Genomic DNA, 54,945 nt, shown 5'->3' with positions numbered 1-54,945 from the left:
GCACCTCACCCTGGTCGACCTGGCGTGTTCCAGCCCTCATCTGCGCACCGCGGCCGCGCAGATGGACGGCGACCCGCGGGCAACGGCCGCCGGACGTGCGGCCCTCGCGTACGTTCCCGCCGAACTCGCCACTGACGCCGACGACCGGGCCCTCTCCCTGCCGCCCACCACTCAGGACACCATCCGCTCCACCCGGATCGCGATGCACCGCTGCCCCGGCATCTGCACCATGGCCACGCCCGTCCTGCGCGGGCAGCACCTGGTCGCCGTCCTCAGCCTCACCGGGGCCGACTCCCTGTTCCACGATCCGCTGTGCGCACAGGAGTTCGCGGTTCTGCTGCGCCGGGCCGCAAGCCGGTCCTCGATGTTCTCCGCCAGCCGCGAGCCTCGTCCCGCGCCTGCCCGCCGAGCCGCCTGACCCCGTGCCTTCGACCTCCAAGGACACCATCACCATGGCCGTACACCGGCTGCTGGCGAACGGCGCCAGCACCGATCACCCCATCCCCGGTTTGCCGTTCGCCGACGACACTCACCTGGGCGCCCCTGCGCTCGAGACGGCTCTTGCAGCCCGACCGGCCTGGACCAGGGACCCATCCCGCGCCGGCTTCGTGTGGATCGTCCACAGCGACCGGCACCTTGGCCGGATCGTCCTGCTGTACGAGGCCGGCCCCGATGGCAGCGGACCGTGGGAGTGGCAAACAGAGCGGCCGCTGGTGGCCCGGGCCGGCGGCTACTGGTGGGACGGCACCCGCTGGTTCCGCCCGCCCCAGCTCTGCGACGAGACCACGGGCCGCTTCGAGCAACAGCCCGTGCCCGCCGCCTCCACCATCACCGCCGCCCGTCTCCTCGACGATCCGCTGGCCGACGCCGCCCGTGGACGCCTGCACCAGGTGACCGACCTCCGCGAGGACACCGCCCCAGACACAGCACAGTGGCTGCACGATCTGGCGCTCTGGGCCACACAACGCACCCCCACGGACGGGCGACTGCCACTGGAACGCTGCGTGGTCGGCCTCACCGCCCCAGAACTGGCCGGCGACCGGCTGCTCGGCACCCCCGCGCTGGCCAAGATTGCTTCTATCAGCCCTTCGGCGCTGCGCGCCTACATCAGCCGCGGCCAGGGCTCCGTCCCCGAGCCCCAGGCGATCGTCGGCGGTCGGCCCATGTGGTCCGGTGCCGTAGCCGAGAACTGGGCCGCTCACCGGCGCCGCCCTGCCGCCACCCGCTGGCCGGCTCATCACGCCCGTCAGGCCCTGCCGCAGGGCGCCGAGCAGATCCGCCGACGCCTCACCCCGGCCCTCTTCGCGGCGCTGTGGCATGACCCCGAACGGCGTGCCCGGTGGGTGCTGCGCCACCGCACCCGCGACGCCGTCAACGACGTCGCCGCGGACCTCGCCTACCTCGCAGCCGAGCAGCTGCACGACGACGTCCCCGCCCCCGCACTCGCCGAGCTCGTCACCCAGGCCGTCCTCGCCAACCTCGCCACCGGGCAGGCCTGTTCGGGAGCCGCCGAGGAGGTCCTTGGGTGGCTCAGCCTGCATCACCCCGACGTGGCCGAGCGGAGCGTCACCGCCATCGCCGAGCAGGCCGAACTCCGCTTCCACTACCCCCGCCAGGACACCGCCCAGCTGCTCCGCGCCGGCCTATCCGGCGCCGCGATCACGCCCGCGGGCACCGTCCCGGCCCTGGAGTGACGAAGGCTGAGTAGCCGATCTTGCGGGGTGCCGGCGAAGCGGTGCACCCCGGACATGCTCTGCCTTTCAACCATGTCCGGGGTGGACCGCAACGGCCTCTGCGCTTTTGGACTGGTCATACGTTCGCCCTATCCCCGGACCTCGGGGGTCGGCACCACCAGAGAGGAGACACCCATGCGCCCCTACCGCAAGAGCTCCGTCCGTTGCGTCCGCTCAGTGCGCTAAGGCACACCAGCACCACTCCGAAGGCGGCCGGCCCCTGGTTCGGCCGCCTTCGGGCTGTCCGCTCCTGTTCATGACGACCGCAGGCCGGGCCTGCAGGGAGACGCTGCATGGCCACGCACACACCCGCGACCACTGCCGTACCGTCCGTAGAAACAGCACGATCCGCCGTCTGGATCCTGGTCATCAGCTCCCTCGCCGTGAAGGCCGGGGGCTTCAGCTGGGACTTCCTCGGCTACTACGTGGCAGACGGAACCCACCACGGCACCACCGCGGCCGGCGCCGCACTGACAGCGTTCGGCATCGGCTGGTGCCTGGGCCAGGTCTCGGCCGGCGCACTGACCGACCGGCTCGGCCAACGGACCGCCCTCATCGCCCTGATGATCCTTTCCGCCGTCGCGTGCCTCGCGCTCACAGTCGCCACGTCCCTGCCCGCCCTGCTGATGGTCGCCCTCTGCCTGGGGCTGACCATGGAGGCCCACCGGCCGGCCGTATCAGCCACCATCAACGAGACGATCCCCACCGAGGCCGGCCGGACCCGCGCCCAGGCATGGCTGTATTTCGCAGCCAATATCGGCATCTCCATCTGCGGTGGTGCCGGCGGCTACCTGGCCCAGCATCACGGCTACCGGGCCCTGTTCGTCGTCAACGCCGTCGTATGCCTGGCCTTCGCGCTCATCGCCCGCCGGACCCTGGCACCCAAGCCCGCAGCCACCGACCAACCAGTGGTCAGCTACCGGCAGGTCCTGAGCGATCCCACCCTGCGCTGGATCACCGTGGTCGCCGTCTGCTCAATGATCTGCGCCTGGGGGCTCGTCTCGGTCCTCCCGCTGCTGATGACCAACGATTCTTTGCCCGCGACGGCTTACGGCTGGACCATGGTCGCCAACACACTCGCCGTCCTGGTCCTGACGCCGCCGCTCATGCGCCTGCTCGTCGGCAGCGGCGACACTGTCAGATTTCCGTTCGTGCCCGTGCTCGCCACCGGCTCCGCCATCCTCGGACTCGGCATCACCGTTGGCGCCTTCCAGCACACCGTTCTCGGCTACGCGATCGCCGCGATCGTCTTGACCCCCGGGGAGATCTGCTTCAGCGTCGCCGTCGGCGCCTACATCTCCACCGCCGCGCCGCCCGGCGCCACCGGCCGCTATCAGGCTGTCGTGAGCGGAGCCACCGCGCTCGCCTCTCTGCCGCCCCTCGGCATCGCTGTCGCCCTCGATGCCGGCGGCCGCCCCCTGGTTGCGGTCCTCCTCGCGGCCAGCGCCGCGTTCGCCGTCGCCGCCTGCTATCCCCTCGCCCGTAGTCTGCGCACCCCCGCCGCCCCGCGCGCGACACCAACGCCGACGGCCGACACCTCCGAACAGGAACCCGCGCAGCCCGTGCCGAAGGAAAGGGAGACGACGGCGCTTGCCCCGTCCTCCGGCTAAGCACGATGAGCAGCCCACGACACGACTACGGCGGCCCCGACCACATCAGTGACCGGGGCCGCCGTCATGAACCGCTCCCGGGCCCGCCACAGAGCCGACAGCAGCCCACCATCCGCAACGGCGAAAGGCCCCTGATGCCCGACCACCTCGTGATCCACTGCCCCGCCTGTCCGAGCAACGAAGTCGAGACCCAACACCCCATCCCGAACGACCCGTCGACGACCCCGGCACTCGCCTGTCTGCTGTGCGGCCACCATTGGCGCCCCAGTGCGCTGCCGCAGGTCCTGGCGCCCGACTACGACCAGGCGTACGGCACAGCGCCCGCCCTCGCAGAGGAGGAACTGACCCTCGCGATGTGGGCCGAGGGCATCAACCTGCGCGCCCACGCCGCTCGCAACGGCCAGGGGCCGGCCGTCCACCCCGGCGGCTACCGACTCTTCTACCTGCGCCAGGCCGCCTACCTCGACCGGGCCGCCCACGCGATGGCCGTCGCCGCCCGCGGCCGGCTCATCACCTCCCAGCAGGCCGCGGACGCTGCGGACGCCGCCGTGATGGCCGCCGACCTGCTCCTGCACCTCGACCTCGACCTCGACCAGGTCCACGTCGAAGGGGCGCTGGGCGCCGACTTGCCCCAATGGCAGTCACCCGAGGGCCTGCGCGGCTACGTACGTCAGGAGTACACCGCCTGGCAGGAGTGGGAGTGCGCCGCCCGCGGCCGACAGGCCTGATGCCGCCCACCTTCCAGACTGGTCACCCGGGACCACGGAACCCACACGGCACCGGCACGGTCACCGGGGAAGGTTGCACCGGCACGGAGCACCGACGGGCTGATGGTGAACACCTCGTGCCTCGCGGCGTCGTCAATCGACCGGGCCTCGATCCGCCCGGCCCAGCGCCCCCCCGATGTATCCCGCCGGCCTCCATCCACAGGCGCTCTCCTCCACGCTGCGGCGAACCCCGCGAAGAGGAGAGCAATCCCAATGCCCATTCCCCAGAACCCCCACGTCCGCATCCTCGAGAACGATGCGGCCGCCACATGGATCAGCCGGTGGTGGCCCACCCTTTACGAAGCCGACCCGTGTGCGAGCGCCTACCAGTCGCCGCAGTGGGTGACCGCCTGGCTGCGCCAACTGCCCTCCTCCAGCAGCCCCGTCGTCATGACCGTCACCGACGAAGGAGGCATCTGCGCCGCCCTCCCGCTCGCCCGGCACCGCACCGGAGCCACCGACGTGATCTCCGCCCTCACGCCGTACGCCGAGTACAACGACCTTGTCGGCCCCGGCGCCCGACACCCGCACATCGCGCAGGCCCTCGCTGACGGTCTCGACCAGCTCCTCCAGCACAGGAAGCACGCCGAACTGGCCGACGTCCCCGCCCACTCGGTGCTCGGCCGCGCTCTCGACGGCCGACGCACCTGGCAAGCAACCCGCACGCGCACAGCTCTCGTGCCGCTTCCACTGGACTGGGAGGCCCTGCCCGCCAACCTGCGGCGCCAGCACGCCAAGCGGGAACGACGGGCCCGCACCGGCCACTCGATCAGCTACGCCCGCACCCGTACCACCGACGAACTCCTTCAACTGCAACCGGAACTGGAGCGGCTGCACGCCGCCCGCTGGACACCGGATCCTCGGCCCAGGTCGTCACCGCCCGACTGGGGAGCCGTGCTGAGCGACCTCACCGACACCACCGCCTTCATCGCCACCCTCACCATCGACGGTGCGCTCGTCGCCGCCCAGCTCTGCCTCTTCCGCGGCACGATGTGCTGGTCCCTCAGACCCGCCATGGACCCCGGCGCCGCCCGTCTGGCTCCCGGACACCTCCTGCTGCGCCGGCTCATCGACGACCTGACCCGCCAGGGATTCACTGGTCTGGACCTCGGCCGCACGGCGGAGACCAACGGGCAGACCGGCTACAAGGAGCAGTACCAGCCGCAGTGGAGCGCCGCGCTGAGTTTCACGCCAGTCCGGCCGGGCCGTTCAGCTGCCGGGCAGGCGTTACTCGCCTCGTCCCCGGCCTGAACGCAGCGCCCCGCCCGGCCCGCCGCGCGCGGCGGGCAGCGGCTGGCTCCGCCCAGCGCAGTGCCCCGCCGCCCCGGGCTGGCTCTGTTCACAGGCCGCCAGCCACACCATCCCCTCGAAGCCGACCAACTCCCGGATGGACGACGGCATGTCCCATCGGTCCATGCGTCGGCGCCGTGATGGCCGCCGACCTGCTCGTACACCTCGACCTCGAGCTCGGCCAGGTCCATCCCGAAGGACTGCGCGGCTCCGTGCGCCAGGACTGCACCGCGGCAGGAGCGGGAGCGCACTGCACGCGGTCACCACGCGATAACACCGGCAGGCACCGCCCGGCGAATGGGCGTGGAACAGCTCGTGCTTGGCCGTCCAGTCCACCGGCAGCTCCCCGTCGGCCTGTCGGCTTCCGCACCGGCAGTAACTGCGTTTCACACAAGGGTTGTAGGTGACGTACGGGTGGTCCCGGGCCGTACACCACGCCACCGTCTGCGCGGCCACGCCCATGATGGTGTCCTCCATTGCTGTTCTCAGGCGGAGGCCAGGGCGGGCACGTGTGCCACGCCCGAGGGCCGGATGACCGGCACGACGCGCGAGCCGCGCCTGACCGGATGGTTCACGAGCGGCCGCACGGGCTCCCACCGAGTCCCGATCAGGCCCGTGATCTCCGTCCATTTGCGGTCGAAGGAGTTCCGGTTCTTGTTGTCGGCGCCGGTCGGTGCAGCCACCAGGTACGCCTCCGCCGTGGGGTAGCCCTCGCCGCGGTTCAGGTAATGCCGGCGCTTGATCATCGAGCGCTCGCCGTGACGCAGTTGGACGCCGGTCTCACGTCCCCAGCGCATCAAGGTGAACTCCGCCTCCAGGCGCGGGCCTTCCCACACCGTGCGCACCGACCGCCACGCCGCACCCTTGACCGGGTTGCCGCGGCAGCCGCTATCGAGGTCGGCACACCGAGGGGGCAGCTCGGTGCTGGTGCAGAGGGGGGGCGACGGTCGCAAACGCCGCGTGTTCACGGCGACAGGAGGCAGTCCGCTCGGTGCGGCACCACCAGAACGGGCGAGTGCACCGGTCCCCGTGGTGGTGGCGGCAGTCCTTCGTCCGGCCGGGCAGGTACAGGCGACGAACCTCGTAAAGGGAGAACGGCGCCTCATCCAGCCGTGCCTCGAACGCGGTGAGCACCGCGTCGTTGCGCTCGTCCTCGGCGAGCTGCTGGTACAGCGACCGCGTCCCGTACAACGACATGGGCTCGTTCAGCGCCATCGACGCGTACTCCATCATCAGTGCCTCGGCGGCGAGGTCCGGGTGCTGGCGCAGCAGCGCACGGGGTGATCAAGGTACTTGAGCAGAATCGCTGTCGAGTCGGCGCCGAGCCCGTACGACAGCACCGTCATCGGCTTGTCCGGCCGGGATGCGGAGCCACGGGGCGCAGGCAGGGGGAACAGGGTGGGAGGAGCGGAGGACACGATGTTCCTTTACGGGGTGGGGGAGGGCGGTGCCGCGGGACGGGGCGCCGACTGCAGGCCCAGCAAGCGCAGGGAGTCGAGCAGCTCAGCGGCGTCGGCGAGACGGGGAGGGCCGGCCGGGGCGGGGCGTCCGGTCAGCGCTGGCGGGGCAGTTGGCGCTCGATGCCGGCAGCCCAGGTGGTGAAGGCGCGGGGCGCGCAGAAGCCGGCGGCCGCCATCACAGCGTCCAGCCCGGCGGTGGTCACCAGGACCTGCGGGACGTCGGAGCCTGACGTCAGCGGCGGCCGGAACCCGAGGGCTCCGGCGACGTCGCGGACGAACCACAGGACGTGGTCATTGTTCAGGCGCACCCGTAGGTGCGCGGAGTCGTAGACGACCGTGGTGGTGCGGCCGCGCCCAACGCGCCGCCGCCCGGGGGGCGACGGGCGCGGGCCGGGCACCGCGACCGTGCGGCTGTTCACGAGGTGGTGACGTCGCCGGTGAGCAGGTCGACGCGCAGGCGTTCGCCGCCGCACAGGCGCTCGGTGCCGGACAGGTCGGCCAGGAGCCCGCTCACCTCGTCGAAGTCCAGGTCGACGATGCTGCGCGTGCCGTCGAGGTGACGGACCTGACCGCTGGTCTCCCAGAACCAGCCGTTGTCCCACTCACACGTGCCGAAGACGACGCCGACCACCGGCCAGCGTGAGCCGGTCTCCCGGGCCGCGACCACCTCACGGGTGCGGTGGCGCAGCGCGGTGACCAGCTGGCGGCCGTAGTGCGCGCTCTGCCGCTGCACGCAGGCGATCTCGATGTCGTACAGCTGCGCGGCGGTCAGGCTGTCCAGGAGCCGGCCGAGCTCGGCGTCCAAGTCCATGGTGGCGACGAGCGGGGCAGGACCGGTGGGAGAGGGGGACACGAGCAAGGGGCTGGCCTTTCGAAAGGGGGGTAGGGGCGGTGCGTCAGCGGTGTGCGGCGCGGGCGCGCATACGGGCCTTGATCTGCGCCTGGGTGGGCAGGGTCCACTTGTGCCATCCGGCGTCCGTGGTCCACCGCTGCATGTGCTCAAGGCGGGGGATGCCGCAATGCCGGCAGGCACTCGGCTCGTGATCGTCACGGGGCTCGACCTTTCAGTGGTGGGGGTCTGGGTCAGGCTGCGAGGACCAGGCGCTGCAGGTAGGCGGTCGCTGCTTCTTCGCCGAGGTGGTGGCGGATCGCGTCGCCCCGGCGCCAGGTGATCGGGCCCTCGGCGGCCTCCAGGCGGGAAGCCTCGGCGACGACGTCGGCGAGGCTGAACTTGTTCTTGAAGCGGTGTCCGAGCCGGTCCTCGAGGTCGACGTACGTCTTCGGGGTCTCCAGGCCCAGCACCCAGCACAGCCGGACGGCGCGCGCCAGGACGTCGAACGGCGCGAGGATGCAGAAGATGCAGCTCAGGCGGGGGATGAGGGTGTCGTACACCGGGTGGTAGTCGAGCGCGTTGTCCACGATCTCCTGCCAGATCTCCCGCTCGGAGAGGCGGAACACCGGATGCCATGTCAGGACGAGGCGGCGGCCGTTGCTGGCCCGGTGGTCGATGGCCAGCTCGGACTTGCGGCGCCGCGAGGGGGACTCGTCGGCCCGGATGCCCAGGCAGTTGACGAGCAGCGCCTGCTCCTCGAGCCCGAGCTCCTCGACGATCTGCGTGAAGAACTTGGCGGCCTCGTCCCGCTTCAGGGTGGAGGTGCACAGCCGGTTCTGCGCGTCCGGCCACATGCCGCGCTTCTCGACCATGCCGAGGAAGCCGACGGGCGCCTTGACCACGACGAACCGCAGCCCGTACCGCTCGGCCTGCTGCCGGGCAAGATCACGGACCCCGGGCCATTCCTCGTCCTGACCGATATCGGCATGGACGACCACGAGCTTGTGGAGGCAGCCGGCGGCCTTCGCCCACCGCACTACGCGGTCCAGCGCCACGACGCTGTCCTTGCCAGCGGAACTCTGCACCAGAAGCGCCGAGGCTGCACGGATCAACTCCTCGGGCATGGCCGCGAGTTCCGCCAGCAGGGAGATCTCGGCCGCGAGCCGGGCGCCCTTGCGGCCGGCGCCTCCCGCGCTGGTCAGCATCCGGGTGCGGGCGAGTTCCTCACCCAGCCGCGCATTGGCCCGCTCGCTCGCCGCAAAGGCGCGGCGCCACCGGACACCGGCCGTCTCGACCTGCGCGGCGCGTGCCGCATACGCGTTCTCGGCGTCGGCAAGGGCCTTCACCGCGTCGTCGAGGTCACAGCTGGAGGCGGTGCGCACCACATAGCGGTGCCGGCGGCGTGCGGCGGCCGCTTCCTTGCGGCGCAACTGGGCGCGGTGCGCGGCGCGTTCGGCGGAGCGGCGGGTGCCATCGGCGCTGGCCGAGAGGCGGATCAGGTTGAGCAGATGCAGACGGGCGGTCAGGTTCATGGCGGCAGGTCCCCCCCCGGGGTGAAGTGGGTGGTGGGCGTCAGGCGGCGAAGGCCGCGTCGTCCCGGTCGGCGAGCCAGTCGGCGAGGGCGGCCGCCATGCGGGCGCTCTCCTCCTTGATGCCGAGGCCGTTGGGCAGGTGCTTCTCGACGGCCCCGTCGCCGGAGTAGGTGATCAGGGCGGTCCACGGCATGTCGTGCATCCAGGACGGGTGCCGGGCGCTGTAGGTGTCGTGGCCGGGGTTCCAGACTTTCCGGAAGAAGCGCGCCTCCATGTCCCCGAGCCGGTAGACGACGCGGGTGTCGCCGCAGCTGTCGCTCTCCACCGCGACGGTGATGCCCTTCGCGGCGAACGCGGCGACCAGGTAGTCGCTGGCCGGGGTGTCGTCGACTTCGGGAAGGCCGACCAGGCGGCGGCCCAGGTTGGTGATGTAGGTGAACTGCACCTGGCCCTCGCCCTGTTCGCCGCGCCGAGACAGGCGGCGCACCAGGCCCTCACGTAGCAGTGAGGTGAGGATCTGCCGCTGCACGGGCCTTTCGATGCGGCCGGGCTCGGCGGAGGTCAGGACGCTGAGCAAGGCGTCGGCCTTGCCGACACTGAGCAACGCGAAGCGGCCGGCTGCGGTGAGCACGTGGCGGGCCTGCAGGGGGTCGTCATCGGTGGCCGGGGCGAACTGGAGCCAGCCGCGCTCGCGCATCAGGTCCAGCGACCGGTGGGGCACGCCCAGCGGCATCAGGCCGTCATCGGCGCGCAGAGCCGCGAAGAGCCAGGTGCGCTGACGGGCGGTCGGTCCCGGGGTGTTGGGGTCAGTGGCCAGGGAAACAGGCATCTCGGATCTCCGGTGGTCAGCGGTACAGGGCGACGCGCAGGTCTTCGCCGGGCTCGGCGCGGTCGAGCGCGTCGAGGGCTTCCTCCACGGCGCCGTCGAAGTCGTGGAGTTCGGTGCGCGGGCCGTAGTGGAGGGTCGCGCCGTAGCTGACCCAGTCGTTGTCGAAGTCCTTCTCGAACGTCACCGCGTCCGGCATCGGCGTGCCCTGGCCGGTGAAGTACGCCTGCAGCAGGGGGCGCAGGGCGGCGAAGTCGTCCGGGTGCGAGGAGGGGGGAACACGGTCGGCGATGCGCCGGCCGTTGCGCTGGCGGCCGCACCCCTCGCACAGTTCCTGTGCGGCGGTGTTGTCGAAGAGGCAGTCGCGGCCCTTGCACTGCCAGAGCAGGCCGGCCGCGCGGAAGACCTCGCGGACGACCTCCTCCTGCTGCTCGTTCGCTGCCCGGAGTGCCTTCTCGATCACGGTGTCGGAAATGGGTGTCCTCCCTGGGGTCGCGTACGAGCAGCAGCCGGAGCCACCACCTTCTGACCCTTCTAATTTTACTTCGAGATTGCTTATTGGGCAAGCTAAAAGGGTCATTGATGGTGTGGTGATCTCCAGGGGGATGGAGCCGCTGGGGGCGTCGCGGTCTGGGAGTTGCCCGCAAGGGAGGGCGCCCTTGCGAGGAGGGCCGGTCAGCCGGCGTCGAGGGTCTCGCCGGGCCGCAGGAAGAGCCCGGTGTCGATGAAGTGCTGGCGGGAGACGGATGATTCGGTGTCGTAGTCGCCGAACTCCCCGAAGGAGGTGTCGCACCCGCAGGTGCACGGGGGCATGGTCTCGCCCAGTCCGCTGCGGGTGAGGTGGCAGCCGCCGCACTGCTCCTCGGTGCCGGGGTTCTCGAACGCGCAAGCGCAGAACCAAGGGGCGCACGCGGCGCACAGGCCGCCGTCCTCGACCTGGTCATCGGTGAGTGCGACATTGCAGCCGGTGCACCATCCGGCGGGCCAGGTGAAGCCGAGGTTCTCCAGGCCCGAGGTGATCTCCATGTGCACGTCGGCGCCGGACTTGTTCTGGTCGGCGATGTGGACGAGCACGAGGCGGGTCGCGGCCACCGGGTTGGGGACGCGGGAGCGGCGGGCCGCGTGGTCGGCCAGGAAGATCAGAGCGCGCGCGGTGTGATCGTGGAGCGCGGCGGCGGCGCGGGAGACGAGTGGGGTGCGCGTGGAAAGGGGCAAGGGTGCTCCAGAGGTCGGGGTCGCGTCGGTATGCGGCCTAGCCAGGTGGTGCGCACGGGACCTCCAGCGGTGAAGTGGATGGAGAGCAGCGATGGTTGGCGCCGACGCCGTGGCGGCCGCAGGTGCGGCCGCCACGCCGGCGTCATGAGACGTGGGCGTCCTGCACAGCGGTGGCCTGCAGAGAACGGCCGCGCCGGGTGATGTAGTCGTCCAGGCGGACGAGGGTCACGCCGTCGTCGTCGGTGATCAGGACGTCTTCCAGGAACCGGGCGCGAACGGTGTCCCGCAGCTGGCCGAGTGCGGCATGGGTCACCTCGGGATGGCATGCCTGCGCGATCAGTTCCGTGACCGGCACCGGCGGGGTGGGCGGCTCGCCGTCCTCCAGCCAGTCCCGTACGCGGGCGGCGAACTCGGCCCCGGGCTTGGAGACGACCGCGCCGGACAGGTCCGCGGAGAGCGCCTTGAGTACGACGAGCGTGTTGTCGTCCATCGCGCCGACGAAGTTGAACTCGTACTCGGCGCCGTCGCGTTGCTCGGGCTTGCCGCCGAACCGGCGCATCGTGTGGTGACCCTGCTCGTCGGCCTCCAGGTGGTACTCGGTCTTCGAGCGCAGCGTCGCGATGACGTGGCCGGGGTAGGCGAACAGGGCGTCCCACATGCGGCGTTGACGCGGGCGGACCTCGTTCCAGCCGGACTTGTTACCGCTGGAGCCGCGCTTGGCGGCGTCATCGACCTGTTCGAGGACGCCGCCGTGGCCGGACCAGAACAGCGTGTACGGGTCGACGATCACCGTTGCGTAGCCCTGGGCCGCGCATTCGGCCAGGGCCGCGATGAGCGCCTCCGGCGAGCAGTACGTCAGGGGCGGGCAGACGTCGAAATTGAACCGGTCGGCGTACTTGGAGGCGTGCCCGTGGACCGCCTCGATGACCGCGGTGGTGGAGCCGAGTGCGGAGGCCATCTCCAGCGCGGTGTACGTCTTGCCCGATCCGCTGGGCCCCATCAGCGCGATGCGTCCCGGGAGCCGGGTCTTGACTGCGGGGCCGAACGGGAACTGCGGGTGGGGCGGGCGTGCGGTGGGACTGGGGGTTTCCTGTGGGTGCGTCGTGGTGTCCGTCAAGAGCCCTCCGGGAGCACCTCGGTGGATTCAGGGGCCGGCTCGTCGGGGTCCAGGACGGGGCGCGAAGGCGCACCGTGGGCCGGAGCCGACTCCCTCTGACGCTATTAATTTTACCACAGGTACATTAGAAAATGGCAGGTCAGGGGCTCTTTTACTCCTCTCTGGAGGGCTGTTCCTCGCTGCCTTGTCCGGCTTCCTTGGCAGCCTGCCGGGCGTAGTAGTTGGTCCCGGGCAGGACTCGATAGGGCTCGCCGGCGGGTGTGTAGCCATCCGGCGGGATGGTGCGGCTGGCGTATCGCTCAGCTTTCCGGTCCGCAGCTCCGTCCTTCCACGCTTCCAGGGTCTCCGCGAACCAGTAGGGGCGCTCGAGCTCGTCGATCCCGTCGGGTTCGGGTGCGCGGCCGTGGGTCTTGGAGCTGGTGAAGCTGTTCTCGGAGCCGAAGCCCGCCACCTGCCAGGCATGCGGCACGTAGTACCGGTAGCGGCCTCCGGTCTGCGGATCCACCTTGAGTGGCTTCTCGTCGGAGTCCGGGGCCGGCTGCTTCACGCGGCGGGGGTCGATGGTCGGGCTGGCCGGCGTCCACTTGCCCTTCCCCGGTCGCCGGTACATGAGGCTCTCGTCCGCGTTCATGTAGCCGACGGCCTTGAGGAAGGCGACGACCACCTTGCGGGGGTAGCGCGGCGCAGCGTCGTCCGCCTCCGGCACACTGACCTCCATGGCCTGGGCGACCATGCGCAGTGGCGGCTCCCCGCCAGTCTTGCGGGACGTGTGCCACTTCTGTGCGGCTGTCCGGCCCACGCCGGCCAGCCGCGCAATCTCGCTCAGGTTGAGCAGGTCGTCTTTGCGGGCCATCTCGGCTCCTTGTCGCTAAAAAGTAAATTTACGGCCGATGGTACGGCAAGTTTTCAGGGTCGGCTGCTGGACGGTGCGGCGATGCAACGCTGCGGGAGCGCCGAAAGCCCCGGGACCGGAATCCCAGGGCCAAAGAGCGGATGAGCTGAAGCGTTCGGGGGGCGGGGAGCGAGGTCTTAGGTCCGGTCGCGAGGTCAGCGGAAGGTGAGGTCGTCGCAGCCGCAGCCGGTGTGCCGGCAGGGCAGTCGCCCGCCCTTGGTCAGGCGGGGGGCGTGGGTGGCGGCCGAGTGCGTGCACGCGCACGGGGTGCCCAGCGCGGCCCCGGTGGCCTCGCGCCGCAGGCATCGCTCGGCGAGCGCCGCGGTGATGTCGCGTTCCGCCTGCGCCTCGGCGAGCGCGGCCTGCAGAGCGGCGGCGTCCAGGACGCCCTTCATCTCTGTGGTGTCGATCCGAGCCAGCGCCCGCGCCAGGTCCGGGTCCGCACCGGTCCGGGCGACCAGCACCTGCAGGGCTGCGGCTAGTGCGCCGGCAGCCCGGGAGGCGCTGCTGTAGGACGCGTGGAGTGTCGAGTTGCTCATCGGTGTGTCCAGTTCATCGATCGGGCGCGGACGACGGCCGCGCGCTTCGCTGAGAAGGAGGGTCCGGCGGGCCGGCCGCGCGACGGCGGCCGGCGTTCCCGGCGAGGATCAGTGCCGGACCGGCTGGCGGGCGATGAGCCAGGGGACGAACTCGTGGGTGATGCCGTCGTAGAGCTCCTCGTCGGTGATGTGCTCGGGCTCGTCGGCCTGGAACCGCGAGACGCGGTCGTCCTTGAGCCCGAGGTCGTCGAGGGTATGCAGGAAGTCGACCTTCTTGCCGAAGGCGACGAAGGCGATGAACGCCTCGATCCCCTCACCCTCGCCCTCTCCGACGATCTCGCGCAGGAGGGCGATCACATCGGCCCGGTCGTCCGGATTGCCGTCGGTCTGGAAGACGATCAGCGCGGGCAGGGTCTCCCCGGACTGGCGGTGCTGCTCCAGGACGGCCCGGATGGCCGTCGCGTAATTGGTGCGGCCCATGTGCCCGAGGCGCTGGTGGGCGTCCTCGATCCGGCCGGCGTAGTCGTCCACGCTGACCGTGAACTCGCAGTCAACGTCGGTGGAGAAGAACGTCACCGGCACTGAGCCGTCGGAATCCAGGTTCCGCGCCAGGCCCAGAATCCGCTCGGCGAGGTACTGGACGGTGCCGTCGCTGTAGTACGGGCGCATGGACCCCGAGCGGTCCAGGACGAGATAGACCGCCGCCCGCTGCCCGGCCAGCCCGAACTTCCGCAAGCTGTGCGCGGCCTTGTTGGTCAGCCCCTCCATCGTCGAACGGGCCGGCGCAGCGGCCGGGGAGGCGGCGGTGGAGGAGGAACCGGGGAAGAGCTTCTTGAACATGAGCATTCCTGTCGTCGGGCCGTGGGGCCGTGGAGTTGATCAGGACACGTTGCGCGGAGCGGCCTGTGGACAGAGCCCGGCCGCCCGGCGGCACCTACGGGCGTTGGAGGACGGTGCGGCGGGAGGGCCGGTACAGGTCGGCGAAGAAAGCCAGGTGCTGGCCGATCCCCAGGCCACGGAGCGGGTGTTCCAGCGTGGGCCAGATCGCGGCGGCGAGGTCCGCGTAAGACCTGCCGGCGAAGACCGTCACCCGCGCGGCGCTCACACCGAGGAAGTGGGCCTGGCGGGCCAGCACGTGAGGGGACACCGTGCCGTTCTGGCCCGCGCGCAGGTCGTAGTGCAGGATCGGGTCTTCGTCGCGCAGCAGCCCGAACTTCGCGGACAACGTCAGGACCTGCGCTGAGCCGTCCGCAGCCTCGGCCGCCGCAGCCGCGGCCTTGCGGGCCGCGACGTGGTAGGGACCCACGTACATCTCGCCTGCCGGGGCGGCAGGCACCTCGGCCTTGCCCATCGAGCAGGGCACGAGCAGGACTTGGGGCCGAGGCGCGCGCTGGGCCCGGCTGCGGCCGGCTCGGGTGATCCTGTAGGACGGCGCGCGTGTCAGCGGACCGAACCGGGTGTCCAGGCCCGTGCTGAGCGCCTGGACGAGGCCCAGCTCGGCGAGCTGACGGGCCTCGTTGGCGGGCAGGCACGCTGGAATGTGTCCCTCGCCGTGCACGGCGGCGGCATGAAGACCCGCGCGCTGGGACGCGCTGAGTTGGCTGGCTCGGGCCGCCGCGGGCCGCGAACGGGAGGTTGAGGAGGGGTGGTTCACTGGCGGCGCCCTTCGTCGATCAGGGCGAGCGGCATGGGTAGGCCGTAGTGGTGGGCCAGCGACTCGATCGCGTGCTGGTGGCTGTCGCAGCCGCGCCCCACCTCGGCGCCCGCCGCGTCGGTGACGATCAGCGTCGACGTCGGAGAGGCGCCGTGCGAGGCGAGGACCAGCGCGCCGGACGCGGTCTGGGCCGCGTACCCGTCGAAGGTCACCTCGCTGCGGAAGGCTCCGAGCGGGCCGACGCGGCTCAGCCGCGCGGTGCACTGCGGCTCGTCAGGAACCACCGCAGCCGCAGACACGCAGTATCGGTTGCGAGCCAGAGCGGTGAACTCCCCGGAGCCAAGGGCGACTTCGATGGCGTCGAGGGCCGCGTCCCACCTGCGGCGCGCGGCCGTGCCGGCCCTCGGCAGGGTGAGGCTGCCGTTCTGTATCCAGATGATCTGGACGCGCCAGAAGTCGGCGCTGACGCCGTAGCCGGTCGATGAGGACTCGCCGGTGTCCAGGTCGGGCAGGTCGGTGCGCTCGGCCAAGAGCGTACGGGCGAGACGGATGTCCCATCGCTGGGCGCGGGCGATCGGCGTGTACGGATGGGCGGCGGGCCGGGCGTGGGCAGACGGGGGCAGGGTCTCCTCCAGAGATAGCAGGGCCGGGGCGGCCGGACTAGCAACCAGCTCGGAAAGGTCGAGTGGCCCCGGAACTAGCAGGCTAGAAAGTGCAGTTGGCGTCGCTCGGCGGCTGTGCGGCCGTCCCTCGGCGGGCGGATCACGCCATCGGCGACCCATTTAAAGTAAGGAATACATTGGCAATATGTCAAATTTTAAGGGTCACTCAGGGTGTGGGGCAGCGCGTCTTCCGTCGTCAGCCGGTCGATGTCGACCACCACGACCTCCCACAGAGTGGCGCTCGCGTTCTTGGCCCCGGCGCCTTCGGGTGGCCGCGTTGAGGCTGCCGCCTCGCGCAGCCAGTACAGGTGGCAGCGGACGTCGTCGGCGCTCAGCTCCCCGGCGCCCTCCAGGCCCTCGATCTCATAGAAATGCGCGACCAGGCGCCCGCCCGGCCGGTCCGGCACCCGCCGGGGCGGCAGACTGCGGACCGGCAGGCCCTCCTCGCCGATCGCGCGCCGGGACACCTCACGGACATGCTCGGTCAGCGCGACCCGCGACACCCAGGGACGCTCCCGCGCGAGCCGCGCATGCTCCCGAGCCAGACCGGGGGAGTCGAGGCGGTGGCTGGTGTACTCGTGGACCTCGGTGTCGCCCGACCGGCGATAGACCGACACCGTCCACATCACCCGCCGCTCCGTACGCGAGGAGTCCTCCGGCGCGGCCGGGATCCGGATCCAGTCCATAGGTGAGCACCTCCTCGTGCGGTGCGCAACGGCGGAACTCGCCGGGGCGGCGGCCATCAGGCCGTCACCTTGCGGACCGGCGTGACGGGAACCCGAGTTCCGCCGAGGCCGGATTCCCTGGCGGGCGGAGCCTGCTCGGGGGCGACGCACCAGGAGCACCGCACCTGCCGCTCGGAGGTGCAGGGCTGCTCGAAGACCGGGGAGCGGGTCAGCCGGGTGCAGTTCCCGCAGGTGAACCAGCCCAGCTTGTTCAGGCCCTGCTCGGTGATCGCGTAGCGGCCGGTCGCGCTCGACCGGGTCGCATACTCCCGCTCCACGAGCGTGTTCAGCACGCGGGCCGTGTACGCGACGGAGTGCAGCCGCCAGGCGCAGTCGGGGCTCCAGGTGCCGCTGTTGAGGCGGGCGAGTGCGCTGAGAGCGGTGAGCTGATGATGGCCGAGCGGGCGGGTCAATGGGCCTCCAGGCTGTCGAACTTCCGGTGATGCGTGGGCTGTTGCGGTGCGGCCCACTCATCGCAATGACCCTATTAGATTGACACATAAATCCATTGTTGGTAAAGTTAATAGCGTCAACGGGTTGATGGTTCGACACCGAAAGCACCGCTCGGCGGTACCCAACTACGACAAGGGGCAACGGTGGCCACGCACGCCGCGAACACCAAGGACGCGCACAGCACCAACGACCACGTCTTCACAGCCGACGTCGTGGGCCTGCACACTACGGACCACTCGCCATGCCCCCTCAGTGGAGAGGCGGAGCACCGCCACCACCAGGGACGGCCGCTCAACCCGGACTGTGCCGCCCTCGGCGGCCGCAATGGGTTCGGCTTCCAGTGCACTTGCGGAGCCCTCCGCCCCTCCGGCAGCAAACTCGCCGCCATCGAGGACAAGGCCCGCCACCTCGCCCTCCACCGCGGTGACCTTCTGGTCCACCGCATCGTCCGCGGCAGCGACGGCCCCTCGGTGATCCAGGAGATTCACACTCTCCATCACTGAACACCCGCGCACCGACCGGCCAGTCACCTGACGAGCGGGTCGCCCTCCGCCCGCTGGCCTTGAACGGAGTCACCGCGCCGAGCACAACGTGGGCTACGCCTACGGGCTGCCGCTTCTCGGCGAGCCGATCCAGGGCGACAGCTCGCTCGGCATCGTCTTCCACTTCCTGACCTGAGCGCATCCGCCGGGCTGCGGGACAGCGCCGCAGCCCTGGCTCCCGAAACCCGATACCCAGCAAGAGGGAGTCCCGTGACCACCCCATACACCGTCGACGACAGCAGCCTGACCGTTGCCCTCGACGAGGCCCACGAACGCATCAAGCGCGCCGAGGAGCGCCTGGCCCGCATCGCGTGTGCGCACATCGCTGCAGCCGTCCGCGACATCCTCACCGACCACCACCCCGACCCGGACGCACCATTCGATGCCGCCCACCTGCGCCTGATCCTCCTCCCTCTCGGTACGGTCGAAGCCGACGGCACGTACTGGACCACCACCGGCGAGGCACGCCGCCTCTCGATTCCCGCCGCAGGCTACGGCGCGGGCGATGTGAACGGCTGGGCTCACCAATTGAACGACTACAACCGCGACATCTGGATGCCCCTGTGCCAGAGCGACACCGCCCCTGACGGAACGATCGCCTACCGGCTCGACCTGGCCCAGGCCGTCGCCCTTCCCCCCGAAATCCAGAACATGCCGCGGATGGCCGAGATCCGCGACCGTCTCACCGCCGCCGCCCGCAACCCCTGGTACATCGACCCGTACGCATGGGACCGCCATGGCGCACTCGTCGCGGACGACGACCCCGCCGCCACGCACACCGACTTCCACATCATGGACGCCGAAGGCCTGCGGGTAGCCGAAGTCTCGGTTAACCACGAACCCGGCGACAGCGAAGACCCCACCGCAGATCTGGCCGTCTCCCGGGCCTCCGCCGAATTCATCGCCCAGGCCCCCCAGGACCTGGCCTATGTGATGGCCTACCTGGAACACCTGGGCGGAGGCGAGGACGCCGAGCTCCCGCACCTGCACAGCGCATGCGGACACTGTGGCACCCAGCTCTATACCTCCGCCGTGTCCGAGACCCCGACCGCGCTGGACGGCAGTACCCGGTGCGGGAACAGGCTTACCTGGCTCGGCCTCCCCCGTCAGCACCTCCCGCACCCCTGACTCCCTGCTCAAGGCAGTGGAAGGTATCGCCGCGGCACACATCGGGCACATGGGGAACCACTCGAGCCCGCCCCTGCGCTGCCGTTCCACTGACACCAGCAACTGAACGCCGGCCCCGACTGCGTACGCCGAGACGTTCATGGACGGCACCAGCGACCTACGCCCTCGGCTGGGGCGCTGTCCACAGGCCACCTGGCGGACAGTCGTCTCGCCGCCCGCGCCCACCAACTCCTCTCCCCGCAGCAGAAAGTGAGCCCCGACCCGATGTTCCCCGCCACTCGCCCGGTCGCGATCACCGCCACCGCTGTCTCCGCCGTAATCCTGCTGACGGCCTGCACCTCCAGCACGCCCAAGCCCCCGCCGCTGGAGCACGGCACCGTGAAGAAGAAGGACCACAACGAGGCGCGGCCCTCCACACCGGTCTACGAAGACCGCTACCGCGAGACGAACTGCCGCGACGTCACCACCAACGCGCTGGCCCTCACTGGCATAAGCCGGCCCTCAACCGGCGGACGCTCGACCACCAGCGGGGGCGGAGGGGGCGGCTCGAAGGTGAAGCCCGGCACTCCGAACAAGCTGGACAAGGGCAACTCGAGCGGATCCAACGGCAGCACGAGCGGGGGCAAGTCCAGCTCCCGCCGGGTCTGCGACCGCCAGTACCTCGGGCGCGTGCAGACCGGGGTGAACACGCACCCGGAGGTCTGGAAGGTTCAGATCGTCAAGGGCAAGCGCTCCAACTGGAAGGAAGTCACCGAGACGACGTGGCGCAAAATCAAGATCGGCGACCGCATCTGATCCAGCCCGCGACGCCACGGCCATGCGGCGGCCGCGGTCCACAGGGGAGGGCGTCGGCCCCGGGCTCTGTCCACAGGCGCCCTTGCACACCGTGATCGTGTCCTGCTCTTTACCAGGACGCCGTGGGCCCGCATCACGCGCTCGCCCTGCGGCAGGCATCCCGTGAAAGGCCCGGCCCATGGCAGCCACGTCCACGACCGCAACCTGGATACTCACCCTCGTCGGCAACATCGCGTGCCTACTCCTAGGTGTCCAGATGCTCCGGTTCTGGATAGCCAAGGACTGGCCCCGTATGTGCACGGCCCTGATCGGGGCCATGACACTGCTGACCCTGGTGTTCAACCCGAGCCTCCCCATGGAGCTGGCGGCCAGGCTGCGGGCAACCGTCGCCAAGAACTTCGACGCCGACCCCGCCCCTGTGGACCACGGCACGACCACGCCGGACGAAACGGGGCACACTGACAGCACGTCGTGGGGGACGATCGCGATCGTCGCCGGCACCATCGCGGCACTCATCGCGCTCCTGCTCATCGCCAGCGCTCTCGCCGCAGTGCTGCGCCGCCGACGCGAGCGTACGCAAGCGCAGTCGCGGCATGACGGCGAACTCTCCCAGAGGCGAGCCGAGTTGGAGACCCGGCACGACGCGGTGCGGGAGGCATACGGCGACTTCGAAATGAACCTCCTGGACAACCTCCACCGACTGGCCCTTGCCGACGTGAACGTCACCCAGACCGCCCGCCTCATCGACGCCCTCGACGCCGCGCGCGATGCCCGCATCTCCACCGCCCCCGAAACCCTCGACACCTACCGCAAGACCGTCACCGCCCTCGAAGCTGCCTTCAAGAGCGCCGACCACCACGCCCGAACGACCGGCGCCCGATACCTCCCGCCCGCCGAACGCCGCAACATCGAACAGGCCCAAGCCGCCCTGGCTGTCGCCCTCGACGAGCGCGGCTACGCCCCCCAGCGCCAGATCGCCCTGCGCCGCGCACTGACCCTGATCGAGAGCGTCATCCCCGTCCCCAAGGAAGCCATGGCCGCCCTGGAGATGAACACCCGCCCCGCGCTGACCAAGAACTGAACCGCACCACGCTGCTGTCGGACCGGCTGATACAAGAAACTGCGAGGCCAGCGGCCCATGCAGCGCCGCGGACACCGCCCGACCCGCCGCCACATCACCGCGAGGGGAACCGAAACGCTTGCGCGGGCAGCTTTGCGAGGGAATCGAGATCATTACGCCCCTGCCGTATCGCCTCGTCGGCGGCGGCTGCGGCGCGCTCGTCGCGAAGGCTGATCCCGAGGCCGATCGGGAGATTGCCCACGAGATCATCAAGGCTCGTGCCGGCGCCTACCCGCTACCGGGGGCCGTGCGGGGCAACCTCCCGCTGGCGCCCTGAGCGGGGCGAGGCCGCCACCCGATTGACCACCAGTGCCGTCGGCGAAGAAGACGGCGAGCCCTGACGTCTGAGACCCAACCCGGCAACGCACCCGGCGCCCAATTCCGCGTAGCGGGCGGACGAGGGTCCCAGACCGCAAAACGAACTGACCCCAGAGCGACACATCTTGCGTGAAGTGGCGCTCTGGGGTCAGTTCGTGAACGCGCGCCAGACACTCCAGAGGACGAGCAGGCCGACGACTGCCGCGGCGACGGCGTCGCCCATGGACGGCCGCCAGGCAGCAGCGCGGGCGAACGGGCTGATCCAGGCGATGCGCTGGATGCATTCCCCCACGGGGTAGTCACCGTCGTGACGTCGGCGTCGGTGACGCACACCGTGGCCTTCTGCGCCTGCGCGAAAGGAGTAGGGCCGGGACGCCGTGCCGCAGCGCGGGCAGTTGTACGTGAACGGCACGGCCGCCTCCTGATCCGAACGGTGGTCATCCGGATCGTAGAGGCGAAGACAACTCCCGCGGACGGACAGGGCCTTTTTCTCGCCTTCGGCGGCGAAAGCGCCGGAGGGTCGGCCCCCGAACACGATGTCGACGGGCGTAGACAGAGGTGTCGACGGCCCGTCGACGGCGGTGAGATGAGCGGTAGATGCCCTGGTAGATGGGGGTGTAGATGGCATCTACGCCCCCACAGGGGCGGATCAGGCGACGGCTCCAGGGGAGGGGTCGGGTACAGCCTGGAGGTGGGGCTGGACGGGGGTGATGAGCCCGGCCGGCACGGGGGCCTCGGCGGGGGGTGCGGTGAGGGGTGCTGCGGGGCCCCCTTCTTCGGCCTGGACGGGGGTGGCCGGGGGCCCCTCGGACGGGGTTGGGAGGACGGGTCGGGTGAGGGCCTTCAGGGCCTCCTCCAGAGAGGTGCCGAACGCCGCCTGCAGCTCGTCGGCCCGGACTCCCCAGGTGGGCCCCTTCCCTTTGGCACGGACGTTCTTGCTGACGGGGATCCCGGCTGCAGTGCACCACTCCCGGAGCTGGGCCTGATCCCAGTCGCCGAAGCCCTTGGCCTCAGTCTGAAGCCGCTCGAGGAGCTCGGCGATGTGAACGCCCATGTGTTTGGGTGCAGCGTCCAGGACGGCAGCCACGATGAACCGGACGAGCCGGCGGGCGAGGTCCTGGTCGGATTCCTGGGTGTGCTCCCCCGTAGATTTTTCATGATCGTTTTGGGTGGTGGTCTCCTGCAGTGGGGGAGCGATCATCCATGCGGCGATTACCCACACCACCCCGAGGACGGCGCCGCCCATCGGCACGTACGGGGCGATGTACGGCCAGGCGAGCCACATGAACAGCCAGATGAGCCCCGCCACGACGACGCCGGCGAACAGGATGATCAGGCAGCCCAGGCCGACCCGCTCGATCGCATCGTCGGTGGCAACCCGCGCCGCCTTCTTGGAGACCTTGACGGTGCTCGGCCCCGGCGTGCCCGCGGAGCCATCACCGGCGGACTCGTCACCCTGCTTCTGTTCGGCCGGGGCGGTCTTCGCCGGCGGGGCGTCGAGATTCATGGCCGCCGTCCAGCCGAGCTTGACGACTCGGCCCACCCTGCGCAGCAGGAACGATGCGATGAGGCGTGACCCGGTCAGCAGTGGGAGCAGCAACAGCCGCGGTGCCTGCCTGCCGTCCTGGAACGGGATGCTGATCTCCCTGAGCAACTCCTTCATGCGAGCTTCTCAAGGAACGTGCCGGTCACCTTGAAGAGGATCCCCCAGAACGCGCCAGCGACGCCGCACGCGACGCCAAGGCTCAGGCCGAAGAACGCGGGGGGAAGACGACGCTGCCATTCCGGCAGGAAGGACAGGATGAAAAGGATCAAGGCGATGCCCGCCGGCGAGGCTCCGGAGGCGAAGTTCGGATCGGTGAGGGTCGAGGCCGCGGTGCTGTGGACTCCCTCGGCCAGACTCCTCCAGGTCCCCCCGGCGATCATAAACAGCACACCAGTCACCGCTGCGAGCCCGGCGAGCTGACGGCGGTCGTCGAAGTACTTCCTGGTGATCTTCGACTTGTTGCGGATGGCGATGATCAAGAGGAAGAAACCGGCGCACGCGAGGGACGAGAGCCCGACCGCTCCCAGGCCCTGGGTGAAGCTGGCGCCGGAGTCAGGCGCGGCCGCGGCGAGCACGGTGTTCATGGGGGTCACGGGTGGAGTGCCTTTCAGATGACGGGGCCGTTGTAGTACAGCGCGCAGACGAGCAGGGAAGTGGCCAGCGGAATGCGTGACAGCCAGCGCTTGAGCAATCCGCCGTGGCGCGTGCGCCACACCAGCCAGCCCGAGGCGCCGCACATGGTGAGACCGACGACGAGCAGGGAAACGTCGGTCTGGTTCAGCCCGACGGAGCGCGCCATCGTGTCGGAGGTGTACGGCAGGAGCGTCTGACCGAGGCGGCGGCCAACCTCGGCGGCGATGAACACCACGCCAAGGCGGCCCCATACACCGAACGGCACGAACGGAGCGAGCAGTTCACTGCCCGCGGCCTTCCACGCGGCGAATGCCCCGGCGAGGGCCATGCCCGCCCCGAGCAGGCCGCCGGCAGCGGTCATGGCGGCAGGCGGAAACTGCGACAGGTATGCGTTCAGGCCGAGGACGGATCCGGCCGCCGCAGCGGTGCCGTTGAAGGTGATGACGCGCCAGAATCTGCTGGGCCGCCACCGGGTTGCATACTGCGGCCGAGACTGGAGCGTCGGCCGCGGCTTCTCGACGGTGAAGAGCCGCGGGCGTGCGACGGCCTCGTCGGCTTCCTCGCCATGAGGGCCAGGCGCATCAGGCTCGTTGCTCTTCTGCACTTGGATCAATACCGGCCCACCATCGGCGGGGACGGTGAGGATGTGGCCCGAGTTGGTGTCGAGGTCCGCGTCCTGGTCGCGATAGAGGGGGTCCCACCAGGCAGGCTTGGCATCGCGCGGAGCGGCCTTCGGCGAGGCGGCGGGCTTCGGGGCGTTCCGGGCGATGCGCCACCAATCCGGCTTGCCCGCGGGAGCGGTGGACGATGCACTCGACCCCTGCGCGGCTGTCCTGTTCACTCCGCTCCCCCGAGGGGTGGGCGGGACCCCTTCCGGGGCGCTGACCTGGGCATCTACAGCATCTACAGGGGCATCTACCGCTCCGGCTGCAGGGGGTGCGATCGGACGCTTTGCCGTCGCCTTGCCGTCGCCCGAAGCAGGTGCCCCGGGGCGCGGCTGGGTGTGTTCCTGCACCGGCACCTCATCCGGCAGCGGCACGTGGAAGGGGTCGATCTTCTCGTCGGCAGTGGTCACGATTCCTCCCTCCTCGGAGGCTCCAGTGATCCGCTCTCCCGCAAGGGCGAGGTGGATCAGCATGCGTATGAACTTCTCGTCGTGGTCGGTGCTTTCGCAGCTCAGCGGTCCCGCCGTGCGTCGGGCGTGGGACCTGTCGGGGCCGGGCGAGGGCCTCGGACCCAGGTCCGGCACGCGGGGAAGGTCCTCGCTGACGGGCTCAGTCATCGGCCGCGGCCTTGGCCTTCTGCTCCGCCTCCTTGAGCGCCTTGGACATCCAGCCCTGCGAGCGGCCGAGGCCCTTCACGAAGGCCTTCTGCGTCAAACTCGGGTCCGCCTTCTTCGCGGCGACCCACTCGGCCGCAGCCTTGGCCCGCTCCGCCTCCTCCGGGCTTGGGGCACCAACGGCGGCGTGAACCGAGGTCGGCGCGGGCGCCTTCGCGGCGTGCACGCGAGGGGCGCGGCGTGAATTCACGCCGCCGTCGTTCACGCGCTCGTCTTCACGATCGCCGGGGGGCTTGTTCACGGCCTTGTCCGGTGCCGGGTTCACGGTGTCCAACGTGTCGTTCACGGTGCCCGATTCACGGTCGGCCGAGCGGTTCACGCACACCTGGCCCGGATGCTTCACGCTCCAGGCCAGTCGATTCACGGTCTCGGCTTCACGCGTGAATTCACGGGGCTTCACGATCGGCGTGAACTCGTTCACGGTGCCTGTGAGCAGCGGATTCACGGAGTTCACGCGGTTCACGGTGATGCCGTTCACGGCGGGCTTGAACGGTTTCATGCGTGAATCGGCCCCGCTCGCGGACTGGTTCACGGGCAGCCGTGAACTGCCGTGCCGTGAACCGTTCACGGGGGCATCGGCCGGCGTGTGAATCGGCGGGTTCACGCTCGGGCCGGCGCCCGGATTCACGGTGTCCCGTTCACGCTCGGCCGCCGAGTTCACGGTTGCCGTCCACTGCGTCGGCGCCTCTCCGTCGCCGGAGTTCACATCGGCGCCGGCACTCGCGTTCACGGCCTGGACGGAAACGTTCATGCTGGGAACGTCCGGCAGGACGTCCGCGGCGGAGGTGATCGCGAGCGCGTCGGCGATGTGGGTCTCCAGCGGGCTCCTCTCCAACGACGGCGAAGGGGCCGACACCAGGTCGCGGCCGGCACTGAGCGGGACGCCGTAGCGGGCGAGTTGCAGCGGCAGCCGGGCCTCGACCGGGGCCTTGCGGCGCCAGGCGCGACCGAACCGGCTCCGCAGGCGGGCTTGGTAGACCAGGCGCTCCTGCTCGAGCGTGATGACCCTCTCGTAGGAGCGCAGCTCCCACAGCTTCATCCGCCGCCACAGCTTGAACGTGGGAAGCGGCGAGAGCAGCCACCGGATCAGCCGGACCGGCTCGATATGACGGCCGGCGGTGATATTCGCCAGCCGCCCGACCGCGTGCCGGGCGGCTTCGACCGTCACGACGAACAAGACCGGGATCACCGCGTGCATGCCGACCCCCAGAGGGTCGGGCCAGGCCGCGGCACCGTTGAACGCGATGGTTGCGCCGGTGAGCAGCCAAGCGGTCTGCCGCAGCATGGGAAACGGCATCCGTAGCCAGGTCAGCAGCAGATCCAGAGAGAGCAGGACGAGGATCCCCGAGTCGACTCCGAGCGGGAACACGTGAGCAAAGGTGCCGAAGCCCTTGCGGATCGCAAGGTCGCGGACCGCGGCATACGAGCCGGCGAACCCGATCCCGGCGATCACCACCGCGCCGCCGACCACGACACCGACGATCACGCGCTGCGCCTTGTTGAGCGGCGGTCGGCTCTCCTCGTCGGCCGAGGCCGGCGAGGACGTCGTAGAGGGGGTGCTGGTGCTGGAGGTGGTCACCGTACTTCTCCTGTGCGAGGCGGCTCCGAGGGGCGAAGACGCGGGGGACAACGGGGTTCTGCCGTCCCCCGCGATGTACTAAAGGGACACGCGCCCGCGCTCTGGCTGCCCCTGAGGGCGCCGTCCGCGCCCTGGCGGCGGCGGTCGGAGCAGGGTCAGGGGGAAGCGTTGTGGTCACGAGGCATCAGGCGCTCCGCCCGGCGCATCTGCTTAAAGGCGGTCGCTCGGTCGGCGGCGCCGCGGTCGTAGTCCTGCTGGCACCGGTCGACCGTGGCGGGCTCGGCCAGGATCTGATTCTCGCGGGGCTGCGTGGCCGGGGGCGTGGTCTGCGTCACCGCGTACCTCCGGTGGAGGCCATGGCGGTGATGTGCACGGTGGAAGTCCCGCAGTGCCCACGGGCTTCCAGGTACTCACCGGCGTCGTGCAGGCCCGGCGCGTTGATTGCCCTGGCCAGCGAGTCGATCAGCGGGTTGGGCAACGGGCGCCCGATGTGGACAGCCACGTCGGCCTCCAACGGCGCCACGTCGCTGATCATGTCAAAGAGGCTGGCGACCAGGTCGTCGTCGGCGAGTCCACCGAGCTCGGGCCGAGAAGGAGGGACGGCGGCCGGGACCATGACGGTCAGCCAGCTGGCCAGCACGCCCCTCATCTCCATGAGCTCCAGGACGAGTTGGACCTCCGTCATGTTCGACAGGTCGAGCTTAATCACGCGGCGCAGCACGTCGCGCGCAGCCTCGGCCGCCTTCACCCGGCGTTCGGCCGGACTCAGGTTGCCGAGGCGGCTGCGAGCCATGCCTGCAAACTCGATCAGACTCGGGTGTACGGGCTCGAAGGGAACGGGCACGGACATCAGAGGACCCCCTTCGCGGCCGCCGTCTTGGAAGCCAGAGTCAGGCTGGACAGGTACGCCCCCGCGACCTCGGCGGCGCGGGCACGCGTATCGGTGTCCACCGCGGCGGCGATGACCTTGGAGTGTGCGGAGCTCATCGCCCCTAACTGGACGGTGGCGCGAGCGGGGCGATCACTAATCTGGGACATAGTTCGGACTCCTCGGTGAGTGAGGTGTTCGGGTGAGGCCCTGGCGGGAGTGGCGACTCCCCAGAGGGGCCGAGGGCGGCCCTGGCCGGGAGTAACTCCCGGTCAGGGCCGTTGTGTTGGCCAGACGGCCAAGGCCACGGCACACGCATGGTGTGCCGGGCCTTGGTTGTCTGGACTGTCAATCGCGCCCGCTCAATTGCTGTTCGGCGGTGCCGATGGGTAGCTGGCGGGCGCTCAGTCCTATGTCCGCTGTGCAGTTCTCAAAGAGCGGGCCTGTATTGAGCAGGGTCTGGCAGTGCGCCGAACTTGTGCTGCTTAGACCAGGTATGCACCGCCGTAGACCCGCCAACCTGTCAAGACAGGTTGTGGTGCCGGTCACGACCGTAGCGATCAGCTGGCGGCCCGTCAACACCTGTCAAGACAGGTTGAATTGAAGGTGCGGGGCATTGCATTGCCGATGCGGCAGCGTCTTGGCGGGTGGGGGTGCATCGCGAAGCGACTCTTGCTAACCTGTCGCGACAGGTTGCTAAGGTGCGGCCATGAGTAGCAATCGCCCGCGGAAGCCGCAGGAGAAGACGACAGTCGACGACGTCGTCATCCTGCTGCGCGAACGCATCAAAGCCGGAGACTTCCGCAAGCCCGACGGCTCTCCGGACAAGCTTCCCTCAGCCCAGGTTCTCGGCGACGAGTACGGGCTGAGCCGGCAGTCGCTGGTTCGTGTGCTGGAGAAACTCAAGGCCGAGGGCATTGTGCGGACACGCAAAGGTTCGGGCGCCTGGGTCCACGACTGGAAGCCGCTGCTCTTCTATCCGCAGTCGGAGTTCCACGAGCAGGCGCCCAACATCGACATCTACACGTCCCTCCTCGACGCCGCGCACCGCAAGGGCGACGCCCGGATGGACGAGATCACGCGCGAGCCGGCAGACGAACTCGTCCGCAGCCGCCTGGGCCTGCTGGACGGCGAATACGTAGCCGTGCGCCGCAGAACCAACATGGTGGACGGGGCCGCGGCCCACACCGACGACTCCTACGTGGCGCTGCGCATCGTCGAGAGAAGCGACTGGGTGCTGCAGGACAACGTGGAGCGCGGCACCAACCGCGTCCTGACTGAACTCGGACACGAGATCGTCCGGTCCATCGACGAGATCCACCCCCACACGACCACCGAAGGCGAGAACCTGCGCCTGGGCCTCGGGGCCGGCAACTCCGTGCCCGCCATCAAAATCGTCAGCACCAACTACGACGCCGCCGACCTGCCCGTACAGGTCACCCTCTTCACGCTGCCGGCCCACCGCAACATCACCGTGTACGAGCGGTTCCGCACTACCGAGCGAGGCGGAGAGTGATCGTTGCCCGGGCCGTGCCGGCCGACATTCCCCGGCTCCTCCAGTTCCGCACCGACGCGGCCAACTGGCTACGCACCCAGGGCAGCGACCAGTGGTCCACGCCCTACCCGCCCGAACTCCTCATCGACAGCGTGACGGCCGGCGAGGTCTACCTCTTCCACCCGGCAGCGCAGTCCGCTCCCGTGGCCACCGTCACCCTCGACCAGAAGGCCGAACCCGTCCTGTGGACCGAGGACGAACGACACGAACCGGCCCTGTACGTCCACAAATTGACCCTGGCGCGGCCGGGCAGCGGGGAGAACCTGGGAGCAAGAATTCTCAACTGGTGCGGAGACCAGGCGACCCGCCTCGGGGCGAAGTGGCTGCGCCTCGACGCCTGGACCACCAACACACGCCTCCACGGCTACTACGAGCGCCTCGGATTCACACACCTGCGGACCGTCCACGATCCCGCCGCATACGAATCGGGATGGGTCGCACAGCGGCCGGCCCTGCCGTGCGAACGCCCCTTCCACCAGGCGGCAGACGACAGCCAGGAGAGGCACGAGGACCGCTCCTGACCACCAGCAGCTGCCGCCCGCCCGCCGCCACGGGGCTCAGGAACCCCTCCTACGCTTCACCCCGCAGCGGACGCATCAGCCATCGCCCCGGGGCGGGATCGCGCACCTCGTGAAACGGCGCAACGCGGGGGTCGGTGAGCGGAATTGCCGCCCCGTACGCCCACCGTGACAGCTCCCCGCCATGGCGCAGCCCGTAGACGAACGCGATGCCCGAGGGCCGCGCGGCGGCCGAGGCGAGCGCGTTGAGCAGCCCGGTGATCAACTCGCCTCCGCGCACGGCAGCGCAGGTCGCGACGTGGACCCAGGGCGTGCCGGGGCCGGCGAGTTGCGCCACGATCCGTGCCGGATGTCCGGCGACCGCCTTCGTGGCCTCGATCTGCCCGGTGTTGCCGGCGACCGGCCCCCACAGGTCGACGGAGACCACACGATCGGCTCGAACTAGCCGGTCGTCGGACAGTCGAAGCCAAGCTATTGCGGACATGTCGGGCCCTTCCGTTCCATGATTGAGACCCGGACCGTACGAGCGCGGGGCTGTGGACAGAGGCTGCAGGGGTAGGACCCACCAGGACACCCAGACGTCCCGACGTTTCGAATCTGGAGGTTCGCTATGGCCCGGATCCAGCGTCTGGCCGCGAGGGCGTTCTTCTTCGCGCGCTTCGGGACTTCGTGGTGGACGTGCGTCATCGAGTCCCCCGGCACGGCGGCTGCCTCACCCCGGGCGGCCGCGTCCACGAAGAACAGGTCGGGCTGCTTCGGGACGCGGCACCCGCCCGCGTCTCCTGGCGGCCCCGCTCCTCGACGGCTGTCCGCACCCTGGCGTGGCCGGCCCATGGTGGACGGTGGACTCGCAGCCGGTCAGGATGGCCGGGCCGATGTGCGCCACCTGCACCGCGACTACATCTTCGTCGGCGCCGTGCCCGCTTCTTCCAGCTAAGGGTGAGCATCGGACCCGCGCGTATGAATCCAGCGACCTATCGTTTGTTGCAGAGAAGAGTGGGGGCGACGTGGTTCGGGACACGCGACTGGTGCAGACGGCGGTCATCGGCGATGAGCACTCCGATGTCCCTGTCGTCCTGCCACCCGAGGCGATCGAGCTCGACGCCTTCCGCCACGCCCACGAACAGGACACCTTCTGGTGCGGCGTGCTGTTGGGCGGCTGCGGCGCCCAGCTCGCTTCCAAGCTTTACGTCGATCGGCAGTGTCACTTCCAGCACTTCCCTCAACCGGACGGCATGTCGAATACCTGCCGCCGACCGGCCGTGGGCGAATCCAGCGCGGACCACCTGTACGTGAAGTCGGCGATGTCACGGTCGCTGCTGGATCACGGCCGCGGCGCGCGCTTCGTCTTCCCTCCGCCGATCGGTTCCCTGGTCGATGTGGACCTGGAGGACGGCACCTCCTTGCGTATCCATATGGACGGCTCCGTGCGGCCCGACTGGGATGACACGTTGCGGACGGTGGTTCTCGGGCCCGGCGTGGTGCCGGACCCGGGCAGGCTGGCCGGCTGCCCGTACGTCTACCGGGTGCGGTGCGACAGCGACGGCGCATCCCGCCGGGTCTGGATCGGGACCCAGAGCCTGGCTCACCCCACCGAGTGGGTCCCGTTCAGCGAGTGCGGGTGGACGGACGAGGGCCTGCTCACGCCTGCCGCCTCGCGCATCCTGCGGGAGCGTTCCGCCGCTGGGGGCCGGCCGGCCGTACCCGGGCCGACTTCCGGCCGAGGTGCTCTGCCGGAGAGTGTGGTCACGTTCGTCCGCGGCCTGGAGGCGGCGCAGCGAACGGGGACGGTGGACCACGTGCGCAGGCTCTGCAACGGCAGCAGCTCCTTCCTGGACAACCTGACGCCCACGGCGCGCGCCGAGGCCGAGAGGGCTCTGGAGGAAGCAAAGGAGTGGCTAGCCACCCACGAGGAGTACCAGCGCCACGTCTTCAAGGACTTGGACACTGCGGTCCGTGAACGGCGGGCGTGGGATGTCCGCTCCGGGATTCAGCAGGCCGCTTCACTGACCCGGCGTGGGGCCAGCGCCGAGGAGCACCGCATCCTGGCCGCGGCGCGTGCCTATCTGCGCGAGCACGACTATGCCGATCAGTCCCCGGCCCAGGCGGCCTTACGAAGGCAGCTGCACTACAAGCCGGTTCCGCCAGCCCCGAAGAGGCCGGAGCCCTCCAAAAGCAGGAAGCCGAACCGGGCAAAGGAGTCGGCAGCAAGAGCCCGTGCCCTGCTGGAGCGGCTCGATCGCGAGAGCGACCTGCTGGACTGCGATGAGCTGGCGCAGCTGGTGGAGGAGCTGACGCGGGTGGCGAACATCGCAGGCCCCAAACTCAGGGGTCGCGAGCGGGACCGGGTTGCCCGCTGGGGTCGCAAGGCGCGACAGCGGCGGTCGGCGCGCACCGCGGCGGTTAAGCCCCGTGCCCGCACGAAGCCCCCGGCAGCCGGGAAACGGGAGAGCCCCGCGCGCGTGAAGCTCGACCCGCTGGCCACCGCGGTCAAGACCATCCTGCAGAAGGCAGCAGCGACCGGAACAACGCTCACCTGGCGGGAGATTCGCGCCCAACTCCCGCCCGGTCTGCCCACCCTCGACCGGAGCCAGCAAACTGGTGTGCTCATCCAGGTCGACCGGAGCCGAGAGGGGGCTGCGCCCCTGCTGTCCGCGCTGGTTACGGGGGCCGATCACGACATGCATCCGGCCTACCCCCGGATAGCGGCTGCTGTCGGCCGGCCGCGGCCGCGGGGAGATCTTGAAGCGGTGGCGCAGTGGGCTGTGGAGGTCTCCCGGTTCAAACGGGCCAGCAGGCCGTAGGCACGCCCAGAAGTCGACCGGCGACTGAACGCCCGGACGGCGCACGGGGCTTGAAGGCAGAGCGCCGCCCCAGGCGGGGTCCGGGACGGCGGGCTACGCGTTCAACGAGGGTTCCTCGGTGGGCTGTCGGCGGTCAGAAACTGCCGGGAGGTGTGTCCTTGTCGCGGTCTTCCAGGCGGCTGCAGGTCAGTCGGTCATGGAGTGCCTGCTGACTGGCCCTCTGCTCGGCGGTGAAGCCGCTCGGCGAGGAGGAAGTGCCCTGCGTGGAGCTGGTGGAGCTGTCGTCCTTGCTGCGACCGTAGTTCATCAGGCTGCCCCGGTCAGGGAGGTGACGGGGGAGTCGGAGGTGCTCACGTGCTCCTGGCTGAGGCGGGTGGCAGCGGAGCGGGCGGTTTCGGCACGCTGCGCGGTGGCGTTGATGCGTGGGAGGCGGCGTTCGAAGTCGCGGGCGCGGGTACGGTTGGCCATGCTGATGGGCTCCTACCGGTTCGTGGTCTGTGGCTCGGTCGGCGAGGCCCTGGCCAGGTGCTGAAGACACCGGGTCAGGGCCGTTCGGCGGTGAAGGCCCGGATGGCGGGCCCGGGTCGGGCTTGTGCACGGGACTGGGGGGCGCGGGTGAAGGCGCCCCTTGTCGAGGAGCGCGCCCGTTACCCGCGTAGCTGTCGGCGGATGAGATCCGGCGATCGGTGGTCAGCGACTGTGACGGTGCTCAGGGTCGGCGAGGCCGCCGAGCAGGACTCCTTCGAGTGCAGCGACGTCCTCGGCCACAAGGGTCAGGAGAGTGCTGGCGAAATCGGTGTCCACGTGACCTGGCCCGAGATTTAACACCGGCAAGTTCTCTGTCGAGGCCAGGAGTTGACGGATGAGGTTGGTGCGGCGCTCGGCCAGTTCGGCCAGGCGTTCAATGCCAGCGGGCACGGGTCTCTCCTCTTTGCAGTCCGTGAGATGGGGGATCATGGGGCCGGGTACGAGGTTGGGCGTGAGGGATCAGCCGCAGGCGATACGGCTCGGGTCCGCGGTCGCCGCGATCGTCACGTAGCCGATGTACGCGCCCCAGCCGTTGTGTCCACTGGTGGTCTGCTCGACCTTGACCAGGTTCGGGTTGCTGGGGTGGCAGGCGATGATCCGTGCGCGGTCGCCCTCGCCCATGAGGCCCTTGACGGAGCCGTCGGCGTCGCGGAGGAAGAGCCCGCCGGTACCCGAAGCGGGCGCCGCGGTGCCGGAGGGGACACTCGGCCGCTTGGCGGTGCCCGGGTACTCCGTGACCGTCGTCTTCTCCCGCTGGCCGGTGATCGGGTTGGTGTCGGTCGTGTAGCTGCGGGTCGGCTTGTCCGAGGTGCCCCCGTCGCCGCGCTTGATGACGTCCGGGTACTCCGTGATCGTCGCCGTCTCCTTCTCGCCGGTGACCGGGTTGGTGCGCTCCTCGGTATAGGTGCGGACCGGCTTGCCGGGGTCGGTGGTCTCGGCCTGCGCGGTGGCGGAGAGCAGTCCGAGCATTCCGGCGGCTGCGGCGGCCGTGAGGGTGACGCGCTTGCTGGTGCTGTTCATCGGTGGAGCTCCTCGGTTCGTGAGGTTGATCGGGCTCGCCCGCGGCCGGCGCTGAAGACGCCGGGCGGGGCGGATGAGCGGAGGGGTACGCCTCCTCGCGTCGTGCGGCGGTGCTGTGGGCCGCCCTGATGGGTTCGAGGGCATGGCGAATTCGGCCTGTTCGAGGCGGAGGTGGCGCGGCCGGGGCTTTCCCTCCGACGTGGAAGACCGTACCGCACACCTTGAAGTTCGGGAAGTTATGGAAGTTTGGGAAGTGGCGAGTTGTTCGTGAAGTCCGGGAGGTCCGTACACTTCCGGCTCATGGAGACGACCAGCAGCAGCGCCGACGACACCCGGTCGGGATGGAGCCCAGTCCTGACCCGGGTACGCCTGAAGGGCGCCCATCACGTGGTCACCCGGCACGGGCACGCGGCCGCCGTACTGGTGCCGGCCGGATGGCACGCTCAGGCCGGAGGAAAGGTGACGGACACGATCACCGCGCAGGTCGCGGTCCGCGAGCTATCCGACCTTCTCAACCGCGCCTACGCGGGAGAGCACGTAGCAGTGACGTACCGGAGTAAACCGGCCGCTGTCGCGGTCCCGCCCGAGTGGCATGCGCAAGTCGTCAGTGAGTCTCCGAAAGACCCGCTAGACGTTGCGCCAGAGGAGCCGGCCTAGACGTGACCTCGGTTGCGCCGATGACGCGAACCTGCTTACGAGCGAGGCTCGTGAAGCCCAACTGGACGCTCGGCACGCAGTCCTACATCCACGCTGCAGAATCCGATCCGCAGCGCGTTTGGCTGCCGCGCCGAGGCGAGCGGAGATCGCCAGACCGAAGCGCTGATGGCCTGTCAGCATCAGCCAGAGAGAGCGTCCTGGAATACGCATGCTCGCGTTCGGACCATGCGATCCGAGCCACAATCTGCTCGTCGCTGGCGAAGCGAGGCCCGGGACTGGGCAACTGGGCGCGCCACGAATGCACATTGCGCATCTGGCGGTCCCCAAGGGTGGCATCGACGAGATCCCGGACTGTGAAGTACTCGTCTACAGAGGAGGTCGAGGTTGGCTCGGCCAAATCCCATCGCGCAGGCGCATTTACGGCCTGACGGCTGCCATCCGGGAGTGGGGGTATCCGGATCGAGCAGCCCGGCTGATAGGGCGTACCGCTTGGCCGGGCGGTGCAGGTACTCCGGCTTCCGCTGCGACGTGCGCGATCGGATGGTCTGGGTCCACGCGATCGCCTAGTCCTCGCCGACTTCTCCGCCGCCGTCTCCATGGCCGTCTCCGCCGTCGGAGCCCCTGCTGTCGGAGCCGCCCGGTTCGTTGTCGCCGCCGCTGCCCAGGTTGCGGTGCCGGCATCAGCGGAGGTAGTCCCGCTGCGAAACGGCCCCCGCCGAGGGCGCGTCGACTCGCCAACCGGCAGGTTCACGGGACTTAAACGGTGCCGCTGTCGTACCAGTGCGCGGAGAGAGGTTCACCCTTGAGGTAGTGGGCGATCCCGAGACCGTTGTAGCGGACGGTGTTGTCGGGGAGCTGGTCCGGACGGTGCCAGCTGAGGCCCGCGCACTTGGCCGGCTCGTTGTTCACCGGTTCGCCGGTGTACTCGCAGGTCGCGAAGAACCAGCCCACCCTGGTCTCGCCCTCGGGGTTGCGGAAGTACATCGCGTGGACCAGGCGCAGGGCTGCCCGGTCGATGACGACGTCTGTCTCCTCTTTGGTCTCGCGGATGATCGCGTCGTAGATGTCTTCGCCTGCTTCGACCTTCCCGGAGGGGAGGTTGAGTTGGCCGTCGGCGTAGCCGGTGTTGGACCGTTCGGCGAGACAGATTTCCAGCGTCTGGCCGTTGCGGCGCTCCAGGATGACCATAACGTCGTTGATGGGGGTGGCGGGCAAGGGAGTCCTCCAACGGGTGGGCGTCGTCGGGGACTGTAGCCGCGGCGGCTCAGGGCGCCGCGAGGAGTCCCATTTCGCTAACCCGCTTTGTTGTCCATTGGACACGCTCGGCGGTCGTCATCCCGGTGGGGAGGCCGAGGATTGGCACACCGGAGTCCTGGCAGGCCTGTGCGATGTACGGGTCGGCTTCGTCCTGGATGTGGAGGACTTTCTCCCGCATTCGGTCGCCGCCGGCCTTCTGGTTGAAGCGGTCGCGGCAGTACACGATCACGTCGTACGTGTGCGGCATCCAGGCTCGGCAGAAGGCTTCCATCGCGGCGAGGACCGGCGCGGTCTGCGGGTCGGCCTGGTCGAGTAGGAGGCGGGACAGAGCGAGGACGTTGGCGGGGCTCTTGTCGGCAAGGAGGAGCTGGTGGTGGCGGGCGGCGCGCAGCGGGACGCTGAGCTGCTGGGCGAACAGGTCGACTTCGGCGACCAGGTCGAAGGAGCCTTTTCCGTGCAGCACGATCTGTTCCATGAAGGGGCTGGTACGGGCTGGCTCACCGGTGCAGGCGACATGGATGCCCTGCTCCCGGAAGTGGCTGGTCAAGGCGTGTATTAGCGTCGTTTTGCCCGCGGCTTGGCTGCCTTCGAAGCCGATGACTGCAGTGCCGTGGATGGGCACGGTGCCTCCAGGAGTTGGGTGAAGGTGGGGTGTTCGAGCCAGCCCCAGGCGCCCTTGGCGCCGGTGGCGAGGATCTTGTTGACGTTCACCTGCTGTCCGCGGGGCGTGAGGCCGGCAGCGAGGGCGGCGACGTAAGCAGTGGACAGGGAGTGGCGCAGGTTCAGGACGCTGATGCGTTCACGACCTTCGGTGGCGCGCTCGCCGATCCACTTGCGGTGCCAGGCCGGCATGGAGGTGCTTAGCAGTTCAGGCTGAGTGACATCAAGTCCGAGTTCGGTGCACACGTCCACGAGGCGCCGTGAGTGGCCATCGAGGAGGTGTCCGGCGTCGTAGCGGGTGTCGAGGTAACGGACAGCGGGCCCCGGCGCGGGCTGGTTGCGCTGCTTCCACTGCGCACGGGCCTGGTCGAGGGCAGGGTGGGAGCGGGGGGCCTTGTTGGCAAGGACAGCGAGGTCGCTGCACAGCTGGTGGCCGGTGATGAGGTCGGCGTGCTCGGCGGCCGTGCGCAGGGTGGCTGCGGCGGTGGCCACGAGTTCGTCCTGCTCGCCGGGGTCGTCGACGTAGACGCTGGTCCACTCGAAGCCCGCTGCGGTGAGGTCGGCGGGGGCGTCTGTGGGCAGATCGAGCCAGACGATCGAGTAGCAGAACGGCCGGTTGCCGTTTTTGACAAGCTTGTCGGTCCATTCGACGTCGATCGAAGCGATCCGCGAGCTGCCGCTACGGCGCGCCGGGGGCTGTGTGGGGCGGGACATGCTGCTTAGGGTGATCACGCGCCTGTTCCTCAAGGTGGCCGGGTCCCGGACCGTCCGGGACCCGGTGGGCGACGCTACTGGGCTACGCCGTGGTGTTGGTGGGGAACAGGACAGGTAACTCGCTCCAGGCGACGCCGTCCAGCGCGTCGTACACGCTGGGCGGTGTCTCCCAGGTGAGGAAACCCGCGTGGCGGCCGCCGAGGAGTGCGACGGTGAGGGCCTGGGCGAGCGCTCCGGCCGCGAGTCCCTGGGCCGCGGCCGGAGCGCCTTCTCCCGCGGCGAGTTCCTCGTAGCACTGCTGGATGTGGTCCGTGCTCTGGAGTGGGAGGAGGGCGGGGCCGAGCGGTAGGCCGTGGGTGGCAGCCGTGTCACTGAGCAGACCGGCTGGGCCGAGATCGTTGGCGGTGTCGATGCACCGGGCGATGCCCTTGCCTGGCGAAGTCCGCTGCTTCCAGGCGTCGTCGAGACCGATGGCGCCCGGGCTGGGCGGATTCAGGACGCGCAGACAGTGCAGGTCGTCGTCGGCCGCGTGCCAGGCGAGCGCCGGGGCGTCCCGGCGGGCCTGGACGAGCAGGACATCGAGGGCCTGACGGATCGCTTCGCAGTCCTCGGGGCCCTGACAGGCCAGGGCCCGGTAGCCGAAGGTGAACAGACCGTTGGTGACCGGGACTGCTTTGGTGCGGTGGACGTCGAGGAAGACGGCGGCCGCGCCGGCCAGGACGAGCCCGTTGTCGTCGGCCCACAGGGTGGCAATGCCGGTGAGCAGTTGGCGGGGGCGCTGGATGATCTGGCCGGTGTTGCCGTACGGAGTCACTGGCCAGTTCAGGTTGGTGAGTTCGAGCATGTCACTTCACCTGGGCCAGGCCGTGCGGGGTGGCGGAGATGGTGCGGCCCAGGTACTTGTTGAAGTGGTTGACCTTGAACGGGTAGCGCTCCCAGATCGCGGTGACTGGCTCTTCCAGGAGGTTGCCGAGCGGCAGCCATAGGTCGGGGGCGTCGTAGACGGGCCAGGCGCGGGCGACGCCGTTGGGCTCGACCACGATCATGTGGCCCTCGTTAGCGGGCGTCCAGGTCGTCAGGCGGATGGCCGGGGACCAGTTGTAGGTGGTCCGCTCGGCGACCAGCCGCTGGAAGGTCGCTTCGGCTTCGGCGTTGGTGATGAACTCGTGCTCTGGCATCTTCAGCGCGTTGCCCTTGCGCAGCGGCATGATCAACTTGATTTTGCCCGCCTCCAGGACGTCGCCGATCTGCACCATGTACGGCAGGGCGGACAGCAGGGAGCGGGTGACGACCGTCGACATCGAGATCGGGATGCCCTCGTCCTTCAGCGCGCGAATGCCGGCCATGGTCAGGTCGTAGTCCCCGCGGATGCGCTGGAACGTGGCGCGCGGACCCTCGAAGCCGACGTTGGCGTACAGGATCTTGTCCGCGATCCGGCGGGCGTGGTCCAGGCCGTAGGTGGCGTTGGTCGGTACGGCCTGGAGGAAGCCGTGTTCGTGGTACATGTCGATGATGTCGCCGAAGTCCTTGCGCATCATGGGTTCGCCTCCGGACTGGAACACCCGCATCTGGTGGAGGGCGCCGTCGCTGTTCTTGACGGTCAGGTTCGTGGCGATCGTTTCGAGGTCCTTCAGGGTGGGGTCAGGCATCTGAAGGACTTCGGAGCACATGGTGCAGTCGAAGTTGCACCGCTTGGTGACTTGGAGGATCACCGACAGCGGAGCCACGGAGGCGGCGGCGAGGGCTTCGACGTCGAGCGCGTCGGGGGCGTTGAAGTGGTGGCCGCTGGTGGAGAACGTCAGGCCGTCGCCGACCTGGAGTTCGGTCTGCGCGGGCACCAAAGGGATGCCGAGGTTCGTCACGGTGGATCTCCGTCCGGATAGGGAGTTGATCGTGCTGATGAGGAGTGCTGCAGTGCCGCTGACTTCTCAGTCCTGGGACACAGGGTTCGCGGAGCATCAGCGGCTGCGCGCCGCGGCGTTGCGGTCGAACTCGACACCGCCGGCCGGGGGCCGGCGGTGATCGGCTCCGGGGGCAGCCCTGCCTTGGGGCTACACGACGGCGGCGTCTTCCAACGTGCTCATCGAATCCTCACGGAGTACGGGCAGAGGGGGCAGTCCGGACGCGTGGTTCCAGGAGAGCCAGTTCCCGGTGCGGGCGGTCATGCGGCGCTCGATGGCGACGCGCCGGGCTTGATCGCCACGGCCGCGTAGGCACGCGAGGCGAGGGCGGGCTGGGCGTGCTTGGGGTGGCCGGGGTGCCAGCGTGCGGTCGGGACGAGCCCGGGAGACATGAGCGGCCAGTCGCCGAGCAGGGCAGTGATTGCGGTGCCTCGGCGCGGCCGGAACGCCACGGCTGCTTCTTCGGCCCACAGGGCCGTGAGCCGGGCCATGACGGTCGGGTCGTCGAGGTCGCTGGTGGCGTGCGTGATCGAGAGGGCACTGCCGGGCGGCAGCCAGTCGCGGAGCACCGCAAGGGCATCGGCGACCCCCTGGTCGTCACCGGCCCACGGCAGGACGTCGTGGAGGAGTACCGCGATCGGGCGGCTCAAATCGAAGCGGCCTGCGACATCACGGTGATCGAGGAGCTCGGCCATGTGCAGGAGATCGGCACACAGGACGCCCGGGTTCCCGGACGGTCCCGCCATCACCGACTCCGCCTGCCCGGCGACGACGGGGTCCACGTCCACATGCAGTACCGCGGCGCCCGTCTGGAACGGGGCCAGCACCTCGCTGATCAGCGGCGGGTCGTGGCGCCGTCGCCCGCGGGCCAGCAACGGGGGATAGCCACAGCCCAGGTCCAGGAACTGGCTGAAGCCCCGGCGCGCGAGCGCGCGCACGACGAGCGGCGCGTGGACCTGATTGATCGCTGTCGCCATGATGAGCAGGCCATCGGCGCCGATCAACTTCTCGGCCAGCGCCCGGTCGGCTTCGTATGACTCCACTCCGCCGGTCAGGCAGTTGTAGACACGGGCAGGGCAGGGCTGGCGGGACGAACGGCCCCAGGGGGCGTACTCAGACCGTGCATCCCGCGTGCAGATTCTGCACATCAGGTTGCCTTGCGGGAGAACTTGTCCCGGATTTCCCGAAGCTGGTCGAGGCTCTGCGGCTGGGGGAGAGCCGCGTCGAGCAGGGCCTCGACGAGCTGCTTGCGCTCGGCGCTCGCGTCCGGGCCGGCAGAGTAGGAGACGCAGTCGCTGTCTTCCTCCGTGAATAGGGAGAGATCCCCTGGCAGGAGCAGATGGCCGAGTGTGGAAGCCGGAACATGTGTATCGGAGGTGGGCGGAACGACCAGGATGCTGGCAGCGCGTGATTCGGCCTGGTCGATCAGGTGGCCGACCTGCCCAGCCATGACCGCCGCTCCGCCGACGTGACGCGCCAGGAGTAACTCGTCGAGCAGGACCGTGACCTGCCGGCCGGGCACCGGCAGAGTCCGGTCGAGGGATGCCTTCAGCTCGGCCTGATACTCCGGCCACCCCGCTTTGCGGAATTCCGCCGCGTACTCGCGAGTGCGGGCGAGTGGAGGTATGGACCGTCCCGCGGAGATGATGTACGTGGTGGCGATGCGCTCGCACAACGCGAGACGGAACATCCATCCCGGCAGCGGGTCCTCTATGCGGTCACATTCCTGGGCCGCGTGCAGCAGATGGGCCAGGCCACTGCCTATATGGCGCATGCCCAGTGCCTGAGGTGCTCCCTTGATCACGGCGTCTCCTCGGGTGACGGGGTTGCGGCACGACGATCGCGGCCGCACCGAGTGAGCGCGTCGGCGAGCCGGGATGCTGCTTCCTCGCTGAGCCCGTGGAACTCGACGTCGTGCGGGCAACAAGCGCTCCGCCACATGGAGAGGCTCACGCCGATGCCGGCGAGTGCCCGTGTGAACGCCTCCAGCATCTCCTCGACCGCCTCGTCGTCCTCCGGTTCGAACTCTGTGTCGTCGGGCTGAGGGAACAGGGTGCTGTAGAGGGCGAAGGTCTGACCTGCGGTCAGTTCGCTGGGCCAGATGGCGTGGGGCCGGATGCGGGAGTACCAGTTGACGCCGACGGAGCGGGCCGCGAGGCGTAGGCGGTAGCGGACGGCGTCGAGGCCTGAGAGGTGGCCGGCGATGACGGTGGTCAGGCGACGCACGGCTTCGGCAGTGTCGAAGTGCAGGCTCAACCGGGGATACGGTTCCGGGCAGAACTCGACCCGCACAGCGACCCGGTGACCGCGCAGCAGCCGCTTCATCTGAGCGAGTTGCCGCTGCGGGGTGGTGCCGGGCAGACGCGGCGGCTGGACGCGGACGGTCACCGCTTGAGCGTGTGTGCTCGCGCCGATGTCCGTGACGGGCGAGAGGCCGGCGGCCCACAGGGCCGTGTCGAGGTCGTAGCAGGCAGCCCTGAGCTCGTCGGAGACGTAGCCGGGCAGCAGGGAAGCGGACATGAGGCTGTGGCTTTCCGATGAGTGACGAAGGCGGGAGGCAAGGGCGGCGAACCGGTCCAGCTCGTCGCGCGCGAGTTGAGCCATCACGGGGACGTGCCGGGTGCCGCGCGCACTTCCCCAGACGGAGTCGTACAAGCGGGCAGTGCCCGGCCATCGGCCACCGGACGGACGGGCCGGGGTCAGAGCGCGGACTGAAATGCGGAGGCCGACGGCGCAGTGTCACCCACTGCGGTGACGCGGTCGAGGGCTGAGGGCATGTTCCCGTTGCGCTGAGCAGCGGCGCGCGTGGCGAGCGGTACCCGTCGTCCAGTCGCGGGCCGGTAACAGGACCGGGCGGCAGCCGAGACGAGATTGTTCATCAGATTCCCCTTTCTCGGGGGCCAAAGAGCGAGAGTTCGGGCCCGGTGCAGCGCGGCCGCCGAAGGACGACCGCATGGTGTGGTGGCCGCGCTGCACCGGGGCTGGGGCTCCGTCTCCCCGTCCGGGCCTCGTCACGGGCATCGGGCCCCGGCAACCGGCGGGAAGACGAAGATCTGGGGTGGTGTGGGACTGTGCCCGCTGTGCCGGGCGGCGGGCTTACTGGTCCTGCTGGTCGTCCTGGGTCGGGGCGCTGTCGGGCGCGGGGGTCTCGGGCGCCGGTTCTTCCGCGAGGGCAGAGCCAGCGGGGTTTACGGGACCGGGGCCAAGGGCGAAGGTCATGTCGAGCTCCAGGAGTTGGGGCGGGTGCGCAGAACGGCGCAGGTCGCAATCAGGGCAGTGAAGTCGTGCCGCGCACCGCAATGGAAGAGCGGCGGGCCTTCGCCGACTTCCGGGGTCGGCGAAGGCCGGGCGGCTCCGCTGCTGCCGGTTCGGGGCAGTGGGCGAGCGAAGCCGCCGCCCATCTCTCGCGCACATGCGCCGCCCGTTGACGGCCACGAGGCGATGGGCTCGTCGGGTCGTCTCCCGGGCACGCATCGGGGGGCCAGCGATGCCGGGGAGACGACCGCTCTATGGAGGAGACGGGGTCAGGGGACGCGGCCGGTCCAGATCAAGGTCGAGGCGATCAGCCCCAGGCACAGCAGCGGGAATCCTGCGCAACCCTTGAGGTAGTGCTGCCGGCGCTGGGCTGCGCGGGGCGGAACAAGGCGAGGCGTTCCGGCGGTGTGCACGCCGTACCGCGCACACGAGCCAGACTCCGTAGCCGGGCAGTACGCCGTAGGCCCAGAGCGAGTAGAGCATGGTGGATCCGAGGAGCTTGGTGGAGCAAGACGAGGAGCGTCATTGCGCACCGCCTTTCGCCTTGTCGGCGTCGGCGAGGCAGACCAGGCGTATGCCCCAACTCGCCAGCCTCGCCTCGATCCTCTGGCGGTCCCAGCCGGGATCGCGTATCTCTTCTGGCGGGACCAGCGCGTCGGCTGAGTCGACGAGCAGCATGCCGATCTGCCGGTCCTCGACCAGGCGTTGGACCCGCTTCCAGCCAGGCCGGAGCGACAGCGGCCACTCGTGCAGGCTGCGGTCGTCGAGGATGACGCGCACGGAACCCGCGTGCTCCTCGCCTGCCCGTACGAGACGGCGGTGGAGGTACGTCAGGTCATGCAGTTCAGGCGTGCACGTGTACGCGGCGGCCGCGACGCGGTGGACCAGGAGGTCGGTAAGGCGCTGGGACAGCGCGGCCACGTATTTGGGCCTTGGCCGGTTCCGGTCAGCCGGGTACATCAGGAGCATCTGCCGGGCACGCCAGTGGGCTGTGACGAGCTCCGGGCTGGGCGACGGAACAAGGGCGAGGGTGCGAACCGCCTCGTGGAGGCGGCGCCGGGTGATGCGAGCTCGCTCCGCAAATTCGGCCGGCGTCTCGTATGCCTTCAGACCCGCCACGAGCCGCTTCATCAAATCGGTAGTGGCGGGGCTGAATTCGCGGGGAGGACCGATCGGCTGGTGCTGTGTCATGAGTGTCGTCACCGGTCGCTCCTCGGCTGCTGGGCGGCCTTCATGCTGTCCGCGAGCGTCCCGGCAGCCTCCAACACTTCGGTGAGTTGCGGCCCGGTGGGCCGGTAGGCGCATCGCGCGAGGCTGTCACCGGCCTCCTGGCCGCGGCGGATCGAGTCGTCGAGACGGGACCGGATGGCCGGATCGACGTCGAGGCACCCGCGGATGCGGCCTCCGGCATAGACGAGGGCGTTCAACCGCCGGGCAAGGTAGACCGCGCCCTCGTGTCGCTGGCTGGGAGTCAGGAGCGGGAGAGACTCGTACCTGAGAAGGGCCGTCACTGCGCCCCCTCGGAGCTAGGCCAGCCGGTGAGCTGGCAGACCAGTTTGTGCAGCTGGTTCACGTCGATGAACTCGCGCTCCCGGGTAGGTCTCGCTAGCCACTGCACCGGGTGCGTACGGCCACCAGCTCCGGGAATGCTGATGTGTTCGCTGCTGTCGTGGGTGTAGACGGTGACCCCCGGGGGCCAGCGGTGCAGTTGGGCAGTGCCGCGTGCAACGAGGAACCACAGGACGTAGCGGCCGGTGTTGCTCCAGATCACCGGGCCCGGGGACGCTCCGTCGAGCGCGTTCTCCATGCCGTCGGCGACCTCGCGGCCGCGCTCGCCGGGGATGCGAATGGCGTCCCAGTAGACCCCCGCCTTGCACGTGGCATGCCCTGTCTCGGGAACCCACCCAGGCCGATAGATATCGATCTGACGTTCGGTCAACTCGGTTTTCATGAGCGGGAGTTGGGGCGCGTCGGGTTCCTTCGTCATGGGTATCACCCTGGCTCGGCGCCGATAGTGTTAGCCAGTTCACAGAGCGCTACAAAGCGAAATGATCGGTGGGGCCGAGTTTTTGACCGGTCTGTGCGGTCAGTTCATGTGGAGAAGGGAGCCATGATGTGAGCGTGGACGACGGGTACGACGACTACGACACTCGCGACAGTGACAGGCCGCTGGCCTGGCAGCTCTTCGGCCGCCAGCAGCGGGCCCTACGGGAAATGCGCGGGCTGACCCAAAACGAGTTGGGCGAACGGGCTGGCTACTCCGAGAGCCAGATCCGTGGAGTCGAGCTCGGGAATCGCAAGCCTGTGCTGAAGTACGTGAAGAAGATCGACAGCGCCCTGGACGCCCAAGGTGTTCTCGTCGCGATCGTCGAGGACATGGCCAAGCGCCACCACCCAGACTGGTTCGAGAAGTACGCACTCACCGAAGCGGCGGCGCGCAAGATCTATAAGTACGAGACGCAGGTAGTCAGCGGGCTCCTGCAGACCGAGGCGTACGCCAGGGAAGTTCTGAGTTCATACGTGCCGACGCTGGACGAGGATGAGGTCGAGAGCCTTGTCGCAGGTCGAATCGAGCGACAGGAACTTCTGACCAGGAAGCCCTCACCCACTCTGGGCTTCGTAATTGAGGAGTGGGTCCTGCGTCGACCGACCGGCGGCAAGAAGGCTATGTGCGAGCAACTCGAGCACTTGGTCGCATGCGCCGGCATGAGGAACGTGACGATTCAGGTGCTGGAGACTCGCAGAGGCAGCCACGCCGGGTTCGACGGATCGATGACCCTCCTCGAAGCGGACGACGGCACCAACCTCGGATACGTCGAGTGGCAGGGCGGCGGCCGCTTCATCGCTGACCCGAAGCGGGTGAGTGAGATGGAGCAGCGCTATGGCATTCTTCGGACCCAAGCCCTAAGCGCGGAGCACTCGTTGCAGCGCCTGAAGGACCTGACCGAAGAGATGGCGGGAGAGCTATGAGCAAGGCCGAACCACTCACCACGCGCGACCTGGCGTGGTTCAAATCAAGCTACAGCGGAAGCCAGGGAGGCGACTGCGTCGAGGTGGCGACTCGCCCTGAGGCCGTTCACGTCCGTGATTCGAAGAACATCGCCGGGCCGATGTTGAGTGTCTCTGTCCAGCAGTGGCAGCGGTTCGTCGCTTACGCGTCGAGCACCGTCTGACCCACCCCGCAGTAGACGAGCCCCCAGTCAGATGAAGTGACTGGGGGCTCGCCCTGTATCTCTACCCCGCCGGACTCACCCAGAGCGGTTGCGTGCGCCCTGCGGGGAGGCCACGGTATCCGACCGGGGCGAGCCGCGGACCTACTTGTTCACGCGATCGGCCCCGCGAACAGCGGCCTTTGTGAGGCCCCTCGTCGGTAACAACTGCGATGCAACGGGGCCTGCCGGCATGTTGGTTGACGCGCCGCTTCTCCCCGGTGGCCGGGATGAATCGCTTCATGAGCAATGAACGCGTGCTCCCCGCCGACGCCGGGGATGTCTTCACGCAAGGCTCCCAGATTACGACCTGGGGGCCGCATCACGTCCGGCTAGCTCGGTGGATCTGAATCTGTTGCCGTCCGCCTCCAACGGTGACGCGGTAGTCGGCATCGGCGTACGCGGGCCAGGGCCCGTCGGCCGTCGGCCAGCCCAGTTCCGCGAACGACCGATCGGCACGCTGCCCGCGCATCTTCATGAAGGCGACGCCGGTGACAAGCCGACCGGTGCCGCCGCCTTGCCCGTCGGCGACCAGTCGGAGCAGAGCGTCGTGGCCGAAGGGTCCGTGAAGCGGGGCGACCACGATCGCGCCGGGCGCGGCCTGGTCGAGCCAGGCCTGCGGGATCTCCTGGACGGCCGCGGTGGAGATGATCCGCGTGTACGGCCCGCGGACCGGATATCCAGCCTCGCCGTCGCCGGCGACGACCGTCGGGTGAAGACCAAGACCGGCCAGCGCCTTGCGGGCGCGATCAGCGAGCTGCTCGTCGATCTCGATCGTCACCAGGCTCTCGGGCCGGACCCGGTGCGCCAGGATCGCGGTGCTGTAGCCCGAACCGGTGCCGATCTCCAGTGCGGTGTCGTCGGGCCCGGGGTCGAGGTAGTGCAGCATGTCGACGACGACTGCCGAGCAGGACACGGCGCTCGTGAACGGCGCGTCCGTGGGCCCGTCCTCCGGTAGCACTGCGCCGTCGGCGACCTGCGTGATCAGGGATGCGCGGGGCCGGTAGACCCCCTTGAGCCAGGCACGGGGCCGTTCACGACGGTCGATCACATGGTGGAGTCCGTCGTCGCGCGGCGTCGGCCACCACACCTGGTCCGGTACAAAGTACTCGCGCGGCACCTTCAGGAAGGTCTGCCGCAGCCACGGCCGGTGATTGAAATGCCCCACTGTCCGGCAGTCGATCTCGGCCGCGCACTCGGCGCGCAACTCCGCGGCCAGGCTTGCCAGCCGGTCCTCCGCAGGGGCATCAGTCATCATCCGGCTCCGGCTCGGGGGCCGGCATCGGGTTCCCGGGGTCGCCCGGGCTCGATGAGTCCCCGCCTACCTGCCCGTCCTGATCACCGCGGCTGCCGCCCATGACGCCTCCCAACGTCGTCGCATCGCGCGCCTTCGAAGCGCGCCGCCTTCGTCGCCAGACGACCATCAACTTCGCCTCCTCGCAAGCGACTTGCTGGGATCTGCATGCGCCATATCCGCCCGTGCTCATCTACACGCTCGCGACAGTTCTGCCGAACCTGGCCGTGACCGTCCGTCGGCTCCACGACACCAGCCGCTCGGGATGGTGGTGCCTGCTCAGTTTCGCCCCGCTGATCGGCGTCATCTGGCTGGTGGTCATGCTCGCAGGGAGGAGCGACTGCGACGAGACCTACGGCCCGTACCCGGGCACCGCAGACCCGCTTCCCGCGGTCTGACCTGTCGTACACACAGGCCCTGCTGACGTCGCCTCGGGCGACCAGCGGGGCCTGCATTGCGTTACGCGGCGGGCGCATCGACCGCAGGCGGTCGGCGACGTCGTGCACGGCAGCGCGGAACGGCGATGCCGGTGATCAGGTCGTGCCAGGGCTCGCACTCGGCGCTGACCGGCCGGTCGGAGGCTTCCAGGTAGGCGGTGTGATGTCGGAGGCGACTGACATGATCCGCTGTATGAACACCTCGAACACGGTCGGCTGGGTGACCAGCCGGGCATCCACTCTGCGGCACGCACAGATATTGCACGACACCAACGGGTGCTGGACCCGCGACGCCGTGGAGCGCCTGGTGGATGGGCACCCGGACTGGAAAATCCGGCGGGAGTTCGCCGACCTCCTCGTCGTCGGCCTGGAACCCACCGAACTGCACGCCTCCCTCGGTCCGGAACTGTTCTTCGACACACGAATCCCCAAGAGCCCGCACTTCGGCCGCGCGCGACTGCCGCTCATCGAGTTCGGCTTCCAGGCAACTCCGGCAGAACGGGCAGCAGCCCTGCAGGAACTAGCCGAAATACTCTCGGGGATCGGCCGGCCCACGCCCGTGCTGGCGGCCGCCGACGGTTTTGGTCTGCGCTGGCAGTCCGAGGAGCGCACCATGCTCCTGCAGAGCAACCAGCGGCGTGCCTGGGTGTCCGTCCAGCCCGTCGAGCACCAGGCCCAACATCTCCCATCGGACTTCCCCCCTGTAATCGCGGCTCTTGTGCCCCTGCTGCACGATGACGCCACCGGAATGTGCGACCGCTCGGCCATCGAACAATGCATCACCAAGACGCCGACCTGGTCCGCCGAGTTCGACGAAGCACAGGCCCGAGCCCTTGTCCGGACCGCCGACAGGGACGGCGAGGTGGTCTTCCTCGGTCCTGCTGGTCAGCGTGACAACTACAACCGCCTGCACCTGTACCGTTTCACCGACGCCCCGGACCTGGAACGACGCCGGTTCATCTTCGGTGAGATCTTCCGGGCCGTCTGCGGCGCCATCGGCGAACCGACCCTCCTCGGTGGCGGTCCGAACGGGCCAGATGTCCGCTGGAGGAACTCCGGCACCGAGGCGCGGGTCCTGCGCCTGCGGGCGGACCTTCGGCACGTCTGGATCGAGACCAGCCCCGCCGAACAACTCGAAGATCAGGAACTGTCGACATTCGAGCACGGAGGACCGGCTGCGGGGCCGGGCGGCCCCAGCGACTTCCCGCTGCTGCCCTACAACTGGCAACTCGTCCTCTCCGGGCCGGGTGACACGGCGGAGTACCTGCCGGGAGGCCGACTGGCGCTGACCCTGCCGCACCTTCAAGAAGCCTTGGAGACACTGCTGAGCACGTGGATCGAGCAGCTCCCCGTCCAACAACCCGGCAAGAAGGTGACCTTCACGATCGCCGGCAGCGGCATCAGCGGCGGCCTCTCCTTCGCCTTCGACACGACCAAGGGCATCCTGCTCCGCATCGGCAGCCGTACAGGCGGCCTCGCCGACGATGCGATCGAGATGAGTGCGCTCGGCTGGGAACAGTCGGGACGCCGCTGGAAGGCCGAGTTCAAGAAGCCGACCGAAAGCACTCCCGGTGAGGTGGCCGCGCTCATCGTCGGTGAACTTGCCGCCCGCGGCCTCACCGATCCTGAGGGCCTCGTCGCGAAGGGCATCCAACTCGGCTCCCCCCACGGCTTCTTCCGGGCCACCGGGCTTGGGATCACTGCAGGGTGAGGGCAAATAGCACGCTCAAGGTGCTTGCGGTACTACCGGGCAAACTGGGTACAGCACATGGGCGGGATACAGGGCGGGCTCTCTACGGGGAGCGGGGGGGGACAGCCTGGCGGGAGCCCTTCCGGGAAGCGGACCAGATCCTTCTACTCTCTCGTACGGTCCTGGGCGGGCCAACATCGTCGTGCTCTGCATTCACCCAGGGCCCAAAGATCGTCAAAGGTACGGACGCATGACGGAGACGCTGACCATCGTGGCACTGCTGGTGCTGCCGACCATCGGCCTGGCCTCGCTGCTCGCCTATCTCGTGCGGCGGCTCCTGCGGATGCGTCGGGTCGTCGTGCACGGCAAGGCCGCCGTGGCCGAGTGCATCGAGGTCCGGGACATCGCCTCGAACTCCACCGACATGGATGGGTCCCGCTACCACATTTTCGCGTTCGTGACCGGGGAAGGCCAGCGCGTCACTTACACCGAGGACGCCGTGGCCCCGTACACCCAAGTCGGATACCGCGCCACCGTCCACTACGACCCGGCGGACCCCCAGCGTACGGCCACGGTCGCAGGCCGTGACGACCTCGCGCCGGTGCTGGTGCCGGGCTGCGCCGCGCTCGGCGTCGCCGCCGCGCTCGCCGTGCTCCTGTGGATCGACGTGTCGGTGCTGTTCCAGTAGCGGGAACGGCACCGTTCCCGCGATCAGAGCCGAAGTCAGAGGCCGCAGGATCGGGATTCCCGCGCCACGCGCCGAGATCAGCCCCGGCTTGCATCGCCACCACGGGCGCGTCCTCGTCCTCCTCGAACCCCACACCGGAGTCGCCATCCTGCCCGGCGGTGCCCCCGAGGTGCAGGACCAGGACGACCCCGCCTCTACCCTGCGTCGCGAAGCCGAAGCGGAGGCAGTTGCCCGTATCGGGAGCCCCCTACTCCTGGGATACGTCACCGGTCCCGGCATGCAGCGCGGATACCTGCGCTACGCCGCAGCACTCACCAACGTCGGCCCCGCACAGCCCGATCCGGCCACCGGCCACACCTACACCCGCATTCTGGCCACCCGAGAACAAGCCACGGAACTCTTCGACTGGGAACCGGCTACTGCAGACCAACTCGCCGCCGTCCACGAGGCCCGTCGGCAGTTCGGCCTTCCCCGGGCTCCCCGCCAGCCCTTCTCCGAGCTGACCACCCCCACGGCCTGGTAACCCCCTCTTCCGTGTCCATTCCATAGTCTTGAGGCACCAACTCAGGAACCGATTGCTCGCCGGCAGGCGAGCCGACGGCTCTCCCCTGCCGGCGAGCAATCGACAGCGATGGGTACGGTGTGGCGGAGTACGGACTGAGGGGGGAACACAACATGAGCGCGGTCGCGCACGTCGACAACACGGCAGGTCTGGGGCGCCGCTATGCCTCGGCCGTGATAGATGGAGTGTTCTTTTCGGGCTGCGGATTGGTGTCGGCAGTCGTCTACGTGGGGGTACGCGAGAGCGGAATCCTTGGCGCCTCCGGCGCCGTGGGCAGTGAACTGCTGGCGGGTTTCGCGGTCGGCGCGCTCATCGCATCCTTCCTCAACCACGTGGTTATGGTCTGCCTGGCGCACAGAAGCGTGGGAAAGGCGCTCGTCGGCACCCGCGTCGTCCGCCGCGCAGACGGCGGCCGGCCCCGGGTGCACCAGGCCGTGGCCCGGTGGCTGGGAGGTTTCCTCTTCGGAGTCGTGGTGCTACCGCTGGCCTTCATCTTGGGCGGTAGTGAGGCCGAGCCGCAGGATTTCGCCGGACTGCGCATCATCCGTTCCCGGTGAGCCGACGGGAGAGAACTAGGCTCGGGGCTCAACCATCCACCCGCAGGGAGATCGTCGGCATGCGCACATGGAACAAGACCCTCGATACCGCCGGCATCAACAGCCCGCAGTTGAGGCACGACTACACCCAGCAACGTGGCCTCGTTGCTGGCTATCGTCGGCACACATACGTGGCAATACGTCTGCTGCTGCCGCCAGTTCTCGTACCGCACGTCATCGCTGCTGTCGCGTTCATGCATCACACCGACACACTGCTCGACGCCACTCCCATGCCCTCGCCTGCCGATGACGCATATGCCGAGTGGGAGGAGGAGGTCCGCCGTGGCCTGACGACTGGGGAGAGCTCACATCCCGTACTCCGTCCCGTGCTCCACACCATCGCCGCCCACCCACAGTTGCGGACCCACGTCGAGGAGTTCCTCGCCGGGGCTCCCATGGACCGGGACTTCGTGGGCTTCACAGACGAGACGGACTACCAGCACTATGTCGACGCCTACTCGTTGCCGGCGTTCATGCTCGTAGCCGGCCTCCTCGTGTCGCCGGACGCGGATGCGGCTCAAGTCCGGCGTTCCTGCCGGTCCTACATCGACGGCAGTCAGCGCCTCGACTTCGTGTGCGACCTCGCCGAGGACTTGGACGAGGGGCGACTTGGGCTTCCCGAGCAGACCCTCAAAGAGCACGACGTCTCCCGCGAGGACCTTGAGCAGGGGCGCGACACTCCGGGAACACGAACGATGCTGCAGCAGGCGCTGAACCAGGCCCGCCGGGACCTGCTCGACAGCAAGACGCTGCCGACCCTCGTACCGCCGGCGCACCGTGCGTTCATCCGGGCTTTTGTCACCCTGGAGATACTCACCGCGGATGCGGCGATCGCCAAGGGCCCGGCAGTCCTGCGTGACTCCGCTAGCCCCTCGGTTCCCGCCGCATTGCGGGTCTTGACCCGTGAGTACTGCCGACGGGGCCGGTAGCCAGAGGCCGCGTTCCCCTGCCGGGACCTCATCGAGACGCCGAGTCAGTCATGGCTCCTCGGAATTGGGACGGCCAGGTGGATGACGACCGATTCCGGACTGACCTAGAACGGGACGGAACGGAAATACAGAAGAGCCCCAGCAGAGCGAGTTGTTGGGGCCCTTCGTAGGTGAGCCGGCTCAGATGAACGCCGCGAAGACCGATCCGGCAACGATAGAGCCGACGAGTGTGCCGGCAATGACCTGCCCGAGGGTGTGATCCTTGATCTCCACCCGGGACCAGCCGATCAGCCCGACCAGCGGCAGGGCAAGCACGGCCCACCAGGTCACGCCGATTGCGATGACCACGATGGCCCCCGTACTCACCGCCGTGTGCAGACTGATCTTCCAGAACGCCGTGATCGGCAGGATCACGATGAGGGTCGCCATCATCGACAGGACCAAAGCCTTCATCTGCTGCGGCGCACCACCGGCGTACATGGCGACGAGGCAGACCGCGACGGAGGCCATGATGACCGGCAGGACGGTCATGCGGCTTGCCCGGTTGCCCACGTGCTGGTCGCTGACCAGGCCCTTGCGCATCGACCGTTTGATGTAGGCCATCGGAATCACGGCCGAGAAGAGCAGACCGAGGAGCGCCCACGCCAGTCCGGTCCAGGGGCTGTCCTGGGCGGCGCCGAGAGCGAGGCATTCAACGATGAGGACGTTGGCTGGCTTGAGGCCGTCTGTGACCAGCCGGGCGCGGCGGGACTCCGTGGTGGTACTCATGCCGGCTCCACGGCGTCGATGCGGTTCTTAATGGCGGCCATCAGTTCGTTCTGCTTGTAGTGGTACGAGACTCGGGCCAGCCACGCAGCGCTCTCCTCCGTATCGTTGGACAGGGTCAGCGGTGCGACTTCGGAGGGTGTCTCACTGGGGTCTTGCCGCTGATCGTAGTGCCGTCGCGCTATCCATAGGGCATACGCCTCGGCTGCGGCCTGGGCGTCATCACCGCGGAGGCCTTCCGACTTGGAGGCGGCCAGTGCACGCCCGGGCAGCTTGGCCTCAATCCAGGCGGCCAGCGGCACGGCGCCATCAGTGATCTCCAGGATGCGCTGGTCGAGCCGGTTGTACAGGCCGCGCAGGCTCCGGCGGTCGTGGGCCAGTGAGGTGTTCTCGTCCAACACCTTCTCGATGGCGTCAGCCGGGAGTACGGAGGCGAGGGCCTTCCACAGAGGCCGCAGTTGGATGAGCCAGCGCCGGTAGCGGCGCAGGTTCATGACGCTGTCGAACCCACGAACTGAAGAGCCCACGGCCAGCGCCACGATGCACACGAGTTGGAGCAGGTTCCCGATCACTTGGACCAGTGACAGGGACAGCGGGGCGGATGCTCCGGTGAGTCCGTACGCCAAGTACACGCCAACGAAGGTGAAGTAAGCCGCGCCGGACCAGCAGCCGGTGGTGAAGATCGTCATGCAGATCTTGAGGAGGCGCTTGCCGTCCTTCCGGGCCGCCATGGTGCTCAGGTAGCCGGACATGTACATCGAGACCCCCGAAACCACGATGTACGCCGCGAGAGACAGCGTTCCGCCCGCGTGGCCGTACTGCGCCTCCAAGAAGACACGGTGGTCACCTTCGAGGATGGAGGGGGAGGCCAGCGGAGCTGTAGCGATGGCGAGCGTAATCGCGACGACCGCGAGGATGTTGCGCGGCCGGTCATGGGCCAACTTCCGCCACATGGGGGTCGGTTCAGGGTCCGGTGCGGAGGCGTCGCACCACCGCAGCATCAACAACCCCGCCATGATGATCGCGACATGCTTGCTGACGGAAACGACCTCCTCCACGCCGGTCACGTCGATGACCCACGTTTCGATGGCGGCCAGCCGCAGGGTGGCGCCGATCGCGAGGAAGAGGAAGCAGCACCAGAGGGATCTCTGCCCTCTTGTGTTGAGGAGACCTTTGGATCTCCATATGACGGCCGTCCACAGGGGGACGGCCATGAGCAGGGCTATGAAGTCATGGATCACAGGGATTCACTTGCGCTAGAGGCTGCGGTACAGCCGGTTGAGCATGGGGTCGCCGTGCTTCTCGTCGCGGCTTTGCACCATGGCCTGCCGGCGCAGAAGGCCGGCGAAATTTTCCGCTTCCTCTTCGTGGAGGACGTACGTGGGATCGCGGCGGCTGACTCGGGAGCGAGTTCTGACTCCGAGGAGGGAACCCTCAAGGAATGCGGGACTCAACCACTTGAACCCGGACTCCTCCTCTTCCGGTTCCGGAGGTGGTGTCATCTCGGCCGCCGGAGGGCGGACTTTCAAGGGCGGGTGCTCAAGGAGCATGTGCCCCAGTTCGTGCGCGAGGGACTGGACGGCCTGGACTCCCACGGCGATCGGGTTGACCCACACGTTGTCGCGTCCCTCCTCATCCGGCCACCACAGCCCGCACGGCTGCTCAAGGCGGGACGGAAAGGGGCTGCGATGCAGGATCAACGGCCGGTCACGCTGCTCCTGGATGGCCTGGTACAGGGTGTCTATGGTGAGCGGATAGGGGATGCGGAACTCGCTCAGCGCTGATGCAACGCGACGGCGCGAAGTGGGGGGCAGCACGGCCATGGGATTACTCCTCTCCCGTGTGACGGGCGGACGGACGCAGTGGTGAAGGGTGCGGGAAGTCGCATGCGGTTCAGTCCGCTCACCCGCCATCCTGCTGCTCCCGGGCCTTCTGAGCCTCCTCCAGGCCCTTAATGAAGCCCAGGACTTGTCCCTGACTCATGGGCGTGAGCCCGTCGAACGTCCGCGCGAGGAACTGGACGTGCTCGTCGGGCCGCTCCCGCTCAGCCTCCTGAGCCTTGCGCTGTCGCTCCGCCTCCTCCTTCTGATGCAGCCTCTTCTTGAGTTCCCCGATGACCTCTTCCTGGATCTTTCCCGTGCGGAAGTAGTCGAGGGGTACGTGGAAGAAGTCCGCCAGGAGGCTCACCTTGTCAAGTGAGGGACTCGGGCTTCCCTCGTGCCGCAATTTGCGGATGGTCTCGTCGGAGATGGCTTTACGCCCTGCCCGCTCATTGATGTCGTCGGCTACCTGCTTGTTGGTGTACTCCTTCCCCGACGGCCCTGTGCTGGCCTTGAAGAGCAGATTGAGAGCCTGATCCATGGACAGTTCCCCACTTTCTGGGGCGTTGTCCCTGCGCGGCATGAAGCCTCCTGTGAAGAGTCGGGGCGGGTCTGTCGTCCAGGAGGAGGATGCCACAGATCTTTGGTTTGACACCCGGAAAATGCCATGGGTCGAGACACATATCCTTGGGTTAGGGTGTGCATCGGACGGTCACCTGTGCGCAACGTGATCAGACTGTCGCGTAGCGGCATCCGGATCCCGTGAGCTGGTTGGGGACCACCACTCGGCGTTCAAGCCGCCGCGCTCGCCAGACCGCCACCAACCCGGCAATGAGACAGGTGACTTGAGAGAATGTGCGAGACGTCGGGAGGCCAGCACGGGGCCGTTGGCGGCTGTCATGTGCAGCCAG

The 54,945-nt window shown here is 69.0% G+C and carries 68 protein-coding genes (1 of these 68 cut by a window edge); 23 read left to right on the top strand and 45 right to left on the bottom strand.

The genetic code is table 11. The features are described 5' to 3' along the window. The 5 genes from ADK54_RS10285 to ADK54_RS10265 form a co-directional block, all read left to right on the top strand. Positions 1-418, top strand: the 3' end of a protein-coding gene (locus ADK54_RS10285) for a hypothetical protein (protein WP_053725257.1). The gene continues 431 nt to the left of window position 1, outside the view; the window shows 418 of its 849 coding nt (coding positions 432-849); the start codon falls outside the window, past its left edge; the stop codon is at positions 416-418. A 4-nt stretch (positions 419-422) separates the two neighbouring features. Then, on the top strand, positions 423-1,694 hold the full coding sequence (locus ADK54_RS10280) for a hypothetical protein (RefSeq protein WP_159047720.1): 1,272 nt from the start codon (positions 423-425) through the stop codon (positions 1,692-1,694). Between the two features lie 332 nt (positions 1,695-2,026). Next, positions 2,027-3,343 carry an MFS transporter gene (locus ADK54_RS10275; protein ID WP_063801932.1) on the top strand — a complete coding sequence of 439 codons (1,317 nt, stop codon included), beginning with the start codon at positions 2,027-2,029 and terminating at the stop codon, positions 3,341-3,343. A 5-nt stretch (positions 3,344-3,348) separates the two neighbouring features. Further along, positions 3,349-4,071, top strand: a complete 723-nt coding sequence (locus ADK54_RS10270; RefSeq protein ID WP_159047719.1) for a hypothetical protein — start codon at positions 3,349-3,351, stop codon at positions 4,069-4,071. A gap of 252 nt (positions 4,072-4,323) precedes the next feature. Beyond that, positions 4,324-5,361 carry a GNAT family N-acetyltransferase gene (locus ADK54_RS10265; RefSeq protein WP_053725254.1) on the top strand — a complete coding sequence of 346 codons (1,038 nt, stop codon included), beginning with the start codon at positions 4,324-4,326 and terminating at the stop codon, positions 5,359-5,361. Positions 5,362-5,885: 524 nt separating this feature from the next. Here the strand turns inward: ADK54_RS10265 and ADK54_RS10260 are convergent. The 16 genes from ADK54_RS10260 to ADK54_RS10185 all read right to left on the bottom strand — a co-directional run bounded on the left by ADK54_RS10260 (position 5,886) and on the right by ADK54_RS10185 (position 17,267). Further along, positions 5,886-6,245, bottom strand: a complete 360-nt coding sequence (locus tag ADK54_RS10260) for a hypothetical protein (protein ID WP_053725253.1) — start codon at positions 6,243-6,245, stop codon at positions 5,886-5,888. 43 nt (positions 6,246-6,288) lie between these two features. Further along, the gene (locus tag ADK54_RS10255) at positions 6,289-6,615 is read right to left on the bottom strand and encodes a hypothetical protein (protein WP_159047718.1); all 327 of its coding nucleotides are present in this window, start codon (positions 6,613-6,615) and stop codon (positions 6,289-6,291) included. A 337-nt stretch (positions 6,616-6,952) separates the two neighbouring features. Beyond that, positions 6,953-7,279 carry a hypothetical protein gene (locus tag ADK54_RS10250; RefSeq protein WP_053725251.1) on the bottom strand — a complete coding sequence of 109 codons (327 nt, stop codon included), beginning with the start codon at positions 7,277-7,279 and terminating at the stop codon, positions 6,953-6,955. After that, complete coding sequence (locus ADK54_RS10245) at positions 7,276-7,713, bottom strand: hypothetical protein (RefSeq protein ID WP_159047717.1); 438 nt, start codon at positions 7,711-7,713, stop codon at positions 7,276-7,278. The genes ADK54_RS10250 and ADK54_RS10245 overlap by 4 nt, the downstream gene beginning before the upstream one ends. Before the next feature lie 230 nt (positions 7,714-7,943). Beyond that, positions 7,944-9,224, bottom strand: coding sequence for a phosphoadenosine phosphosulfate reductase family protein (locus ADK54_RS10240; RefSeq protein ID WP_234391994.1), 1,281 nt, complete (start codon positions 9,222-9,224; stop codon positions 7,944-7,946). A 40-nt stretch (positions 9,225-9,264) separates the two neighbouring features. After that, positions 9,265-10,053 carry a hypothetical protein gene (locus ADK54_RS10235; protein WP_053725249.1) on the bottom strand — a complete coding sequence of 263 codons (789 nt, stop codon included), beginning with the start codon at positions 10,051-10,053 and terminating at the stop codon, positions 9,265-9,267. Between the two features lie 16 nt (positions 10,054-10,069). Further along, positions 10,070-10,513: a hypothetical protein gene (locus ADK54_RS10230; protein ID WP_053725248.1), complete on the bottom strand. Its 444-nt coding sequence runs from the start codon at positions 10,511-10,513 to the stop codon at positions 10,070-10,072. A 212-nt stretch (positions 10,514-10,725) separates the two neighbouring features. Continuing rightward, positions 10,726-11,265: a hypothetical protein gene (locus tag ADK54_RS10225; protein ID WP_053725247.1), complete on the bottom strand. Its 540-nt coding sequence runs from the start codon at positions 11,263-11,265 to the stop codon at positions 10,726-10,728. Positions 11,266-11,407: 142 nt separating this feature from the next. Further along, positions 11,408-12,382 (bottom strand): AAA family ATPase, encoded by a 975-nt coding sequence (locus tag ADK54_RS10220; RefSeq protein ID WP_053725246.1) that lies wholly within the window; start codon positions 12,380-12,382, stop codon positions 11,408-11,410. A gap of 151 nt (positions 12,383-12,533) precedes the next feature. After that, positions 12,534-13,235: a hypothetical protein gene (locus ADK54_RS10215; RefSeq protein ID WP_053725245.1), complete on the bottom strand. Its 702-nt coding sequence runs from the start codon at positions 13,233-13,235 to the stop codon at positions 12,534-12,536. Positions 13,236-13,429: 194 nt separating this feature from the next. Further along, positions 13,430-13,813: a hypothetical protein gene (locus ADK54_RS10210; RefSeq protein ID WP_053725244.1), complete on the bottom strand. Its 384-nt coding sequence runs from the start codon at positions 13,811-13,813 to the stop codon at positions 13,430-13,432. Between the two features lie 108 nt (positions 13,814-13,921). After that, entirely contained in the window at positions 13,922-14,653 is a 732-nt protein-coding gene (locus ADK54_RS10205; RefSeq protein WP_234391993.1) for a VWA domain-containing protein, read from the bottom strand. Positions 14,654-14,747: 94 nt separating this feature from the next. Next, positions 14,748-15,371, bottom strand: coding sequence for a DUF6884 domain-containing protein (locus ADK54_RS10200; RefSeq protein WP_159047716.1), 624 nt, complete (start codon positions 15,369-15,371; stop codon positions 14,748-14,750). A gap of 92 nt (positions 15,372-15,463) precedes the next feature. Further along, positions 15,464-15,997, bottom strand: a complete 534-nt coding sequence (locus ADK54_RS10195; protein ID WP_053725242.1) for a hypothetical protein — start codon at positions 15,995-15,997, stop codon at positions 15,464-15,466. A 287-nt stretch (positions 15,998-16,284) separates the two neighbouring features. After that, positions 16,285-16,815 carry a hypothetical protein gene (locus tag ADK54_RS10190; protein ID WP_053725241.1) on the bottom strand — a complete coding sequence of 177 codons (531 nt, stop codon included), beginning with the start codon at positions 16,813-16,815 and terminating at the stop codon, positions 16,285-16,287. A gap of 56 nt (positions 16,816-16,871) precedes the next feature. Further along, on the bottom strand, positions 16,872-17,267 hold the full coding sequence (locus tag ADK54_RS10185; RefSeq protein ID WP_053725240.1) for a hypothetical protein: 396 nt from the start codon (positions 17,265-17,267) through the stop codon (positions 16,872-16,874). 183 nt (positions 17,268-17,450) lie between these two features. Between ADK54_RS10185 and ADK54_RS10180 the strand changes: the two genes are divergently transcribed. From ADK54_RS10180 to ADK54_RS10160, 5 genes are all read left to right on the top strand, one after another. Next, entirely contained in the window at positions 17,451-17,810 is a 360-nt protein-coding gene (locus tag ADK54_RS10180) for a hypothetical protein (protein ID WP_053725239.1), read from the top strand. A gap of 249 nt (positions 17,811-18,059) precedes the next feature. Next, a complete protein-coding gene (locus tag ADK54_RS10175) occupies positions 18,060-18,977 on the top strand; it encodes a hypothetical protein (protein WP_053725238.1) in 918 nt (305 codons plus the stop codon). A 264-nt stretch (positions 18,978-19,241) separates the two neighbouring features. After that, positions 19,242-19,772: a hypothetical protein gene (locus ADK54_RS10170; protein ID WP_053725237.1), complete on the top strand. Its 531-nt coding sequence runs from the start codon at positions 19,242-19,244 to the stop codon at positions 19,770-19,772. A 178-nt stretch (positions 19,773-19,950) separates the two neighbouring features. Then, complete coding sequence (locus ADK54_RS10165; RefSeq protein ID WP_159047715.1) at positions 19,951-20,853, top strand: hypothetical protein; 903 nt, start codon at positions 19,951-19,953, stop codon at positions 20,851-20,853. 118 nt (positions 20,854-20,971) lie between these two features. Next, the gene (locus ADK54_RS10160; RefSeq protein WP_053725235.1) at positions 20,972-21,169 is read left to right on the top strand and encodes a hypothetical protein; all 198 of its coding nucleotides are present in this window, start codon (positions 20,972-20,974) and stop codon (positions 21,167-21,169) included. A 189-nt stretch (positions 21,170-21,358) separates the two neighbouring features. On the opposite strand, the gene ADK54_RS46700 is transcribed toward ADK54_RS10160, so the two are convergent. The 5 genes from ADK54_RS46700 to ADK54_RS47395 form a co-directional block, all read right to left on the bottom strand. Next, positions 21,359-21,502 carry a hypothetical protein gene (locus ADK54_RS46700; protein WP_199826920.1) on the bottom strand — a complete coding sequence of 48 codons (144 nt, stop codon included), beginning with the start codon at positions 21,500-21,502 and terminating at the stop codon, positions 21,359-21,361. A 357-nt stretch (positions 21,503-21,859) separates the two neighbouring features. Continuing rightward, the gene (locus ADK54_RS10155) at positions 21,860-22,873 is read right to left on the bottom strand and encodes a hypothetical protein (RefSeq protein WP_053725234.1); all 1,014 of its coding nucleotides are present in this window, start codon (positions 22,871-22,873) and stop codon (positions 21,860-21,862) included. Continuing rightward, positions 22,870-23,340, bottom strand: a complete 471-nt coding sequence (locus ADK54_RS10150) for a hypothetical protein (RefSeq protein WP_053725233.1) — start codon at positions 23,338-23,340, stop codon at positions 22,870-22,872. Before ADK54_RS10150 ends, ADK54_RS10155 begins: the two co-directional genes overlap by 4 nt. Before the next feature lie 23 nt (positions 23,341-23,363). Next, entirely contained in the window at positions 23,364-24,464 is a 1,101-nt protein-coding gene (locus ADK54_RS10145) for a hypothetical protein (RefSeq protein ID WP_159047714.1), read from the bottom strand. A gap of 199 nt (positions 24,465-24,663) precedes the next feature. Further along, complete coding sequence (locus tag ADK54_RS47395; RefSeq protein ID WP_234391992.1) at positions 24,664-26,214, bottom strand: DUF2637 domain-containing protein; 1,551 nt, start codon at positions 26,212-26,214, stop codon at positions 24,664-24,666. A gap of 10 nt (positions 26,215-26,224) precedes the next feature. On the opposite strand from ADK54_RS47395, the gene ADK54_RS47390 reads away from it, so the two are divergent. Further along, positions 26,225-26,389 (top strand): hypothetical protein, encoded by a 165-nt coding sequence (locus ADK54_RS47390; protein ID WP_159047713.1) that lies wholly within the window; start codon positions 26,225-26,227, stop codon positions 26,387-26,389. A 73-nt stretch (positions 26,390-26,462) separates the two neighbouring features. On the opposite strand, the gene ADK54_RS10135 is transcribed toward ADK54_RS47390, so the two are convergent. From ADK54_RS10135 to ADK54_RS10125, 3 genes are read right to left on the bottom strand one after another with little or no spacing between them, the layout of a single operon-like run. Beyond that, positions 26,463-26,642: a hypothetical protein gene (locus ADK54_RS10135; protein ID WP_053725231.1), complete on the bottom strand. Its 180-nt coding sequence runs from the start codon at positions 26,640-26,642 to the stop codon at positions 26,463-26,465. Then, on the bottom strand, positions 26,639-27,100 hold the full coding sequence (locus ADK54_RS10130; protein WP_159047712.1) for a hypothetical protein: 462 nt from the start codon (positions 27,098-27,100) through the stop codon (positions 26,639-26,641). Before ADK54_RS10130 ends, ADK54_RS10135 begins: the two co-directional genes overlap by 4 nt. A gap of 56 nt (positions 27,101-27,156) precedes the next feature. Then, positions 27,157-27,294: a hypothetical protein gene (locus tag ADK54_RS10125; protein WP_159047711.1), complete on the bottom strand. Its 138-nt coding sequence runs from the start codon at positions 27,292-27,294 to the stop codon at positions 27,157-27,159. A gap of 590 nt (positions 27,295-27,884) precedes the next feature. On the opposite strand from ADK54_RS10125, the gene ADK54_RS10120 reads away from it, so the two are divergent. Continuing rightward, entirely contained in the window at positions 27,885-28,691 is an 807-nt protein-coding gene (locus ADK54_RS10120) for a GntR family transcriptional regulator (protein WP_053725228.1), read from the top strand. Next, a complete protein-coding gene (locus ADK54_RS10115; RefSeq protein WP_053725227.1) occupies positions 28,688-29,251 on the top strand; it encodes a GNAT family N-acetyltransferase in 564 nt (187 codons plus the stop codon). Before ADK54_RS10120 ends, ADK54_RS10115 begins: the two co-directional genes overlap by 4 nt. 49 nt (positions 29,252-29,300) lie before the next feature. Here ADK54_RS10115 and ADK54_RS10110 read toward each other — a convergent pair whose 3' ends face one another. Beyond that, the gene (locus tag ADK54_RS10110) at positions 29,301-29,732 is read right to left on the bottom strand and encodes a hypothetical protein (RefSeq protein ID WP_159047710.1); all 432 of its coding nucleotides are present in this window, start codon (positions 29,730-29,732) and stop codon (positions 29,301-29,303) included. A gap of 544 nt (positions 29,733-30,276) precedes the next feature. Between ADK54_RS10110 and ADK54_RS10105 the strand changes: the two genes are divergently transcribed. Beyond that, the gene (locus ADK54_RS10105) at positions 30,277-32,052 is read left to right on the top strand and encodes a hypothetical protein (protein ID WP_159047709.1); all 1,776 of its coding nucleotides are present in this window, start codon (positions 30,277-30,279) and stop codon (positions 32,050-32,052) included. A gap of 133 nt (positions 32,053-32,185) precedes the next feature. On the opposite strand, the gene ADK54_RS46695 is transcribed toward ADK54_RS10105, so the two are convergent. The 4 genes from ADK54_RS46695 to ADK54_RS10100 form a co-directional block, all read right to left on the bottom strand. Next, positions 32,186-32,359 (bottom strand): hypothetical protein, encoded by a 174-nt coding sequence (locus tag ADK54_RS46695; protein WP_199826919.1) that lies wholly within the window; start codon positions 32,357-32,359, stop codon positions 32,186-32,188. Continuing rightward, positions 32,359-32,520, bottom strand: coding sequence for a hypothetical protein (locus ADK54_RS45840; protein WP_159047708.1), 162 nt, complete (start codon positions 32,518-32,520; stop codon positions 32,359-32,361). Before ADK54_RS45840 ends, ADK54_RS46695 begins: the two co-directional genes overlap by 1 nt. Before the next feature lie 222 nt (positions 32,521-32,742). Next, positions 32,743-32,970: a hypothetical protein gene (locus ADK54_RS43185; protein ID WP_078966262.1), complete on the bottom strand. Its 228-nt coding sequence runs from the start codon at positions 32,968-32,970 to the stop codon at positions 32,743-32,745. Positions 32,971-33,039: 69 nt separating this feature from the next. After that, entirely contained in the window at positions 33,040-33,600 is a 561-nt protein-coding gene (locus tag ADK54_RS10100; protein ID WP_053725224.1) for a hypothetical protein, read from the bottom strand. Positions 33,601-33,900: 300 nt separating this feature from the next. Here ADK54_RS10100 and ADK54_RS48230 point away from each other — a divergent pair, with 300 nt between their 5' ends. Further along, complete coding sequence (locus tag ADK54_RS48230) at positions 33,901-34,257, top strand: type II toxin-antitoxin system Phd/YefM family antitoxin (protein ID WP_053725270.1); 357 nt, start codon at positions 33,901-33,903, stop codon at positions 34,255-34,257. Between the two features lie 756 nt (positions 34,258-35,013). Here ADK54_RS48230 and ADK54_RS10090 read toward each other — a convergent pair. From ADK54_RS10090 to ADK54_RS10040, 11 genes are all read right to left on the bottom strand, one after another. Further along, positions 35,014-35,472: an NUDIX hydrolase gene (locus ADK54_RS10090; protein WP_053725223.1), complete on the bottom strand. Its 459-nt coding sequence runs from the start codon at positions 35,470-35,472 to the stop codon at positions 35,014-35,016. A 49-nt stretch (positions 35,473-35,521) separates the two neighbouring features. Beyond that, positions 35,522-36,061: a hypothetical protein gene (locus tag ADK54_RS10085; RefSeq protein ID WP_234391991.1), complete on the bottom strand. Its 540-nt coding sequence runs from the start codon at positions 36,059-36,061 to the stop codon at positions 35,522-35,524. A gap of 8 nt (positions 36,062-36,069) precedes the next feature. Further along, positions 36,070-36,888 carry a hypothetical protein gene (locus ADK54_RS10080; RefSeq protein ID WP_053725222.1) on the bottom strand — a complete coding sequence of 273 codons (819 nt, stop codon included), beginning with the start codon at positions 36,886-36,888 and terminating at the stop codon, positions 36,070-36,072. 82 nt (positions 36,889-36,970) lie between these two features. Then, complete coding sequence (locus tag ADK54_RS10075) at positions 36,971-37,732, bottom strand: hypothetical protein (RefSeq protein ID WP_053725221.1); 762 nt, start codon at positions 37,730-37,732, stop codon at positions 36,971-36,973. Position 37,733: 1 nt separating this feature from the next. After that, positions 37,734-38,750, bottom strand: coding sequence for a radical SAM protein (locus tag ADK54_RS10070; protein ID WP_053725220.1), 1,017 nt, complete (start codon positions 38,748-38,750; stop codon positions 37,734-37,736). 299 nt (positions 38,751-39,049) lie between these two features. After that, positions 39,050-39,937 (bottom strand): SAM-dependent methyltransferase, encoded by an 888-nt coding sequence (locus ADK54_RS45835; protein WP_159047707.1) that lies wholly within the window; start codon positions 39,935-39,937, stop codon positions 39,050-39,052. Next, entirely contained in the window at positions 39,937-40,593 is a 657-nt protein-coding gene (locus ADK54_RS45830) for a Scr1 family TA system antitoxin-like transcriptional regulator (RefSeq protein WP_053725218.1), read from the bottom strand. Before ADK54_RS45830 ends, ADK54_RS45835 begins: the two co-directional genes overlap by 1 nt. Continuing rightward, on the bottom strand, positions 40,590-41,309 hold the full coding sequence (locus tag ADK54_RS10055; RefSeq protein ID WP_159047706.1) for a hypothetical protein: 720 nt from the start codon (positions 41,307-41,309) through the stop codon (positions 40,590-40,592). Before ADK54_RS10055 ends, ADK54_RS45830 begins: the two co-directional genes overlap by 4 nt. A 1,257-nt stretch (positions 41,310-42,566) precedes the next feature. Further along, positions 42,567-43,247, bottom strand: coding sequence for a hypothetical protein (locus ADK54_RS10050; RefSeq protein ID WP_053725216.1), 681 nt, complete (start codon positions 43,245-43,247; stop codon positions 42,567-42,569). After that, the gene (locus ADK54_RS10045; protein ID WP_053725215.1) at positions 43,244-43,555 is read right to left on the bottom strand and encodes a hypothetical protein; all 312 of its coding nucleotides are present in this window, start codon (positions 43,553-43,555) and stop codon (positions 43,244-43,246) included. The genes ADK54_RS10050 and ADK54_RS10045 overlap by 4 nt, the downstream gene beginning before the upstream one ends. Continuing rightward, positions 43,552-44,031 carry a hypothetical protein gene (locus ADK54_RS10040; RefSeq protein WP_159047705.1) on the bottom strand — a complete coding sequence of 160 codons (480 nt, stop codon included), beginning with the start codon at positions 44,029-44,031 and terminating at the stop codon, positions 43,552-43,554. Before ADK54_RS10040 ends, ADK54_RS10045 begins: the two co-directional genes overlap by 4 nt. A 128-nt stretch (positions 44,032-44,159) precedes the next feature. On the opposite strand from ADK54_RS10040, the gene ADK54_RS10035 reads away from it, so the two are divergent. Both ADK54_RS10035 and ADK54_RS10030 read left to right on the top strand, forming a co-directional pair. Further along, complete coding sequence (locus ADK54_RS10035) at positions 44,160-45,014, top strand: helix-turn-helix domain-containing protein (protein ID WP_053725213.1); 855 nt, start codon at positions 44,160-44,162, stop codon at positions 45,012-45,014. Further along, entirely contained in the window at positions 45,011-45,217 is a 207-nt protein-coding gene (locus ADK54_RS10030) for a DUF397 domain-containing protein (protein WP_053725212.1), read from the top strand. The genes ADK54_RS10035 and ADK54_RS10030 overlap by 4 nt, the downstream gene beginning before the upstream one ends. A gap of 358 nt (positions 45,218-45,575) precedes the next feature. Here the strand turns inward: ADK54_RS10030 and ADK54_RS10025 are convergent, their stop codons facing one another. Further along, a complete protein-coding gene (locus ADK54_RS10025; RefSeq protein ID WP_053725268.1) occupies positions 45,576-46,508 on the bottom strand; it encodes an rRNA adenine N-6-methyltransferase family protein in 933 nt (310 codons plus the stop codon). Positions 46,509-46,609: 101 nt separating this feature from the next. Here ADK54_RS10025 and ADK54_RS43175 point away from each other — a divergent pair, with 101 nt between their 5' ends. The 6 genes from ADK54_RS43175 (at position 46,610) to ADK54_RS09995 (ending at position 51,449) form a co-directional block, all read left to right on the top strand. After that, a complete protein-coding gene (locus ADK54_RS43175) occupies positions 46,610-46,945 on the top strand; it encodes a DUF805 domain-containing protein (protein WP_078966260.1) in 336 nt (111 codons plus the stop codon). A gap of 232 nt (positions 46,946-47,177) precedes the next feature. Next, the gene (locus ADK54_RS10015) at positions 47,178-48,695 is read left to right on the top strand and encodes a hypothetical protein (protein WP_053725210.1); all 1,518 of its coding nucleotides are present in this window, start codon (positions 47,178-47,180) and stop codon (positions 48,693-48,695) included. 229 nt (positions 48,696-48,924) lie between these two features. Beyond that, on the top strand, positions 48,925-49,362 hold the full coding sequence (locus ADK54_RS10010) for a DUF3592 domain-containing protein (protein WP_053725209.1): 438 nt from the start codon (positions 48,925-48,927) through the stop codon (positions 49,360-49,362). 88 nt (positions 49,363-49,450) lie between these two features. After that, a complete protein-coding gene (locus ADK54_RS10005; RefSeq protein ID WP_199826917.1) occupies positions 49,451-49,885 on the top strand; it encodes a hypothetical protein in 435 nt (144 codons plus the stop codon). A gap of 152 nt (positions 49,886-50,037) precedes the next feature. Next, on the top strand, positions 50,038-50,481 hold the full coding sequence (locus tag ADK54_RS10000; protein ID WP_078966259.1) for an RDD family protein: 444 nt from the start codon (positions 50,038-50,040) through the stop codon (positions 50,479-50,481). A 59-nt stretch (positions 50,482-50,540) separates the two neighbouring features. Next, positions 50,541-51,449 carry a phytoene/squalene synthase family protein gene (locus tag ADK54_RS09995; protein WP_053725207.1) on the top strand — a complete coding sequence of 303 codons (909 nt, stop codon included), beginning with the start codon at positions 50,541-50,543 and terminating at the stop codon, positions 51,447-51,449. Positions 51,450-51,629: 180 nt separating this feature from the next. On the opposite strand, the gene ADK54_RS09990 is transcribed toward ADK54_RS09995, so the two are convergent. From ADK54_RS09990 to ADK54_RS09975, 4 genes are all read right to left on the bottom strand, one after another. Then, entirely contained in the window at positions 51,630-52,217 is a 588-nt protein-coding gene (locus ADK54_RS09990; RefSeq protein ID WP_063801930.1) for a phosphatase PAP2 family protein, read from the bottom strand. Beyond that, positions 52,214-53,455 (bottom strand): DUF6545 domain-containing protein, encoded by a 1,242-nt coding sequence (locus ADK54_RS09985; protein ID WP_053725206.1) that lies wholly within the window; start codon positions 53,453-53,455, stop codon positions 52,214-52,216. The genes ADK54_RS09990 and ADK54_RS09985 overlap by 4 nt, the downstream gene beginning before the upstream one ends. 15 nt (positions 53,456-53,470) lie before the next feature. Continuing rightward, positions 53,471-54,037, bottom strand: a complete 567-nt coding sequence (locus tag ADK54_RS09980; RefSeq protein WP_053725205.1) for a hypothetical protein — start codon at positions 54,035-54,037, stop codon at positions 53,471-53,473. Between the two features lie 79 nt (positions 54,038-54,116). After that, positions 54,117-54,575 (bottom strand): hypothetical protein, encoded by a 459-nt coding sequence (locus ADK54_RS09975; RefSeq protein ID WP_159047704.1) that lies wholly within the window; start codon positions 54,573-54,575, stop codon positions 54,117-54,119. Positions 54,576-54,945: the final 370 nt, after the last annotated feature.

The sequence above is a fragment of the Streptomyces sp. WM6378 genome, from assembly GCF_001279695.1.
GTDB lineage: Bacteria > Actinomycetota > Actinomycetes > Streptomycetales > Streptomycetaceae > Streptomyces.
This window is presented reverse-complemented; position numbering and strand designations above follow the sequence as displayed.

Coding starts and splice junctions, on each gene's coding strand:
- ADK54_RS10040 (WP_159047705.1), bottom strand. CDS start 44,031: ATGACGAAGGAACCCGACGCGCCCCAACTCCCGCTCATGAAAACCGAG.
- ADK54_RS10165 (WP_159047715.1), top strand. CDS start 19,951: ATGGCAGCCACGTCCACGACCGCAACCTGGATACTCACCCTCGTCGGC.
- ADK54_RS10150 (WP_053725233.1), bottom strand. CDS start 23,340: ATGAACACCGTGCTCGCCGCGGCCGCGCCTGACTCCGGCGCCAGCTTC.
- ADK54_RS10000 (WP_078966259.1), top strand. CDS start 50,038: ATGAGCGCGGTCGCGCACGTCGACAACACGGCAGGTCTGGGGCGCCGC.
- ADK54_RS10265 (WP_053725254.1), top strand. CDS start 4,324: ATGCCCATTCCCCAGAACCCCCACGTCCGCATCCTCGAGAACGATGCG.
- ADK54_RS10205 (WP_234391993.1), bottom strand. CDS start 14,653: ATGTTCAAGAAGCTCTTCCCCGGTTCCTCCTCCACCGCCGCCTCCCCG.
- ADK54_RS10100 (WP_053725224.1), bottom strand. CDS start 33,600: ATGAACAGCACCAGCAAGCGCGTCACCCTCACGGCCGCCGCAGCCGCC.
- ADK54_RS46695 (WP_199826919.1), bottom strand. CDS start 32,359: ATGAACTACGGTCGCAGCAAGGACGACAGCTCCACCAGCTCCACGCAG.
- ADK54_RS10275 (WP_063801932.1), top strand. CDS start 2,027: ATGGCCACGCACACACCCGCGACCACTGCCGTACCGTCCGTAGAAACA.
- ADK54_RS10215 (WP_053725245.1), bottom strand. CDS start 13,235: ATGGCCCGCAAAGACGACCTGCTCAACCTGAGCGAGATTGCGCGGCTG.
- ADK54_RS10010 (WP_053725209.1), top strand. CDS start 48,925: ATGACGGAGACGCTGACCATCGTGGCACTGCTGGTGCTGCCGACCATC.
- ADK54_RS48230 (WP_053725270.1), top strand. CDS start 33,901: ATGGAGACGACCAGCAGCAGCGCCGACGACACCCGGTCGGGATGGAGC.
- ADK54_RS10080 (WP_053725222.1), bottom strand. CDS start 36,888: ATGTCCCGCCCCACACAGCCCCCGGCGCGCCGTAGCGGCAGCTCGCGG.
- ADK54_RS10125 (WP_159047711.1), bottom strand. CDS start 27,294: ATGAGCTCCGCACACTCCAAGGTCATCGCCGCCGCGGTGGACACCGAT.
- ADK54_RS10170 (WP_053725237.1), top strand. CDS start 19,242: ATGTTCCCCGCCACTCGCCCGGTCGCGATCACCGCCACCGCTGTCTCC.
- ADK54_RS10210 (WP_053725244.1), bottom strand. CDS start 13,813: ATGAGCAACTCGACACTCCACGCGTCCTACAGCAGCGCCTCCCGGGCT.
- ADK54_RS10130 (WP_159047712.1), bottom strand. CDS start 27,100: ATGGCTCGCAGCCGCCTCGGCAACCTGAGTCCGGCCGAACGCCGGGTG.
- ADK54_RS10155 (WP_053725234.1), bottom strand. CDS start 22,873: ATGAAGGAGTTGCTCAGGGAGATCAGCATCCCGTTCCAGGACGGCAGG.
- ADK54_RS10120 (WP_053725228.1), top strand. CDS start 27,885: ATGAGTAGCAATCGCCCGCGGAAGCCGCAGGAGAAGACGACAGTCGAC.
- ADK54_RS10015 (WP_053725210.1), top strand. CDS start 47,178: ATGAACACCTCGAACACGGTCGGCTGGGTGACCAGCCGGGCATCCACT.
- ADK54_RS43175 (WP_078966260.1), top strand. CDS start 46,610: ATGACGCCTCCCAACGTCGTCGCATCGCGCGCCTTCGAAGCGCGCCGC.
- ADK54_RS09975 (WP_159047704.1), bottom strand. CDS start 54,575: ATGGATCAGGCTCTCAATCTGCTCTTCAAGGCCAGCACAGGGCCGTCG.
- ADK54_RS10255 (WP_159047718.1), bottom strand. CDS start 6,615: ATGGCGCTGAACGAGCCCATGTCGTTGTACGGGACGCGGTCGCTGTAC.
- ADK54_RS09990 (WP_063801930.1), bottom strand. CDS start 52,217: ATGAGTACCACCACGGAGTCCCGCCGCGCCCGGCTGGTCACAGACGGC.
- ADK54_RS09995 (WP_053725207.1), top strand. CDS start 50,541: ATGCGCACATGGAACAAGACCCTCGATACCGCCGGCATCAACAGCCCG.
- ADK54_RS10235 (WP_053725249.1), bottom strand. CDS start 10,053: ATGCCTGTTTCCCTGGCCACTGACCCCAACACCCCGGGACCGACCGCC.
- ADK54_RS10190 (WP_053725241.1), bottom strand. CDS start 16,815: ATGGACTGGATCCGGATCCCGGCCGCGCCGGAGGACTCCTCGCGTACG.
- ADK54_RS09980 (WP_053725205.1), bottom strand. CDS start 54,037: ATGGCCGTGCTGCCCCCCACTTCGCGCCGTCGCGTTGCATCAGCGCTG.
- ADK54_RS10055 (WP_159047706.1), bottom strand. CDS start 41,309: ATGTCCGCTTCCCTGCTGCCCGGCTACGTCTCCGACGAGCTCAGGGCT.
- ADK54_RS10030 (WP_053725212.1), top strand. CDS start 45,011: ATGAGCAAGGCCGAACCACTCACCACGCGCGACCTGGCGTGGTTCAAA.
- ADK54_RS45835 (WP_159047707.1), bottom strand. CDS start 39,937: ATGTGCAGAATCTGCACGCGGGATGCACGGTCTGAGTACGCCCCCTGG.
- ADK54_RS45840 (WP_159047708.1), bottom strand. CDS start 32,520: ATGGCCAACCGTACCCGCGCCCGCGACTTCGAACGCCGCCTCCCACGC.
- ADK54_RS10240 (WP_234391994.1), bottom strand. CDS start 9,224: ATGAACCTGACCGCCCGTCTGCATCTGCTCAACCTGATCCGCCTCTCG.
- ADK54_RS10270 (WP_159047719.1), top strand. CDS start 3,349: ATGAGCAGCCCACGACACGACTACGGCGGCCCCGACCACATCAGTGAC.
- ADK54_RS10025 (WP_053725268.1), bottom strand. CDS start 46,508: ATGACTGATGCCCCTGCGGAGGACCGGCTGGCAAGCCTGGCCGCGGAG.
- ADK54_RS10075 (WP_053725221.1), bottom strand. CDS start 37,732: ATGCTCGAACTCACCAACCTGAACTGGCCAGTGACTCCGTACGGCAAC.
- ADK54_RS10110 (WP_159047710.1), bottom strand. CDS start 29,732: ATGTCCGCAATAGCTTGGCTTCGACTGTCCGACGACCGGCTAGTTCGA.